This is a genomic window from Butyrivibrio sp. AE2032 (assembly GCF_000702965.1).
In genome coordinates, this window is the sequence record NZ_JNLF01000003.1 from 1732056 (window position 1) to 1789726 (window position 57671).

The window sequence follows — 57671 nt, forward strand, 5'->3', positions numbered from 1 at the left end:
GCGAGACAGATGTTGGTCACAACGCCGTGATAGTAGTGCCTTGTGAGGCAGGGGATGATGGTCAAAAGGCTGTAGATAATGAACCCCGAGATCAGGATCAGGGCGGTCTTTGATTTCTGGGCGACCACCTCCTGGTGAGTCTCAAATCTTATGAGCTCATTCAGGCTGTATCTGAATTTGTGTCTGACTTGTTCTAAGGAAAAATGCTGGCCTGACATGCTGGAATCCTCCGGAAAAGAAATGTATCCATTTATACCATTATATCATACATGTATTTATTCTTTTTTAATAAAATCTTCACAAAAAACTTATAATTTACAGTGATTTTAACAACTTTATTTCGTATAAGTATACGAAGGGATGTGATAAAATTGTATTACTAATGCTGAACAATTCGGACAAATTAAATCAGGTACAGGAGGCTGATTTATGAGCAACAATAACTACTCTGTTGATCAGCTTATAGGCATTGCCATAGCTCTTTCTGCCGAGAAGGATACGTCTAAGGTCTTGGACATGATCCTTCAGGTTGCTATGCAGATAAGTCACTGTGACGCAGGAACTGTCTATGTTGTGGAGGAGGACCATCTTAATTTCCACAACTCCTATACCTATGCAAAGGGATTCGATGAGGATTCCAGCGCCAAAAAGAATACTATGCCCCCGGTACCGCTCTCCCGGGATTATATCAGCGCCTGTGCAGTTTTGGACAGGAAGAAGATAAATATAAAAGACGTCTATACCAACACCGAGTACAATTTCTCCGGTGCCATGAAGTATGACAAGATCAGTGGTTATCGCACGAAATCAATGCTGGTAATCCCTATGGAGGACGATCGGGGCGATATCATCGGAGTTTTGCAGCTTATCAATGCTCAGAACGAGGATGGGGAAGTTGTGGAGTTTCCGTCGGACCACGAGGATATCATCGCGGCCCTGGCTTCCCTTGGCGCCGTAATCCTTACCAACCGCAAGCTCTCCGAGCAGATCCTTGAGACATTGCATTCCTTCGTGAAGGTAATGGTAGAGGCTATAGAAACTCGAAGCGCCTACAATGCCAATCACACAAAGAACATGGTTAAGTATGCCGGGAAGTTCCTGGATTATATTGGCGAGATCCACGACGAGCGCATCCTTACAGAGGAAGAACGCGATTCCTACCTGATGAGTGTATGGCTCCACGACATTGGCAAGCTTGTCATTCCGCTGGAGATCATGGATAAACCCACAAGACTGGGCGACCTGGAAAAAGACATACGAAACCGTGTGAAGATTGCCTGCCTGCAGGAAGAGATACTGGGTCTTAAGGGCGAGAAGCCTACTGAGGAGGCCCAGGGCCAGATCCAGCGCATTACCGATGCCTGGAATCTTATCGAAGAATCCAATGGCAAAGGTTTTTTGCCGGATGAGGTTCTGGATAATCTCAAGGCTGCAGCCACCATTCAGGTCAGAGATGATGAGGGAAAAGAGATATCTCTTTTAACCGAAAAGGAACTGGAGGCTATCACGATCCGAAAGGGTACGCTGACAGACGAAGAGCGAAATACCATGCAGAGCCACGTTGTCTACACAGCTAAGATGCTGAAGAAAATGACCTTTAAGGGACTCTATGCCAATATTCCCGGGTGGTCCGGCGGACACCATGAATTTTTGGATGGGTCCGGCTATCCGAATCATCTTACTGCAAAAGACATACCTAAGGAAGTCAGGCTCCTGACCATAATCGACGTTTATGATGCCCTCACAGCTGAGGACAGACCCTATAAACCACCAATGCCGCCTGAAAAGGCGTTTGGCATACTTGACAGTATGGTCCAGGAGGGCAAGCTTGACGGGGAAATTTTGCAGATGTTCAAGGACAGCAAGGCCTGGGTAAAAACTGAAAAGAAAGAGAACAAGGAGGTAGTCACATGAGGAAGAGACTGTTAGCCGTAGTGATGGTAGCGCTGCTGGTTATCGCGCAGACCGGTTGTGGAGACCAGGACTTAACAGCCAGCACCATGCGAATGCTGAAACAGGAAGGAATTGTAAAGCTTTACGATTCCAACAACAAGGAGCTTTCCATCAAGGAGAATCTGCGTCTGAATTCCGGAAATTCACTGACCACAGAAGCGCAGTCCCTGGCGGGAGTTGCTCTTGATGATACCAAGACAGTTACCATAGATGAGCTTTCGAATATTCTGGTAAATCAGGATGGAAAAAAGCTGTCTATTGATCTTAAAGATGGAAGCCTGTTCTTTGAGGTTACAGAAAAGCTGGACGCTGATGCGAGCTTTGATATCAGGACATCAACTATGGTTGTAGGAATCCGCGGAACTTCCGGAATTGTAACAACCAATGATAAGGGCGAGGATGTGGTTATCGTTACTGATGGTTCCACTGAGGTCACAGCCATAGACCTTGGAACAGGTAAGACAGTTACTACAGTCTGCAATGCCGGTCATTCCGTGACAGCCCATGTTGTAAATGAGGGAAATGGCGATGAGGTTACTTTTGATGATGCGCAGGTAAAACCTTCAGACTTAAAGCCGTTTGCTACTAATATAATTGCTAACAACGAGAGACTTATGGAAGTTGTTCCTGCAGCAACCGGATGGTCTCAGGATGAGATCAGGGAAGCGAGCGAAGGCGGAGGATCTGAGTCAGGCGAGTCTGGCGCAGCTTCTACAGAAGAGCAGACAGCGGCAGCAGCTACTAGCGAGACCACAACAGAAGAAACTACTAATGCAGCAACCGGTGCTTCTTCAGAAGAAGGTGCCGGAGCGGAGGCTGGAGCTGAGGCTGCCCAGGCAGCTAGTGAGGCTTCAAGCGAGGGTCAGGCAACAGGCGCTACTAGTACAGGCGCAGCAGCTACGGCAGCTACGGCTTCTACTGCAGCAGCAACAACTAACGCAAACGCAGCAACTGCAAGAGCTATACCTGCATCAGTTGCAGGGCAGATCGTCAGCACAGATGCCAGCGGCGTAATGACACTGGTTAGTGGAGAGCAGTTTGACCCTGCTTATTATCTAAGCAGATATCCTGAATTGGCAGGTCTTGTAGGAACTGATCCATATAAGCTCCTTGAGCATTACCTGAATCACGGCAAAGGTGAGAACAGAACTGCTACACCTGAGGCCACAGATGCGATGCTTGCTAAGAATGCATCAGGCTCAGGCGCAGGTACAGGTGCTGGAGCAGGCACGGTTACCGGCACAGGCAATGGAACAACCAAGACTCCGGAGCAGCAGGCCCAGGATGAAGCTTGGGAGAAATTCCAGCAGGATCTTGCAAGAGCCCAGGCGGAAGCTGATGAGCAGGCAGCAGAGGACAGAAGGCGCGAGGAAGAGGCTTTAGCAGCTCAGGCTGGTGATAGTGGAAGCTCCAGCGAGTCTGATGAGCCATACGATCCACATAGGGATGAGCCATGGAGTGATGAGAATTACGACGAGACTGAGCCACAAGACCCGAACGGATATGATAACGGAACTACTGACCCTGACAGCGGAACAGACACAGGTCAGGATGCTGGCGGAAGTGATCAGGGAGATCCTTCCGGAGGCGGAAAGGATGACCAGAACACTGGCGGTGACACTGGTGGTCAGACTGGCGGTGAAACTGGCGGCAATACATCAGGCGGCGGAAGTGACTCGGGTCAGGGTGACGGAACCGGTGGCTGATTGTAGCCTATGAAGTAAGATGTGCCTCTTTTCAATGTGTGGAGGTGAAGCCATGAGAAAGAGATTGAAACTGGTGGCGATGGTGGTTGTGGCGGCGCTTATAGTGACTTCCTGCGGGAAGGATAAGCTTTCTGCCAACACCATGAGAATGTTGAAGCACGAGGGCATTGTAAAGCTCTTCGATGCTAATAATAAGGAGCTGACTCTTTCAGATAATCTTCGTCTGAACTCCGGAAGCTCGGTCCTGACTGAGGTGAAGTCTCTGGCGGGGCTTGCTTTGGATGACACAAAGATGCTGACTATTGATGAGCTCAGTAAGATCCTTATAAACAAAGATGGAAAGAAGCTCACTGTAGATCTTGAGGAGGGCAGTCTTTTCTTTGAGGTTACAGAAAAGCTTGATGCAGATGCCAGCTTTGATATCAGAACCTCAACCATGGTTGTAGGAATTCGCGGAACTTCCGGAATCGTTACAACCAATGATAAGGGCGAGGATGTGATTATTGTTACTGATGGTTCCACGGAGGTTACTGCGGTAGACCTGGGAACAGGTAAAACAGTTTCTACTCAGTGCGATGCCGGTCATTCTGTGACTGCCCATGTTCAAAGTACAGATCAAGGCGAGGAAGTTACTTTTGATGATGCGCAGGTAAAACCAACAGACTTAAAGCCATTTGCTGTTGATATCATAGCTAACAGCGACAGACTTATGGAAGTTGTTCCTGCAGCTACAGGCTGGAGCCAGGATGAGATCAGGGATGCAGCGGGTGATTCCGGTACAAATGACAGTGGAAGCACAGGAAATATGACTGATACAGCAGTTGCAGCAGCCGCAACTGCATCAAGCCAGGCTGATGAAGTGACCACAGATAGTGCAACTGGCGCTTCTTCAGAGGAGACTTTACTTGCATCTAATTCAGGGGCAGCAGGTACTTCCACACCTGGACCAAGGGATGCAGCAACTACCACAAGGACTGCAAATACAGGCGCAAGGTCAACTAATACCGGTGCTACTGCAAACGCCAATGCTGCTTCCAGCACAAATGTGACTGCAGCTGCATCAGCGGCTTCAAGTACAGGTACTACTAAGGCTGATCAGGATGCTGCCTGGGAGAAATTCCAGCAGGATCTTGCAAGAGCCCAGGCTGAGGAGCAGGAGCAGCAACAGCAGGAGAGTGTTTCATCTACAGGTAGTGGATCCGGTGGCGGAAGCACTTCAGGTACCTCTGGCACAAGCGGTTCCGGCACTGATTCCGGCCAGGATACTAATAATGACACTGATTCCGGCATAGATCGTAACACGAATGGTACAGATACCAACAACACAAGTGGCACTGACACCAATAACACAAGTGGTACAGATACCAATAACACAAGTGGCACTGACACCAATAACACAAGTGGTACAGATACCAACAATACAAGTGGCACTGACACAAATAACACGAGTGGAACAGATACCAACGGAACAAATAACACAGATTCAGGTGGAACAAATAACACAGATTCAGGTGGAACAAATAACAATGATTCTGGCCAGACCAACAGTGGTCCGCCAGTATTCGGTGATGATCCTACTGCAAATGGATGGACAGAAAATGATGATGGAACATGGACAAACGGCAACTATACTATGGATGATGGCGTCATGACCGATGGTCAGGGACATTATTACGACACGGAGGGTAATGAAATAGATAACCCGTATGGTGATCCTGACCCGACCGGCGGTGACCCTGAAGGCGGTACCGGTCCTTAATAATGGTTTCGGCCTAGATTGAATACAAATCATTGTTGAGCCGATGAACAGCAGTGAAAATTGACGCAATATCGTCATTTGACTGCCTGAGCTCCCATTTTGGAATCAAAACTGACCCAAACCAAAAGCTCTTTTCATAAAAATCAGACAAAATGCCATAAATCTTCGGCCTAGCAAGCTTGATACGCTTAGTTAGGCCGAAGTGGCTATGTCGGGACATCGAAAACACAAATGACGCGGCTGCGGTCCGGCAACCCTACACCAAAACTCACGAGAGGACATGACCTGTGGTTAAGAAAACCTACCAAAAAGCTCTGATCATACTTGCCATTGCGCTTGTCTATACCCTGACAGCGTACCTGGGGCTCTATAACAGAATCGATAAATGGATACAGGACTCTGTTTTCCAGCAGCCCCAGGCAGTGTCCGGGAATGTGATCGTCATCGGAATTGATGATGATTCCCTGGAGCGCCTTGGAGCCTACAATAACTGGGATCGAAACAACATGGCTAATGCCCTTAAGGCGCTGGCTTCCGATCCTGAGAATATGCCTGCAGTAGTGGCTATCGATACTCTGTATGCTTCCGACACCACACCGGAAGCGGATGCGAACCTGGCAAATGCCGCAAAGGCTCTTCCAAAGGTTATCACAGCCACCACCGGCGTGTTTGGTGCGGAGTATGTGGAGGACGAGAACGGCTCTTTTAAGCTGAAGGAGCACTCTGTCCTGACCTATGACGAGCCCTATGATCTGCTGAAGGATGCTACGACTCAGGGCCATATCAACGCCATGTATGACGTGGATGGTGTTCTTCGTCACGCACTGCTTTATTTCGATGTTAAAAGAGATAACGGCCAGACGGAGCGTGTTTACTCCATGGCCTATGAGGCTGCCAGGGCCTTCCTTGAGGAGCACGGGCAGCAGATTGTTGATCCGCCTGTAGATAAAAGAGGTCACTACTACCTTTCTTATTCAGCGGTTCCGGGAACATATAACGATGGCTATAACATTGCAGACCTGATAGAGGGAAGTGTGCCATCGGATTACTACGCAGATAAGATTCTTTTAATAGGCCCTTATTCTGTGGGACTTCAGGACGAGTATTTCACAACAATTGACCGTGCTCAAAAGATGTTTGGTGTGGAATTCCAGGCAAACGCAATAGAAGCTTTTTTGCGCCAGGATTATAAGGTAGAGATGAACGGTCTGTTGCAGGCTGTCATTGTGTTTCTGCTTTGCGCCACGCTGTTATCTCTTTTCCTGAAAATGAAACTGGCTCCTGCTGGAGGCGTTGCTGTCCTGCTGATAGCGATCACCTTGGGCGGATCCTATTTCTTCTATGAAAAGGGATATCTGGTGCATCCTTTCTGGCTACCTCTGGGAATTCTGGGAATGTACGTGGTTGCTACGGGAATCAAGTACTTCAGGGCGGCTATTGAGAAGATGAAGATCACCAGGACCTTTGAGAGGTATGTGGCTCCGGAGATCGTTGATGAGATCCTGAAGGAGGGCGTGGACAATCTGTCTCTTGGCGGAAAAACCTGCGATATCGCAGTGCTTTTCGTTGACGTCAGGGGATTTACAACCATGTCTGAGAGGCTGACGCCTGAAATGGTCGTATTCATTTTGAACAAGTATCTGACCATGGCCAGTGACTGCGTTGAGAACAACAAGGGAACTCTGGATAAGTTCGTGGGCGATGCCATGATGGCTTTCTGGGGGGCACCACTTCCTCAGGAGGACGCGGTTTACAACGCGGTAAAGACGGCGATGGATATTATTGAAGGAGCGAAGCGGGTTTCTGACGAATTGAAGGAGGAGATCGGCGAGGAGCTCAGGGTTGGAATCGGCGTAAACTATGGCCCGGCGGTCGTAGGAAACATGGGCGCTGAGAAGCACATGGACTACACGGCTATCGGAGATACGGTAAATACCGCTGCAAGACTTGAGGCCAACGCTCCCGGTGGAACACTTTATATCAGCCGCTCAGTAGCAGATCAGCTTGGTGACAGGATCAAATACACTTCACTTGGCGCGACAATAAAGCTCAAGGGAAAGGCTGAAGGATTTGAAGTATTAAAGGTTGATGAGTTGCTGTGATGGTTTGATTCAGACCCAAGACCCGAAATTGTCTCTGACAATTTCGGGTTGGAGGATATCCGCCAAATAAAATTAAAAAAGACACGAGTCGCATACAAGCACGCACTCGTGTCTTTTATAATTTTGCTTGGCTCTGAATCAAACCAAATCGAAGCTTCCAGTTGCATCATTATTTACTACGTAGTAAGCTTTGCCTTCCTCAGGCTTTACATAGATGTCAAGGTTCTTGATGTCCTTGCCACCGTAAACCTTCTTAGCAGTAGCAACAAGCTGATCCTCTGTGATAGCCTTGTCGCCGAACTGAAGCTCAATCTTAGTGTTAACCTTTGCTGCCATTATAAATTCCTCCCCTTTCGGAAAATAATATAACATGCACTTGCATGCACTACTTAGCTATTGCATAACATTATAGTACATTTTTTGATTTATGCAAAATTTTTTCTAAATCTTTGGTAGAATATAAGGAGTATTTGCAATAGAAAGGTTTGGAAAAATGGGGACAGAAAAAGATTACACATTTAAATTAACGGTTCTGGGAACCAGAGGATCTATGGCAATCTCGGGGGAGTCTACAGCAAAGTATGGCCACGCAACATCCAGCTACCTTGTTGAGACAGGGAGCGAAGCCATCATCCTGGATGCAGGAACCGGAATTCAGAACATGCCAGATGTCGGGGAAAAGAGACTTTCCCTTCTTATAAGTCACTCCCACATCGATCATATTTTGGGCCTTCCAATGTTTCTTGGGAACAGCCGGGGAAAAGAGATCTCGGTGTACGGAGCAACCCGTGAAGGTCTTACAATGCATGAGCAGCTGGATCTATATATAAAGAGGCCTCTTTGGCCCATCACAATGGATTTTTATCCTGTAAAATTGGAGTTTTGTGGAATATCGGAGAAAGCTCTTTTCCATATAGGGGCTGTGGAGGTCAGTGCCATGGAATCCTTCCATCCGGGCGGATCAAGCATCTTCAAGCTCTCTGCGAACGGAAAGATAATAGTTTATGCAACAGACTTTGAGCACGACAAGCCCTACGTTGGGGATGTGGTAAGTTCAAAGGACGACGGCCACATTTTTGCCCAGCTGGCTAAATTCTCAGAAGGGGCAGACCTGGTGCTTTACGATGCTCAGTATAATGCCAAGGAGTACGAGAAGTGTAAGGGCTTTGGCCATTCCTCCTGGGAGAAGGCCCTAGAGCTTTTTGAACTGGCTCACCCAAAGGAGATGCTCCTAATCCATCACGCTCCAAACCATACCGACGCCTTTCTTGACGCCATGGGGGAGGAGATCAAGGCAGCCAGCCACGGAAAAGCAATACGCCTTGCCAAAGAAGGGGATGTAGTGCTGCTTTAAGCTGATGATGCGCCTTAATTTTACAAATCACCCACATATTTGTATAATGGAGTGAGCTGAAAAACTATGGTACAAGGAGTTTTAGATGAACAGAGAACTTATTGATAACAAGACGATTCTGGTGACCGGAGGAACAGGCTCTTTTGGTCACTGCTTCACTGAATATATTTTGAAGAACTACAATCCCAAGAAGGTCATCGTTTTTTCCAGGGATGAGTTCAAGCAGTTCACCATGGCAGGTGAGCAGGTTTATAAGGATCATGCCAAGCAGATGCGCTTCTTTATCGGCGATGTAAGGGATGAGGCAAGACTTGAGAGAGCATGCGAGGGCGTGGATTATATCGTTCATGCTGCAGCTCTTAAGCAGGTTCCGGCTTGCGAGTACAACCCTGACGAGGCCATCAAGACCAATATCAACGGCGCTCAGAACGTGATCAATGCAGCTCTTAACACTGGGGTAAAAAAGGTTGTTGCCCTTTCAACTGATAAGGCTGTTGATCCGGTTAACCTCTACGGTGCAACCAAGATGGTTTCCGATAAGCTCTTTATCGCAGCTAATTCCTACGCTGGTTCAAAGGATATCAACTTCTCGGTTGTTCGCTATGGAAACGTGGCAGGCAGCAGAGGTTCCATCATTCCTTTCTTTAAGACACTTCTTGAGAACGGGGAAAAAGAGCTTCCGATCACTGACTACCGTATGACCAGATTCTGGATCAGCCTTCCTGAAGGCGTTGAGCTTGTACTTAAGGCTCTTGCCGAGGCAAAGGGCGGCGAGACTTTCATCAGTAAGATCCCTTCTTTCTATATTAAGGATCTGGCTGAGGCTATGTGCCCAGGAATTGCAACCAAGGAAGTTGGAATTAGACCAGGCGAGAAGCTTGATGAAGTTATGGTAACAAAAGAGGATTCTCTTTTCACATATGAGTACGATAAGCATTATATCGTTTATCCTCAGGTTTCATTCTCTCATGAGCTTGTTCCTGCAGAGGGCGGAAAACGCGTAGAGGAAGGCTTCTACTACAGCTCAGGAAATAACAGCGTTTGGATGAGTGTAGAGGACATCAGAAGAAGGCTATCTGAGGTGGAGATTCACTAAGGATTCAGGCCGGGGAGTTCGAACGGGCTCGTGGCGGGATTGTGCATATTAACTATATTTTGTTTATAATTGTGTGCAATCAAACAAATATTACCGTGATTTGGTTGATTATATTTTTCTTTATAGATCATATGGCGATAAAAAGAGTGCATTTTTATGCGCTCTTTTTTAATGCATTTTATTTCGGCTAATTTGTCCAATAGACGGAAACAATATCATTTGATAGAGTATCTACTGCGCTTGGGCGAGCGCAAAAACGTTGATATTTATACATATCTAATATAAAAGTGGAATCGGGATTCTTCTCACGTACGTGCCGGGACCGTTCGGTTCTGGCGGTACACCACCTTTTCCATTATCAAAATGCCCATTTGATGTAGTACACACGGGGTGTTAAAATAAGTTGTTGGGAAATTTCTACATAAACGAGGGGGTTCTAATGATCAATCTAGACAGTTTTATTTCCACCTATGTAACTAAAAGACCAAGCTCCATGTTCCTTCCGGACATTGAGGCCAACAGACAGGCGCTGACAGGCAAGATCCAGGGCAAATCCGTTCTTGTGATCGGAGGGGCAGGCTCAATCGGTTCTTCCTTTATTAAGGCGCTGCTTCCTTTTAAGCCAAGGAGTCTTGTGGTTGTTGATATAAATGAAAATGCTCTGGCAGAGCTGACCCGTGACCTTCGCTCCACAAAGGGCATGTTCGTGCCTGACGATTATGTACCATATCCTATGGATTTTGCGTCCGAGGTTTTTGAAAAGATGTTCAGGAACCGTGGAGGCTTCGATATTGTGGGCAATTTCTCTGCTCATAAGCATGTTCGGTCAGAAAAAGACATTTATTCAGTAGAAGCCCTGATCCAGAATAATGTGCTTCATGCAAAAAAGCTGCTGGAGCTCTTGAAGGAGTTTCCACCGGAGGAGTACTTCTGCGTTTCTACAGATAAGGCTGCAAACCCTGTAAACATCATGGGCGCATCAAAGCGTATCATGGAGGATCTGATCTTTAGCTATTCCGACAGCTTCCCTGTAAAGACTGCCAGATTCGCTAATGTGGCTTTTTCTAATGGATCCCTGCCTGCAGGTTTCCTTCAGAGAATCCAGAAGCTCCAGCCTCTGTCAGCTCCCTCTGATGTTAAAAGATATTTTGTTTCCCCGGAGGAATCCGGCCAGATTTGCATGCTTTCCTGTATGCTGGGGGCTAACAGAGAGATCTTTTTCCCGAAGCTTGAAGAGGCTCAGATGATGACCTTTGATGCTATAGCAAGAGAACTACTCCAGTTCCACGGCTACGAGGTTTTGGAGTGCGGATCCGATCAGGAGGCTATAGATAAGGCTGAAGCCCTTAAGGCAGGGGACAAGCACTATCCTGTGCATTTCTTTGTTTCCGATACTTCCGGTGAGAAGCCTTTCGAGGAATTTGTGACTGATACCGAGACTTCAGATATGGTTCGCCATTCATCCCTTGGGGTCATTACCGGTAAGCCAATACCTGATAAGGAAAGGCTCACAGCTCTTTTGAATAAACTGGACGAGACCTTTGCAAAAGAGACTACTACCAAGGAAGAAGTTGTTGGTATCATTGGGGACTATCTTCCTAACTTTGAGCACATCGAGACCGGAAAGAGCTTGGATTCGAAGATGTGATAATACTAGGGGCGAAAGTCTGAGGCCACGGCATGCTTGCATGCCAGTGGATGAAAGACTTTATGGCCCGCCGAAACATGAGGAAAAGTGGGGGGAGGGGCGAATGTTTCGAAGGATTGTGGGAGCGCATAGCGCGGAACAATCCGTATTATCACTTACTAATGAGAGGATGCCATATGAGGGTTGGGGACAAAGGGGAAAAGCTTCCTAAATACTTGCTTTTTATAACAATAGTTATATTATCTTTCTCACAGGGGCTGAAAGAGATTCTTTTTGGAATACCAATTGTTCACCTGGGAAATCTATTTTGCGTGGTATTATTCGCGTGGGCGCTAGCAACTAAGGGACCAAAGCGCATTTTGGAACAGGATTTAAAACCATTTGTTATCTGGATAACAGCCTTTACTTTAATAGGAACAGTTGGTGCGATTATCTTCACACCGGGGCTTGTTACCTATCTTTGGGGGCTTCGTACCTACTTCCGTATGTTCCTTTTACTCTTTGACTGCGTTATGATCCTGGAGAAAGAGGATATGGATCTGCTCTTTATGGGATTTAATGTAGCAATCGTTATCCATTTCATCGCAACCCTGATCGAGTTCTTCTTTTTCAATATCAGGTGGGATTATCTGAATGGGATATTTGGGGTGAAAATGGCAGATTCATCCAGCCTTCACGCACTTCTGCTTATCAATTCCTGTGTTATTTTATACAAACTCTACAAAAGGGAAATGCCTGTTCTTTTGTTTCTGGTACATATGGCCTGGATGACATGTAATGCTGCCATGAGCGAGATACGCGCTTGGTTCTTTGAAATAGTAGCCCTGTTCCTGATTTATTTGGTGGCGTCGTTTGATTTGAAAAGAACCATAATACTTATCCCGGTACTGGTTGCAATGGCTGCTGTGGCAATTGTTGTAATGGGGAAAATGTATCCGTATACAGATCATTTCTTTGGGCCTTCAGGATTTTGGAGCATCATGGGGGAAGCGCATGATGCTACTAACTACCATGCAATTGGGCGTAAGGACCAGATTGGAGCTATGACAGGGCCGATATTGGATTTCGCAAAAGAAAAGACCGGAGCAGCTAATAAATTGGCTATTGTAACAGGGCTTGGGCTGGGAAGTGCAGATTACTCGACAAAGTCCTGGTTGCAGAGCGACTTTTACCTGAAGAATGAAAGGCTTGGTTACGCAAGTTTTCTTCTCTGTTTTCTTTACATCGAGACTGGAATTGCGGGAGTTATTGTATTCTCGTCGATGTGGATATATCTGCTAGTCATAGGAATCGCTGGCATGAAAAAGAAGCATCCAGAGGCTTTTTTGATGGTTTTGACAGCAATTGCATTTCTGATAACAACACTTTATAACCAGACACTGAGGACCAATTACGGATACATCATGTGGATATTCTTGGGTACTGTGATTGTTTTGAATCGTTCAAAAGAGGATGAAAAGATAATAGTATGAAAACGAAACTGAGAATTAGCTTAAATAAAGTGGCGCTTATAGCATACTTATACTTAATTCTCCCGGTTATTTTTTTCTTTTTGGGGTGGCTTAAGCTTTACTTTGCTGTGCCACTTTCTGCTGCGCTAGTTCTTTCTCTGTTCTTTTCCGCTAAGCAAAATAAATCTAAAGATGATTTTATCGAAATACCGATAGGACAATTGGCACTAATGCTGGTCATATCCCTTGCGTGGGTGTATATGAGCGGTATCGGAGGCTTTGTATGGCAACGCCCCGACTGGCAAGCCAGAAACGCAGTGTTACATGACCTGATAAACTACCCATGGCCTGTTGTCTACGAAACGGGTGGAGGACTGTCTTACTATCTTTGCTACTGGATGATTCCTGCTCTTGTAGGTAAACTTGCTGGCTGGAATGCGGCAAACATGGCGCTTTTCGCCTGGAGCGAGCTGGGAGTGCTGCTTGTGCAGTTGCTATTGGTTGGCCACTTCAAGGTGAGATGCGGAGACCTCAAAACCACACTAATTCCCCTTGTTTTTATTCTTTGGGGCGGACTGAATGTGGTAGGACAGCTGTTGGTGTTCCTGAAAGGGAAGGGCACCATGGACCTGAATTCCATCTATGGTTGGTCCCAGTTCCAGTACACGCCCAACAATGCACTGCTGGAGTGGGTGTTCAATCAGGCTGTTCCATCCTGGATCGTCGCAGGGTTGTTCCTGTATGAGCGGAAGATGAATGAGAGTTCGGCTAGGAACAATATTGGTGAAGGGGTAAGTGGTAAGCTGCTCCATGGAGATCTGAACTGGTGTGATAAAAAATTCGGACATGAAAACATCGGAAACTACGTTCTTCTACTCATGCTCCTGATCCCGTACTCGCCCTTTGCGGCTCTGGGATTCGTGCCACTTTTATTGGCAGATGCAGTTAAGCGCAGATTTAAAGGATTTTTCAGCACTAGCAACATCTTTGCAGTACTGGCCATACTACCTATATTCTTCGCTTACTACACATGCAATGGAGCGCTTTCTGGTGCCTCGCTGATATCCTTATATCTCCTTGATGGCAAGACTTTACCATACACCCTTGCAGTGCTGGTGATCTTCTATATCCTCGAGGTTGGAATATACGCAGTTCTTATCTGGCACGGAAACCGCCGAGACTACATGTTCCTGACAATCATTATATGGCTAGTTTTCATTCCGCTGATTAAGATTGGCCCCACAAGGGACTTTATGCTCAGAGGTTCGATCATACCTCTTTTCATGCTGATGACTTACGTGTTGGAAACCCTGTTGGATGGCCCGGAGCGTAGCTTTGTCGCGGGGCATCGTTGCAACACCGCTCGCTTTATCTACGCGGCGCTGGTCATTGCAACCCTCATCGGCATGTACTCAGGAGTGGGGGATTTTATCCTGACTGCCAGGAATTCTGCTGACTCAAATATACGAAATGTCGCAGATAATCTAGGAACAATGAATACTACGGATAATCAGGAATGGATTGAATATACTGCCGGATCCACATATGTGTCTGAAAATGCAGATGACACCTTGTTTTTTGGGAAACTGGCAAAACAGCCATAAACCGCATATATACTGAGTAAGCACGAAAATGTAAACGTAATTAAAAATAAAAAAAGTATAAATTTGCCTAAGGGGGTATTGAAGTATCGTTTATAAGTTGTAAAATAGAAATAGTTTCGGACTTAAAAGGTTAGCTACCTACCGAGACAAAAAAACAAAACCATCATAATTATGAAGGGAGATAATGTTATGAACAACAAGTTATTCAAGAAAGTACTTGCAACAGTTCTTGCAGCAACTCTTCTGGCTATGCCTATCGTTGCAGGAGCAACAGATCAGCAGGAAGCAGCTACTTCTGCAGCTGCAGAAGAAATCAAGGACGCAGCTCCTGTTTCAGTTGGCGGCACAGTTATCACATCTGATGTAGCTGGCGCATTCTCAATCCCTGCATCTTCAGCACTTGCTGGTGTAGCTGTTAGACAGGCATCTGCTACTATCAAGGCTAACCTTGGTATGGCTGGTAACGAGAAGCCTTTCGTAAGAGCTTACGCTATTACAGCAGCTAAGAGCCCTGCAGTATTCGCATCATTCAACGGTGCAGCTGCTTCTGTTGGTGCAACAGTTCTTGGCGCTCTCAACATCGACTTTGGTAAGATGACAGCTGGCAAGTTCTCAGATCTTCCAGCAGGCGCTTCTGTTCCTACAACAGTTGGTGTTAAGAATGCTAACGGCAGAACACTCGCAGTTGTAAAGGTTCTTCCAGGTGGAGCAACAGAGATTCTTCAGGATACAGATACAAATCCTAACACTGTTACATTCCCTATCACTGGTGGACTTGCAGCATACGCAGTAATCGCTTACTAATGCAAATTAAAACCAAAGATAAAAGCAAGAAGCAGTCCTTTAGTGGCTGCTTCTTCTTTTTTAAGAACAACATATTTTTGTTATTGGGGATCTGCATAGCTGTCAGTCTGTGCATGTATGGAATTATTGGTATTTTTGGGTTTTCGGCATTTCCGGATGAATTCGGATACTGGTCAGTGGCTGCGGCCATTTTGGGGTATGACTGGTCTCAGATCACAGGGCTTGGCCCTTATTATTCCTATGGTTACGGCATACTCCTTGCGCCGGTTCTTTTTTTGTTCCATGATCCAATAATCACATACAGGATGGCAGTTATCCTCAACCTGATCTTTCAGATCGCCGCATTTCCGCTTCTTTACCAGATCCTAAAGGAGCTTTTTTCTGATGTAAAAAAGAATGCCTTGATGATCGCAACTTCAGTGGCTGCCCTATACCCAGCCTGGTGCTTCTACACCCAGACTACCATGACTGAAGCATTTCTCTACTTTGGCTTTATCCTGATGATCTACCTGATGTTGCGGTTTTTGAAAAAACCTGCAGTTTCCACAGGAATCGCCCTTATACTTCTATCGGTTTACCTTTACCTTGTGCATATGCGCTGCATCGGCATCATAGGTGCACTGGTTATCACTTTCCTAATCCGCCTGACACTAGGAAATCGGACTGGTGAAAAGAAACTTAAGAAGTTCTGGATGATCCTGATACTTGTGATATTTCTTTTCGCAGGAACATTTATTTTAAAAGACAGGGTTGTGGCATTTCTCTACCACAATACCTCTGACCATATGATGTCCTGGAACGACTACTCGGGACTGGCCTACAGGATTGGCAAGATCCTGAAACTTCAGGGATTAGTCTTCCTTTTGAAGGACTTCTGTGGCAAGGCGCTGTACCTTGGCCTTGCAACTTATGGAATCGCCTATTACGGAATCTGCCTTATTGTGAAAAGAGCTTTGTTCGGCTTTAAAGCTATCAGACAAAAGAACTCTGACTGGGTGGATTACCTTTGGATATATATTTGTTTTGCAGTTATTTTTGAATTTCTTGTGGCTCTGATATTCCTAAATGGTGCTTCTGCTCCCTGGGAGGACAGGCTTGATAACTTCCTTCATGGAAGATACGTGGATTTCTTCTTGCCAATCCTTATAGCTACGGGGCTTCTGGAAATGACTGAAGGGAAGCGACCTTTCTTAAAACTGACGATAGTCCTTTTAACCTATTTGGTGTTTGGAGCTGTGGCGTTGCAGGCCATAAGGACTAATGACGTGCAAATGAACAATCCTCATGGATTTACCATGATAGGGATGAGCTACCTTTTGGAAAAGCCCTTGATTGATACGACAGCTTTTTTCCTGAAGGAGACAGCCCTTTCTGTAGGGCTGACGCTATTGGTGTTTGTGCTTACTTATATTGCCTGGAAGAAAAAGCTTGAAATGCTGCTTTCACTGGTTTTGCTGGTGCAGATAGCGCTTGGAATCAATGCCTGCGACCATTTCATCTTTCCTTATCAGCCAAATAGCTACCTGGACCTTACAATGGGGGAGAAGATTCGGGAGATTCATGATGAATTTCCATACAAAAACGTGGTACACTTATATGAGGGAGGAAATCCCTATATTGAGACGGTGCAGTTCGCCAACAGAGACCTGCCTATCACGGTTGTGGATGTTACAACCGGGGTCGATGTGGCGGAGGCTCTTACCGGTGATATTATCCTCGTGGCGCCCAGGGAGAGCGGCTTCGAGGGGGATATAGAGAAAATTTATAAGGAGAAATGGGAGGTAGGGCACTTTGACCTCTACTATAACCCATGATTGAAGTTATGAAAAAGTTGATGAGCAGGATTATGAAAAGTGTTGCTTTGGCAGGTCTTGTGGCGGTAATAGGCTTTGGGACTGCAGTTACCTCTTTTGCTGAGGAGGCGGTGGATTTTAGTACAGAGACAAACGTGGTTTCCGGACAGATAATCGGCCTGGCAGGGGATGCAGATGCTTATGTTTCGCCGGATGCTTCCAGTGAAAAGAAAGCGTCTTTTGCTGCAGGGGACTCAGTTTATATGATTTCTGAAAATGATGGATGGTACGAGATATTTTACAAGGGCGAAACTCTTTATATTCCGTCAGATGCAATATCTCAGGATGCATTTGCTTCAGCACAGGCACAGGCTCAGGAGGCGGCTGAAGCAGCTGCTGAGGAACTTGAACAGCAGGAAAAGCAGGATGCAGCTACAGCTGAAGCTTTCGTAAGGCAGCAGAGGGCAGAGAGAAATGCTCTTATCTGGAAGATTGTTATTGGTATACTGGTTGTAGCCATCATTGCTGTTTCAATCGTCATAGCAGTTAAAGGCAAAGACGATCAGAAAACTGAGGAAGCAAAGGCTGAGGAAGCAAAGGCTGAGGAAGTTAAGACTGAGGACTCAAAGACCGAAGAGAAGAAGGCTGAAGAGAATAAATGAAATTGATTATTCAGATTCCCTGCTTCAATGAGGAGGAGACCTTAAGGAAGACCCTTGATGATCTTCCTCGCGAGATTGTTGGGATAGATGAAATAGAATATCTGGTTATAAATGATGGAAGCTCTGACAAGACCACTTCAGTGGCCCGTGACTGGGGAGTTAACTACATCGTCAACTTTACCCAGAACAAGGGTCTTGCAAAGGGCTTTATGGCAGGCATTGACGTGGCGCTGGAGAACGGCGCCGATATCATCGTGAACACTGACGCTGATAACCAGTACCAGGGGAAAGACATAGAAAGGCTCGTTCAGCCCATACTGGAACAGAGAGCAGATATTGTCATTGGAGAAAGACCTATTGCCGATACGGAGGATTTTTCCTGGTTAAAGAAAAAGCTCCAGAGAATCGGTAGCTGGGCTGTCAGGCAGGCATCGAACACGGATATCCCTGATGCTCCTAGCGGATTCAGGGCTTTTTCAAGAGAGGCAGCTCTTCGACTGAATGTTGTCAACGACTACACCTATACTCTTGAGACCATTGTTCAGGCGGGAAGGGAGAAGATTCCGATTGTCAGCGTCCCGATTGATACTAATAATGCCTTAAGGCCAAGTCGTCTTGCAAAGACTATGTTGTCTTATGTCAGGACTTCTATGCTGACAATCCTTAGGGCATATCTGGTGTACAAGCCCTTAAAGGCGTTTTTGTTCCTGTCCATTTTCCCAACAATTCCGGGACTCATTATCTGGATCAGGTTTTTGTACTTTTTCATTACCATTGGAGGAGCGGGACACATTCAGTCCCTAATCCTTGCATGCACTCTGATCATCATCGGATTTGTATGCGTCATGATAGGAATCCTCGGAGATACTATCTGCGCTAACCGCAAGATCCTCCAGGATGTTCAATACCACACAAGGAAGCAATATTATGACGGAGTCAAGCTTTCAGAACCTCATAAGAGGGAAGAATGTCGTATTTATTACCGTTAAAAACAGTTCATATATAAGAGTAACCCAGATCAAGCGGATCCTGGAAAAAGAGGCTTCCTCTGTCCGGGTCTATTCCTCTGAAAAGGGCAATCCCCTAAAAAGGGCTATGGAACTTAGAAAGAGGATGGATGAGATCGACTTTTCCGGAGTCGACGTGGTAGTTGCGGGATTTTTACCACAGCTGCTGTGGGGGAAATTGTTAAAGGCAGTTGGAAGAACTGGTGTCGCAGGGGCAAATGGTGGCGTGGCTGCTGGAGGTGTCAGGACAGTTGATGCCGGTTGTTTGGAGGTTGAGGCCTCGAATGATCAGAAAAAGCCAGTACTGGTGGCGGATATGTTCCTTTCTTTGTACGATACCGTGATTTTGGATCGGAAGCTTTTCAGGGATGGCTGGTGGGTTGCCGATTATCTCCGTAAGCTTGATAAACAGGTCATTGAAAGCGCAGACCTGGTACTCACTGACACAAGTGCTAATGCTGAGTTTTTGACTTCTCTTTGCGGAGCAAAGAAGGAAAAGTTTGAAACTCTTTATTTGGAAGCGGATGAGGGAATTTATAAGGCTAAATGTCTGGGGGAAAGCGTCCCTTCAGATGACAAGATTTATAATGTGCTGTATTTTGGCACCGGACTTCCTCTTCAGGGCACTGATGTGGTGCTTGAAGCATTTAATCTGGTGGCTGGAGATGGTGTCTACGCTGGGCATGAAGATGATGACTTCGAGACAGACAGTTCTGCGTCGCATATCGGACGTGACATCGTGTGCACTTTCGTAGGCGGCCCTCGCGGAATTCCCAGCAAGGTCATCAAAGAGGCAGCTGACAATCCCAACGTAAGGCTCATCAAATGGCTTTCGCAGGAGAGACTTGCCAAGAAGATTGAAGAGGCGGACTTGTGCATAGCAGGTCACTTCAACTTATACATAGACAAGGCTGCCAGGACCATTCCCGGCAAAGCATTCATTTATGATGCCATGAATAAGCCCATGATCCTCGGCGACACCAGGGCTAACCGCGAACTTTTTTCAGAGGACGCCAATCACATCTTCGTGAAGCGCGGCGACCCCAAGGCTCTGGCTGAGGCAATTCTAGCGGCGTCTATATCTTCGCACCAACACATTACGACATAATAAGAGTGTGCTTTTATGGAATATAAGGTTTCGATCGTAGTTCCCGTATATAACGCAGAAAAATATCTGGACAGGTGCATGAAGACTCTCCTGGAGCAGTCTATGCCTAAGGGAGAGTATGAGATCATCCTTGTAGATGATGGCTCACCTGATGAGTCCGGGAAAATGTGCGATAACTATGCAAAGAACTATGACTTCGTAACCGTTATACATCAGACAAATGCCGGGCCGGCAGCAGCCAGAAACGCTGGTCTAGCGAAGGCTTCCGGCAAATTTATTGCGTTTATTGATCCGGACGATTTTATCGATAGGAAATACCTTGAGGTGGCCTATGCTCAGGGTGATCAAACTAATGCAGATATAGTTCTTTTCGACGCATATAGAGAAAAGCATGAAGGGGGTATAGAAAAGCGCGAATACTGGGGACATGCCGGAAGTGGCTTCGTTTCCGTAGATGAACAGGATATTCGTTCCATGCAGAGGCAGATACTATATCCCTACATGGCAGCAACAGCAGGAAAAATACCCTTCAAAAGAAACGTTCCCCTGGCTGCACCTTGGGATAAGCTATATCGCAGGTCCTTTCTTGGATCAAACCATCTTACATTTCCGGCTCAGTTAAAAGTCCTTGACGATATGTGCTTTAATTTCAAGACTTTTGGTATGGCGAAAAACATTTCCTATATCCCGACTCCACTCTATCACTATCAGGTTGAAGCAACATCTATAACCAATAGCTATCGCGAAGATCGTGTACAGCAGGATATTCAGGTGTTCAACTACCTAAAAGAACAAATAGATGAAATGGGGATGGACAGAGGAGAAGATTCACTTTTTAAACAGGCTTTATATGCACGTATAATAAAAAGTTTTGTCATTAGCTTAAGACTTTATTTCCTGAATCCGCAGAATCCCAAAACAAAGACGCAAATAGATCAGGAAATAAGAACCACTATAGAATCTATGCCATATAAGCAGGCGTTTGATGGTATTCATTTATTAACCCTTGAGCCTAAACTGGTAATAGCCACAATGGCATGTAAGGCAAAGAATGTCAGACTTTTAAGATTATTATTTAAATTACAATATAGATAAAATTATAAATCGCATGATTAAGGTAGGGCCAATCAATGATAGTTGTTCTATCAGTCGCAATGCTTGTAGTTCCGGCTGTTTTCTCTTTGATTATTCATATGTGCTTACGTCACGGCGAGGTTGATCGAGGAAAGTTGATTTTGCTTTTCTTTGTGTATTTGGCACTGATTAATTCTGTTACTTATCTTGTGTCGTATTTCAGAGGGATAAAGCATCTTGATTTTGTGGGAATGACCACCAGTTACAGACTTAAGTATATGGGACTTGGGTGCGTTCTTGGATTCCTTATGCCCTTTGTAGTATGCCTTCTTACGGAGGATATCATTACTATTGGTGGATTTGTAAGGTATATTGGCAGATTTTTCAAGGATATCAGAAAGTATCTGCCCTATGCCATCTGGTCAGCCAAGGCGGATCTTCAGGCAGAAGTTGCAACGTCCTACCTTAACTGGATGTGGTGGCTTATTGAGCCTGTATGCTCAATGCTGATATATACGCTGATATTTGGCGTGGTATTCCATGCATCGGAGGATTACTTCACTGTGTTTGTCTTTGTGGGGATATCCATGTGGAGTTTCTTCTCCAGGAGTCTCTCAGCAAGCGTAGATATAGTCAGATGGAACAAGGATATTGTCACAAAGGTGTATATGCCTAAGTACATTTTGCTGTTGTCAAAGATGTTTTCTTACTTTTTTAAAATGCTGGTGTCCTTTGGAGTGATAATCCTTATGATGATCTTCTTCAGGGTACCGATCAGTATAAATGTGTTGTGGTCGATCCCTGCATTTGTGCTGTTATTCCTTTTCACCTTCGGCGTCAGCTCCATCATGATGCACTATGGGGTGTTTGTGAGTGATCTGGGCTATATCACAGGCATTTTGCTGCAGATGATGATGTATCTGACAGGTGTGTTCTATTCCCTGTCTAATCAGGTACCTGAACCCTACGGCATCATCCTGGAGACCTTTAATCCGGTGGCGTATGTAATGTCTGTTATGAGAAATGCCCTGTTGTACAGGACTGCACCGGATATCAGCACAATGGTGCTTTGGCTCATCGTTTCTCTGGTGCTGATTTCTCTTGGAGTCTTCACGGTGTACAGCAACGAGAATTCCTATGTGAAGGTGATCTGATATGGCGAGTACAAAACAGAATGCTATAGAAGTTAATAATGTCAGTATCAGCTATAGGATCCTGAACAACACATCAATCAGAAAGACACTCTTCAAAAAGAAACAGCGAAACGAAGTTTTTGAGGCAGTAAAGAACGTTTCCTTTGAAGTGGAAGAGGGTGGAATTCTTGGCATAATAGGCAAGAACGGAAGTGGTAAATCGACACTCCTTCGTTCCATGGCGGGTGTTTTTTCACCAAACTCCGGAACAATAGATCTGCATGGCCATTCTGTATCTCTGATGGCGCTGGGAGTGGGATTTAAGCAGGAACTTACAGGAAGGGCCAATGTTATGCTCTCTGGACTTCTTCTAGGATTCTCTGAAAAAGAGGTACAGGAGCGGATGGAGTCCATCGTGGAATTCGCGGAGATAGGGGACTTTATAGACCGCCCTGTCCGGACATATTCAAGTGGAATGCACTCCAAGTTGGCCTTTGCCATAACGGCCATGCTGGAGACAGATATCATGCTGGTGGACGAGGTGCTCAGCGTCGGCGACGAGAGATTCCGACAAAAGAGCATGAACAAGATGCGGGAACTGATCCTTGACGACAGCAGAACAGTTGTCATCGTATCTCACGATATAGCTACGTTAAAAGAACTTTGTAACAGGGTGCTTTGGCTCCATGACGGAGAGATAAAGGATATTGGGGAGCCTGAGCCCATACTTGACAGATATGCAGAATTCATGATGCGAGGGGAAGATGTCTGATACTACAGATAAAACAATAAAGATTTTTGTATCACATACTGCCGGAAGCAACAATCAGACCATTGACAATCCGCTTTTTGTGAATGTTAGGGGAGGGGCAGTTTTTGATAAAAGAGATAACGTAGATATGCCGGGTGATGATACCGGGGATAATATTTCGAAGCTTAACAGGCATTTTAGTGAGTATTCGGTCATTTACTGGGCATGGAAGAATCAGGACTGTGACTATTACGGCCTTTGCCACTACAGGCGCTTTTTGTCATTTACGGAAAAGAGACTTAGCACTTCAGGACTTCGTCAGGTGAATTTTGATGGTCTTACCCCTGCAACGGAAAGAGAGGCCGGTCTTGACAGTGAGGAGCAGATAAGACGCTTCATTGGTGATGCTGACATGGTTGTTCCAATGGAGCACGATGTGGTGAAGCATGATTGTAAAGACAACAGAATTAAGAATGTAAGGCAATTTTGGCTAAGGTACCATGCCTCTTACCTAAAGGATCGTGAGTTTGATCTTATTCTGGAACTGATCCGGAAACACAACCCTGAGTACTATCAGGATGCTCTGGATTATATGAACCAGCTTAACTTCAGGGGCTTTAATTGTTTTGTTATGAAGAAGGCCCTTTTCAACGAGTTTTGTGAATATGCCTTCCCAATGCTCTTTGAGTTTGAGGATAGATGTGACAGGACCCACAATAGCCCACTTACCAATAGAAACACAGGTTATGCCGGCGAGTGGTTCTTTAGCATATTTGTATATCATAAGATGAAAGAAAGCAGCTGTAAAATAAAGGAAACACAGCTGATAGTGTTTGGAGATACTGCCAAGACAGAGCCCCTTAAGCCTGCCTTTAGCAATAATAATATTCCGATAGCTTTTGCGGTTTCAGATATAAATGCTCATAAAGTTGCAGCTACTATGCAGTCCATAATCGAGAACTGTAAGATTGGAAATAACCTTGACTTTATTCTGCTATATTCCGGGAATAACGTTGATAAGTGGAGAAATCATCTTCTGGCCCAAGAGCTTAGTGCGCTGGTTTCCATGGGAAATGGACATGAAAATGTGTCTGTAAGGGCATACAATCCCAAGAATGAAATCGGAAGACTTGAGCTTAGGAAGCATGTGAATGTAAAGCATAAGGAGAGATATTATGCCCTGATGCTGCCTTTTATACTGAAGGAATATGATAGAGCTATCTATATCAGCGACACCATGCTGTGCAAGAAGGATCTTGGTGAGCTGATGGGGCATAGTGGTGGAGCAGTTTTGGCCACCTATGACCTTAACTATGTGGCTATGGTCAATGGCTATATTCAAGGATATGGAGAGAAGATGGCGTCAAGGCTTGGAATACAGGACCCATATGCATGCTTCTCATCGGATATTATTGCCTACGACCTGGAGGAGGCCAGGAGAGAATACAGCCTTGATAAGGTGGTGGATAAACTTCTGGAAAAGACCAATTATGACAGCCAGCTTACCACCACAGAGGCTTTCAATCTGGTGTACGAGGGTGGAATTAAGCCTGTTTCCCAGGGGTATAATGCCTTTCTACCGCTGGAGCCTGACTACTATGCCATAACGGAGTACATTCCTGAAGAATACGATAAAGGTGCCGAGGATCCCATACTTGTAAATCTTCGAGGAATGCATCAGGTTATCAGGGACTCCAAGCTGCTGGTGGTTAAAGAGTACCTAAGCTGTGCAAAACGTACCCCTTTCTATGAGGAACATCTGCTTGATATGTCCTATTCTTCTATCTTTAAGAAAGAGAAGAAGATAGTAAAGAGAGTTTATTTCAGCCAGCTCAACAACGAATATATCGCGGCTCATAAGACCGGTGAGCAGGCCTTTGCAGATAAGCTTTTCCCTATGGGAAGTCCGCTTCGAAATGCCATTGATACAGCCCTGCCAAAGGGGTCTAAGCGTCAGGAAATGGTGAAGAAAGTTATAAAGGATATAAGAAATAAATGAATGTTAAGAAGCTTATAAGGCCAATAGAATATGTCCTTATTGTGGCTACTATACTTGAGTGCAGTTCGCTGTATTTAGAGATCTACCAGAATCCCTTTGTTGCAGATATGGCAGTGTTCTTTTATGGTGTCATCATCGCGGTGTTGGCTGTGGATGTGGCGCTGCATTTCGTGGCGTATCCCGTCAGTAAGAAGGAAGTTTTTGGTCATCTTGCGCCAATTGGAGCCATATTGGGGTATGCTGCAATCTTCTATGGCGTAAATGTGTCAAAAGCAGCAGAGGATTGGATCAAGTGGGATTTTGTTAAGAACTTCATGGTGGTCCTGCCGCTGTTCCTGATCCTTATGTGGTTCAAGCAAAAAGCTGGGGAACCTTTTGAACTTTTTTATAAGCACTCCGATGTTGTATGTGTCTATAGCTTCTTTAACCTGATTGTTTTCCTGTCAGGAATTCTTAATGGGGCTTCCATGCCCTCAGACACCGTCTATTCCAAGTGGTCTACTAACCAGGTGTCGGTTAATTTCTATAATCTTGTCACTATACATAATGGAACAGCATGGCAGATAGCAGATATTCCGCTCCTTAGGAACTATGGAATATTTGTTGAACCGCTGCTGTTTTCAGTTCCTTTGGTGACGGCACTGTTTACCGAATTGTTCCTGAGAGGAGAGGATGATAAGTACAGGTATTATAAGGCGCTGCTTCTTTCTCTGACGTTACTGTCTTCCCAAACTACCATGGGAATGATGATAATGGCGGCAGCCTGGGGACTTAAAGCCATACAGCTCAGCGTAATTAAGAACAAGAAATTCTATATTATCCCTGCAATCCTTCTTGTGGCCGCTGCTGTGGCTTTTCTTTACTATGAAAAGAAGATCATGACCTATGATGCAGAAAACAGCGGATCAATCTACGCACACATTTTGGATTTCAAGATAGGTTTCAGGGCATTCTTTAATAGTCCGGTATTCGGAGGCGGTTACCAGAATAACGACTATATCAACCAGTTTACCCCTGAAGAAATAGGATATAGGGGCTTTAGTAATTCTATCGCAATCATCCTTGGCCAGGGTGGGATTATGATGGGGCTCATGTGCATATTCCCTTTCTTGGTTTCCTTCTCAAATATTCTAAAGAAGGGGAAAAGACATATCTTCCTATGGACGATAGGTCCTTTTGCTGTATTTGTAGTGACACTGGTTCACTACCATGTGTTCCTTATGCTGCTTTTGGCCTTCGGGATCTCCCGGATCAGTAGATTTGCTTATGATTGTGATGCAAAAGATATATCGGCTGAGGATTCACGGAAGACAGAAAACCCGAACTTCGGAGGTGCCGGGGCCTTTAATATACCCAGGATTCCTTCGATTGTAGTAGTTCCGGCCTATGTGATACTGGGAGCTTTTATGATCAGGTTTGGTGCTCCTTTATGGAAAGGGATCTACTACCTTCTTCGTGTTCATCAGTGGAGTATTGGCCAGTCAGCAATTAAGGCATTTTTTTTCGCTCTTATGGTGACGTTAAACGCAGTGGCAATCTCCGGATCGCTCAGTAGAAGAAATGCTAATATTTGCACCACTCTGCCCGTGGCGCTGAAGACTGATTCAGAGCATATAGATGCTGCAGCTGTCCTTTTGGCTGACTTAATTTATCTGCTTTTCTACAACTACTTGTACAGCGTGCTGGACACATTCTTTTCCATAAATAACTGCTGGAATGGCGTCACAGAGGGAATCATCCTCTTTGTGATATTCCTTATCATCTACATCTGCTTATATTACACAATAAGTTCGGTTAAAAGAGCTAAGAACCTCAGCGGATATTTCCTGGCTCTGGCACCGGCTCTTTTGCTGACGGTAATTACTATTGCTTTTTCATCGGTGTTCGGACAGTACACATATCTTGTAAGTGAGTATCTGGTGGCAGTAAGGCTGGTGACAGAGTGTGCAACTGGGAAGGTATATACAGTGGACAGACCGGCTCTGTTCCATATCGCAGCAGGTGGTATTTCTTATGCAGGAACAAGAGACGGGGGCTTTGATCCCTGCAGCAATACCACAGTCATATTCAAAAAAGGCAGCCTTTATAACTACAAGGAGCTATTTGACGCTGGGTATCAGGTTACAGAACTGTCTGACAGCGTCATGGCCTATTCAAATGACGCCGGCGTAATAGAGGGGCTCAAGGATCAGGGCTACAGCTGGTACAGATATTATTTTTATGAACAGAAGATTAGTGTTGAACATCTTGCTTATATTAATGGCCTCGATATGACAGAGGAGGGAGCGCTTCTGCTACAGGGGCAGGAGGGTTCTGTCATTGACAGTCCCGAAATGATAATACAGAAGGGCAAGTATACCCTTAACTGCGCTCTATCCATAGACAGGGGTGCCTACAGCAAGATTCCCAAGGATGTGGTAATAGCTACACTCAAGGTCTGCAGGAAAAATGATGATGGAGTGGTAAATGCCAGGGATATAAAGCTTGGGGAGTTTGACGACAGGGGACAGCTCCTGGCGCAGCTGCCTTTTTCATCAGGGGGCATAACAAGGGATTATGAGATAAATATCCTTGCCCTGGAAGAGAATGTGCTGAAGGTTTCGGATTTGGCTCTTTTGGAGACTCCGGACTATATTACGGTCAGCAGGAGCGATGTGTATGGCCATGCTCTGAGAGAGGCATATTACAATAATGACAGCACCCCATATACAATGAATGAGGGCTACAGTGCCATAGAAAGAGACTATGACCTCAGGGGCAGAGTCTATGGTACGAGGTACTATGACGGCGATGGGGAGAGGATGATCATAAATGGAGGTTATTCCGGGATCCGTTACAGCTACAACAGGCAGGGAAGCGTCATAGAGGAGGAATACTTTGATACTGAGGATAAGCCCCAGAACCTGGTATCCGGGTATTCCAAGGTCAAGTATGAGTATGATGATAAGGGAAACCGTGTTGTCTTTTCATATTTCGATCAGAAGGGTAAACCTGTACTGATAAAGAGCGACTATGCAGTTCTGAAGAGATTCTATAATGATGATAAGCTTGTAATCAGGGAGGAGTATTACGATACAAAAGGCGAGCCTATCTGCAACAGCAGTGGCATCGCTGCCCTGGAAAGAGAATATGACGAGAATAAAAGAGTAATATCAGAGCGGTACTTTGGTACTGATGGGGAGCCTTACGCCAGCCTTTCAGGATTTTTTGAGATCAGGTATGAGAGGGATGAACAGGGCAGAGTAATCCTGGAGTCCTATCATGATGAAAATGGAAACAAGATGACCTGCACCGGCGGATACTATGCCTTAAAAACCGACAGAGATTCTTCAGGAAATCCCATAAAGTCCACCTATCTGGACGACGACGGAGAGCCTGTCCTTAACAGCGGTAAGATTGCTTCCATCTCAAGGACTTACAACAGTGAGAACTACGCCATAAAGGAGCAATACTACGATACGGAAGGAAATATCGTACTGAATACTTCAGGATACGCAGGAGTATTAAGGGAATACGACTCCAAGAAAAGAAATTATAAAGATACATATATAGATGAGAAAGGAAGGGTAAAGGCCAGTACCTCAGGTATCGCCAGTGTTGTAAGGGAATACGACAGCAATAATCGAAATGTGTGCGAAAGTTATTACGATATTAATGGCAATCCGGTGCTTAACACGTCAGGCATTGCTCAGGCCTTGAGAGAATACGATGAGTACAACATGACTACGTATCTTTCCTATGCAGATACTGAGGGTGAAAGTGTGGCCAACACTTCCGGGATATCAGCCATAGCATACAGCTATGATGAACACTGGATCACCACCTGTGAGAAATACTTCGATGTGGACGGCAATCCTGTGCTTAACACCAGCCAGTTCTCGGAAATCCGCAGGGAGTACACCAAAAGGCGCATGACCCGGGAGGAATATTACGACACAGAAGGAAAGATAACAGTTCACAGTAACGGAACCTCAGGACAGTTAAGGGAATACGACAAATACGGAAATCTCGCTAAGGTAACCTATATTGACGCTGAGGGAAATCCCGTACTTAACACTTCCGGCTATGCAATCACCACCAGGGAGTATGACGCAGTAAGGAACTGCACTGCGGAGTATTTCTATGATGTTGACGGAAAACCTATAAACAACACCTCGGGAGTTTACGAGATCCACAGGACCTTTGACAGAGACAGAAATACCACAGAAGCCATAAGAAAAGACGTTGACGGAAACCAGCTATGACAAAAGAAAAAAGCTTTGACAGAGATAAGTTCATAAATGCCCTGGATATTGTCATCCTTTTGGGACTGGCAGTCTATGTGTTTAATACTGCCATCAGCACCACAACCTTTATGATTCATTTGCCCCAGGAAGTACTTAAGGTGCTGATGATCAGCCTGACAGCTGTTTCTGCGGTTAAGATTATCCTCCTTGGAAACTACAGCTACAAGTGGATGAGCATTCCTCTGGCAGCAGTCTACTGCATAGTAAGCTACAACACGGGATATGAGTTCATGCTGTTCATAGCTCTTTTCACCGTGGGACTGGTTGGGATAAATTACAAGAAAATTCTGGCTGCATTTCTTATCCCCTCGGCAATGGTGGTGTTTCCTATGCTGTTTGCTTCCTTTAGCGGAGCGATACTTAATCTGGTAAATGCTGACGGGCTTGTTAACAGCGCCTGGGGAAGCTGCTTCCACACTGAGATGGCAAGTGCCCTACTGTTCCTTCTGCTGCTTTCCTGGGTTTACTTAAAGAACATCCCCGATGTGCTGTTCCTTATTCCGGGAGGACTTGTTCTTATAATCTCGGCCTTTGAGGCCGGATCCAGGACAGCTACAGTTCTGTCTGTCACATTCCTTGGATTCATCTTGTTTAAGATCCTGGAGGACAGGCTGGAAAAGAGCGGCCCGGGATATGACTGGCTTGAGAGGACCGCAAACTGGATCGTCCGGTTTTCTTTCCCGGTGCTTTTAGTTTTTATGATAATAATGGTTACCCTTTATAAATCCGAGAACTCTTTTGCCCTTTGGTATAACGAACTTTCTCAGAACAGGCTTGCCCCTGCAGCTAAAATGCTGGAAGAGTGGGGAATAAAGCCCTTCGGGACCTTTTTTGAAATGTCGGGAAACGGATGGAGCACCTTTAAGGCCCTTGAGTATACTTTTATAGACAGTTCCTACCTGCAGCTCCTTATCAGGTATGGACTTGTCACAGCTCTTTTTGTGGCGCTGATTTGGTCATGGATGAGTGACAGAGTTTTAAGAGCCGGCAACAGGCGAATGGCTTTTGCAATGCTGCTGATTGCCCTGGACAGTGTAAGCGAGCAGCACTTTGTTGAGCTAAACTACAACATCCTGCTGGTGATGCCCTTTGCCTTTATGGAAACCAAAGAGAAAAACGAAGATGCCACCATGACAAAGTGGCTTGGGGACCCAGTGACTAGGAAGTTCAGATCAACCCAGCTTCTGGCGCTGGCCATTGGCATAGCAGTATTTTGTGCCTTCCTTCCCACAGTTTTCTCTTATTACAGGACCATATTTAACGGCTTTGGTATGACTGATGGAAAGACAGTCATAGACGGCGTTCTGGTCTACGCCATATCACTGGTGTCGCTGCTGGTATTTGCGGCTTTTATCTGGTTTTTCAGTAAGCTTATAGCCGGGGACGCCCTGGAAAAAACCATCAGTAAAAAGTACCTGCTTCTTACGGTTACTTCAGTGTTATTCATGCTGGTAGGATTTCTTGCGGTGGACAGCATGGTGGACCGGGTTTACAGGGGACTTTTGGACTGCATAGCCGGAGAAGCAGAGATAATAACGGACATAACAGCCCATTCAAAGGGGAAAGTATATATGGACAGATATCCTGAGGCTTACAAGAAGCAGTTTGCAGCCATCGACAGGTCTTTTTATGACGGAGAGGACCTTTCCAGGAAAAGAAATACTACCCTGATAGTGGATGCAGATGATGATCTCAACTGTCTCTCAAGAGCAGGCTATGCCTATCTTCAGATATCACCTTACGATGCCATTTACACGAATGATGAGAGCGTAAGGGCACTTCTTGAAGGGGAAGGCTACGCATTTACCTCAGTTAACAGCAAGGTTCATGACATTGACCTTAAGAAGGCAGCGTCCATCAACGGACTTAAGAGTCTCGAAGATGGAGGCATGCTTGTTGAGGGAGAGGGAAGATCCCTGGTATTTGGTCCCTTCCTGGATCTGTATCCAGGACACTACCAGGTGACTTACAACCTAAAGAAGCCTGCTGAAACAAAGAGCAGCTCTGATGCAAAAGAAATACTTGGAAATATCCGAATCAGCTCCTACTGGGGAAAAAACATCATAGCAGATATCGACATTACTGAGGAAATGTTTGACGAGAACGGGCAGTTGAAATGCCAGATGAACTTTGAGGGAAATGGGAGAGGATACGAGTTTTTGCTGTTTATGAAGGGAGATAATGCCCTGGAAGTAGAAAGAATAGCATGGCAGCGACTTGATTAACGTACATAATGAACGTATAATCGAATATAGGGTTATTATTCGAGGGGAAATCTGATCATCGTTATGAAAAACGTTCCAAATACTTCCAGACGAAATAGCAAGTATGTGTACAGATTTTTCTGTGCTGCCATTTTGACGGCCATCGCTACCTGTATCTTCTATAACAAGTGGTTCAATTTTGTGGCAGTCAATAATACTACCGGTTTTCTTCTTGGGGCCGGAAACCTTATTATGGCAGCAGGCATTTATATGGGCATATACATGATCATTGGCAAGTGGCTTCACGCCTTTACTATTGGCGTTGAGCGCAAGAGCAGTATCATGGCGGGACAGGTGCTTACTCTTTTTACTGCAGCAGTTGCCGAGATTCCGCTTTCCTGCGCTATAACCGGACAGTTCAGACTGTTCCTAGATTTTCTTGCAGTATATTTTTCTATGTTTTTGATACAGGTCCTGGTGGTGTGCTTCTTTACTTTCGTAATGGTGGACATTTACAGGATTACCTTTCCGCCGCTCCGTATCCTGGAGATATACGGGGACCACAGGGATGACCTGAGTCACAAGATAGCAGGACTTCACTATAAGTATGAGATAGCAGGCACTATCCCTGCATCAGAGGATGAACAGGTAATCAGAAGCGCCCTGGAGAAGTACGATGCAGCACTTATCGGCGACATTCCTTCCCATGACAGGAACAGGCTGGTGAAGCTGTGTTTCGAGATGAACAAGAGGGTTTACTATGTTCCGAAGATATCTGACGTAATGGTCAAGAACTCCCAGGAACTGAACCTTATAGATGCACCTCTTTTTCTTAATAAGAATAATGGAATGGGGCCCATAAGGCGCTTTGTGAAAAGAGCTTTCGACCTGATATTGAGCCTTATCGCCGCTATAGTTGCGAGTCCTGTGATGCTGGTCACAGCTCTTTTGATTCATCTTGAGGATGGAGGACCGGTGTTCTTCAAGCAGGAGAGGGTCACCATCGGCGGAAAGAGGTTTATGATCCTTAAGTTCAGGTCAATGATAGTTGATGCGGAGAAGGATGGAAGACCACATCCTGCCGGTGAAAAGGATGACAGGATCACCAGGGTAGGACATTTCATCAGGGCCACCAGGATTGATGAGCTTCCCCAGCTCCTTAACATCATCGCGGGGGATATGTCCATTGTGGGACCCAGGCCCGAGAGATGGGAGCACGTGGAACTGTACTCCAAAGAGATCCCGGAGTTTGTGTTCAGGCTTAAGGTGAAGGGCGGACTTACAGGCTATGCCCAGGTTTATGGCAAGTACAATACAACGGCTCTTGACAAGCTGAAGCTGGATCTTTTGTATATAACCAATTATTCGCTGCTTCTGGATCTTCAGATCATTTTCCAGACGGTTAAGATTCTTTTCCTGAAGGAGAGCACTGACGGATTCAGTGAGGAAACGAGCCAGAAGATGCATGATGCTGAGGTGGCAAAGTCACCGGATGTTTTCTGATATGAAATAAAGGTAAGGTTGGGACGACAAGATGGATTATGGATACGAAAATGAGATAGATCTTATAGATCTTTTGCATTATCTTCTGAAGAGATGGCGCGTGATCGTGATTGTGGCGCTGATAGGAGGCTGTCTTCTTGGGGGATATAGTGCTTACAAGCAGGCCAGGCCTGAGAAGATGCCTACCGAGGAGGAGAATGAGGCGGCCCTTGAAAAGGCCAGGGATGGTCTTTCGGATATTGAAGTGGCTGAAGTTGATTCTCTGTCAGCGATGTATGACTCTTACGTGAAAGTCTATGCCGAGAAGGAACTGAATGGTCAGAAGTCCATCCGTCTTAACATGGATCCGGAGCATGTTCACACCGGTGCATCAACTTACGTTATCAGCGATTACTACGATAATAAAGGCATTTATACTGTTGAAAGTCAGAATGCAGGTAATATTGTGGCGCTGTATTCAGAGCTTTTGACTGATGATAAGACTATAGACATTATTAAGGAAGCGACAGGATGGGGTGTGGACAGGCAGTATGTTAGAGAGCTTTACAGCGTGTCATCTGCCGGAGTGAGTCTCCTTAGGATATCAACAATTGCCCCGACACAGGATGAGTGTCGTGTCATCATTTCTGTCTTGGAGGACAGACTGGAGCAGGTAAAGCCTGAAGTACAGGCCAATGCTCCTCATGAGATAGTAAAGGTCAATGACAAGTACTTTGAAGATTATTCCAGTGGCATTACAGATGCTCAGAAGGCTCAGAGTGACACACTTATTTCTCTCAAGAATACCATGAGAAATATTCCGGATAAACTGACATCAGGGCAGAAGACTTATTATCAGGAACTCATCAAGCAGCATTATCCTGATGAGATTATTGAAAAGGAATTCAGTGTGTTTGGGCTCATCAAGTATGTGCTCATCGGTATCGTGGCCGGTGTTTTCGCTGTTGCCATGTGTTACTGCGTATACTATGCCCTGAGACAGGTGCTCAGGACTTCAGATGACTTCAGATCTATGTTTAACACAAGGGTTATCGGCACTGTACAGTATGATGAGGATGAGGGAAAAAAGAAGTTCCTCTCCGGCTTTGATAACTGGTTTGATAAGAAGTTTGACAAGAGAGAAGGTATCCTTCCAGCAAATGATGCTGTGAAGATGATCGTATCTGACATCCTGGTAAATGCTAAAAAGGACGGCATCACAAAGCCTATGATCATCAGTACAAGCAGCCACGATGCAGTTAAGAAGGCTGTTCAGGAAGTGACTGCCGGATGCAAAAAGGATCTTGAGCTGGCTGTGGGCTCGTCGGTCCTGACAGATTCCGAATCACTCAACAAACTTTCTGAGGCAGATGGCGTCATCATAGCTGAGAAGGTTCAGGAATCAAGACTTGCCGATATAGCAAGGGAGTTAGAGACCTGTAAGAAGCTTGGAGTAAATGTTATGGGGACCGTTGTGGTCAAGTAAATAAATATGATGGTAAAAGCGGGAAGGATTCCCGCTTTTAAGCTATGTGAAATGGGGAGATGTTTGGTATCTTCGGGGAAGATATAGGGAGTGTGTGCCCGGATGATTTAGGTTGTCACGGCATGAGTGCAAAAATTGATACTTTAAGGGAAACAGATATGTACGATTTCAGTCAGGATCCAAGGTTTGATGGAATAGGAAAAATACAAGGCAAGTGTCTACTTTCTTCACCGACAATGCATGGTGACGAGGAAAAGTATGTTCACGAGGCTTTTGAGTCAGGATGGGTAACCACTGCAGGAGAGAATATCAATAGACTCGAGGAAACGGTGGCAGACTATGTTGGCGTTAAATATGCAGTAGCTTTATCGGCAGGTACAGCAGCGCTTCACCTTGCCACTAAGCTTGCCGGTGAGAAATTGTATGGTCAAGCGAGACCTGACTCTGGAACGTTGGCAGGCCATAAGGTATTCTGCTCAGATGTTACATTCGACGCAAGCATTAATCCTGTGGCTTATGAGGACGGCGAAGCGGTATTCATCGATACAGAATATGATACTTGGAATATGGATCCGGATGCACTTGAAAAGGCTTTTGATATGTACCCGGAGGTAAAACTCATTGTGCTGGCGCATCTCTATGGTACTCCCGGAAAGATGGAAGAGCTTAAAAGGATAGCAGATGCACACGGAGTACTGATAATAGAAGATGCTGCCGAATCCCTAGGCGCCAAGTACAAGCTTGCTGGAAAGTGGGTGGAAACCGGAGCTCTTGGTAATTATAATTGCATCAGCTTTAACGGCAATAAGATTATCACCGGAAGCGCCGGCGGAATGTTCCTTACAAACTCCTTAGAGGATGCTAATAAAGTCCGTAAGTGGTCAACCCAGAGTAGGGAAGATGCTCCCTGGTACCAGCATGAAGAGATCGGTTACAACTATCGGATGAGCAACATCATCGCGGGGATAGTCAGAGGACAGATGCCATATCTTCAGCAGCACATAGAGCAGAAGAAAGCTATTTATGAAAGATATAAGGAAGGGCTCAAGCACCTGCCTGTCAGAATGAACCCTTATGATGAAAAGGAATCACAGGACAAATATGCTTACATGGAGCAATGCGTTACAGATGACTCAATAGATAAAGTTTTGATTCTGTCAGATCAGCTCTATGCCAAGAAAGCAGATAAGCGTGAGGGAGGTGTAGGTAAAGAGACTACAATAATTTCACCGGAAGCGAAAAAGTGCCTGTCACGGTGCCCATTCTGTGAACAATTTTAAACAATACAACCAAATGCTATCGGCATGAGTAGTGTGATTGGTTGGATTTTTAGGCTTTCGAAGAATTCGCATTAGTGTAGAAAAGAAGACCTGATTTAGAATATCTTTTGACAAAGGTGCACGGAAAAACAATCATTGCATGTGGATCATATGTTCGATATAATTTTTTTGTGCCACCTGTTTTCGGTAGGCGGTTGGCTCTTTGCCAGGTGTAACCTGAGAACTCTCAAGCGTTTGGAGGGATGCGAATGGGAAATCTGAAAGAGAGCAAACTTGGTGATAGAAATTGCGATAACTCTTGTGAGTATTGTAGTTACGGTTATCAGCATCATCGTGACGATCATCAGTATTTGCAAGACTGACTCAAAAAAATAAGCATCAAAAAAGACCGCTGAATCAGCTCGGCAAAAGCTGCGGTCTCTTTTGATTGTAGTTGTTAACTGAGCCATCCGTCTATCGGGTGGCACTCTTTACAAGAAGATAATAACATATTTTAGTGCTAAAGCAAATAAGAAATTTGGGGGAGATGCAATGAAAGTACAGTCGCTTTTTGATATTATTGGTTCTGATTTTTATACGGGAGTACCAGATTCACAGCTTAAGGCGCTGTGCAATTTTTTGATGGATAAATATGGAATAGATCCGCACCATCACATTATTGCTGCGAATGAAGGCAACTGTACGGCACTTGCTGCCGGTTATCATCTGGCAACCAGAAAGGTTCCGGTAGTTTATATGCAGAATAGCGGAGAGGGAAATATAATTAATCCTGTTGCATCTTTGCTTAATGATAAGGTTTACGCTATTCCATGTATTTTTATTATTGGTTGGCGTGGAGAACCTGGAATCCATGATGAACCTCAGCATATTTATCAGGGAGAAGTTACTGTTAAGTTGCTTGAAGATATGTGCATAAGCTCTTTTGCCATCGGATCTGATACTACTGATGAAGAAGTGAAAGAGAAGATGGATGAGTTCCGTTCAATACTCGCGGGTGGAAAGGATGTTGCGTTTGTAATCCGTAAGGGAGCATTAACAGATGCTCCGAAGGTGAACTATCATAATGATAATGTCATGACTCGCGAAGAAATCATAAAGCATATTGTGGCAGTATCAGATTCTGATCCAATTATTTCCACAACCGGAAAGGCTAGCCGTGAGTTGTTTGAGACCCGCGTGGCCAATAACCAGAGCCATAAATATGATTTTTTGACAGTAGGTTCCATGGGTCATTCCAGTTCTATAGCTCTCGGTGCGGCTCTTAGTAAGCCAGATGTTAGATTTTGGTGCATTGATGGTGACGGTGCTGTATTGATGCACATGGGTGCAATGGCGGTGATAGGAAGTAATAAGCCAAGTAATCTGATTCATATTGTTATTAACAACGGAGCCCATGAAACTGTTGGTGGAATGCCTACAGTGGCATCTAATATTGATCTTGTTAAGATTGCAGAGGCTTGTGGTTATCCTTATGCTGCTTCTGTAGACAACTTTGATGATCTGGATAAAGCGCTTAGGGATGCAAAGGAGAAGGATGAACTGGTATTTCTGGAGGTGAAGTGCTCAATAGGTGCGCGTGAGGATTTGGGAAGACCAACGACTACAGCGTTGGAGAATAAACAGAACTTTATGGAGTATGTGAAAGGACTGTGATAGGTTTTTTACCTGGGATACAGAGGTACCGTGTACTTCCGAGAACATTGGTACCGTGTACTCCGAACTTTTTGTGAACGAGATATGGTGCCTGTCACCAATGTGGTACACTTTTCGTCAACTTAACAAGAATAAGTATACCTGTTTAAGCAGGAATTACTTATCTCCCAGCAGATTTGTATCATATTTTCAAAGCACCAACGTTTGAGCCTTTTATTTTTGCATGGCAAACAGACCTGAAGTGATTCAGGCCTAAAGAATCCTCATGTACGAAGCATCAATTAACAGGTTTTCTGTTTGGAAAGTGCTTTCGGCAGACAAGTTTTCTGGTTTTTCTTCTGAATTTTCTGCCGGGGACTATCTGAGATCTGACCTTAAATGCATCGGATACTATCTGGTCAATGTATTCCGTTTGAAGTATGTTACATAGCATCTTTGGAATGGCTTTCTTTAATCGACCGATGATGTACGACCTGTTAGCCTGATATCGGCATTTGCCTGTTGTGGTCATGCTTTCATCTATATCATCATCAACTTTGTTCTTTATCAGTGAAGTCAGATTCGACATGAGCAGATTTATATAGAACTCTTGAAATACAGCAGTTTTGGTTTTTCCACTGTACTCTTCAAGAAGGAATTTTTCTTTTAACTCCATGTACTTACCTTCAACTGGCCAACGCAGAAAGTATAGTTCACAAGAACTGGGTGCCTGTCTCCGCTCAAGAACAATCATGCAAAATGATTGTTTGTGAGCAGATTTGAGCGCGCATTTCTCGTTTAGAGTGCTCATACTATGGAGATTTGTCTCTTACTGGTTTTATGTTTATTTGGATTTAATATGAGGTTTATTCCGATATAATAAAGGGATGATATTATCTAAACAAAACATATTTTAGTTCATCAGATGGAGAGTTGATAAATGTCAGAACTTTCGGAAGAATACCTTGCTAGATTTCATGAACACATAAATGCTGGAGGGAAGTCGAGAACAAGCTGTTCCTCACAGCTTGGGTCTGCGAGACAATATCAAAGAGGAAACATTTGCTATACACAGAGATAGTCTTCACTGTACTCAGAGACAGAGAAAGAAGAACAAACAAATGACAACGAAATTGGCGAGAATAGCGGAATTATCCGCGCAGAATCCAAACATGGTCTTTACATCCATATCCCACATGATAAATGTGGAGCTTTTGAGAGAATGTCATAACAAGATGGATGGAGACAAAGCCGTAGGAATCGATGGAGTTACCAAAGAGGAATATGGAAAGAAACTGGAGGAGAACCTTGTAGAACTCGTAAGACGGCTCAAGAATAAGTCATATAAGCCGCAACCTGCAAAAAGGGTTGAAATACCAAAAGGTAACGGGAAAACCAGACCTTTGAGTATCTACTGCTACGAGGACAAACTCGTCCAAGAACGACAGTGGTGCCTGTCACCAATGTGGTACACTTTCCGTCAACTTAGTAGGAATAGAAATACTGCTTTAAGTTAATGTGTATCATCTACCAACAGATTATATCATATTGAATAGGCAGCTATGTTTTCTTCTTAATGTTATCGCATGACAAACAGACCTGAATCATATCAGGTCTAAGAAAAACTCATATATGATGTATCAATTGACAGGTCTAAGGTTTGGAAAGTGTTTTCTGCAAACCAGTTTTCTGGTCTTTCTTCTAAACTTCCTGCCGGGGATTATCTGTGACCGAACTTTGAATGCATCGGATACTATCTGATCTATGTATTCTGTTTGCAGTATGTTACAAAGGATCTTAGGAAATGCTTTCTTTAGACGGCCTATAATATAGGCTCGGTTAGCTTGATACCTATACTTGCCAGTTGTGGTCATGTGTTCATCTATGTCATCGTCGACTTTGTTTTTTATCAGAGAAGTCAGATTTGACATGAGTAGATTTATATAGAATTCTTGAAACACAGCAGTTTTAGTTTTTCCACTATACTCTTCAAGAAGGAATTTTTCTTTTAACTCCATGTATTTGCCCTCAACAGGCCAGCGGAGAAAATATAGTTCGCGAAACATATCCACAGACATAGCTGTGTCAAATATGTTGGTTCCAAGGTACTCGCGAGATCCATCACTTAGAATAACCTCTAAGACTCTTATCTTGATATCTTCAGTGCCTGTTTTGGAATTTCCTGGCAATATTGCTACAGTATCACCATGGCAGGAACGAACCATTTTGAACTTTTCACGGAGTCTCATAAGGCAGAGATACCCATTTGATACACAGTACCTGAACATATCTTCTGAATAGTATCCGCGGTCAAAGACGATTACTGAGTTTTTATATATGTTTAAGTCTTCTAGCGTTTTTAGGTGCTCTCGTGCTGCAGCTCTTTCAGACCCAAGGTATTTATGAAGAGATGCATGGACTATATAATCATCGAGAACATCATAGACAATAGAAGCTAGACCTGAAGAAAACTTCCTATCTTTATGCGGATAAGTGAACATCTCACCAAAGAAATCAAAGTTTGATGGAGAATTAGGAACTTCTATCTTTGAGCCATCAATGGCAAAGATATGATAACCATGCCATAGCTTTCTCTTCTTGAGATTTTTGTAGAAGATATCTACCGAAAGAGTAAATAAATCTTGGAACAGACTGGGGCTAATGAACTGACGAGCTTTGGATACAGCCTGCTTTGATACTTCAGGAAAATTTGATGGAAGCAGGTCATCACGTATAGCGGAAAGATTCTGATACATAGATGCCTTTGTAGTGTAGAATAGATATGTTACCAGATGGAGCATTGAAAGTTTGCGCTTTCTGATGAAGTGGTTCTTTTCCCGGTGAGCTTCCAGGCAGTCCGGAGAAGAGAGATATTGCTTGATCTTTTGGATGATGAGTTTGCAGATTTCATGTTTTTCCATACGTAACCTCCTAAATTTGCGTGATCTTGATGTGTTTCGCGGCCACGAAACAACATCTCCTATTGATCAAGGGCCGCGTAGCGGCCGCAAATTTTAGGAGCTTTGTCAAGCGTTTTTTAATAAATAATCAATATTTTTTTGCATAACAAAAAAGCCGCAAAGCCAGTATTTATCTGGCTTTACAGCTTAAGTTGACCACAGTGGTGCCTGTCACCGTGAAAATTCTGTGAACATGATGTCAAATGAGCCACGATGAGAATGGTGTAATTCTATGAAGAAAAATGAAGAGTATACGCTATATGTAAGGAACATGGCTATAATAAAAATGCGTATAAAAAGTATTAAAAAAATAAGAAAACATATGATTTCTACGGGATACTCTTTCACAGATATAGAATATTGTGTTCTTCAAATCCGAAAAATCCTAGAATTAGTGGCTCTTTCTTCGCTTATATCAGATTACAAAGTATATGAAGAAAAAATGGACAACATATATAAGATGTGGAAGGCGGATCTGATTATAAAGGACATAGAGAGGATTAATCCACAGTTTTATCCGGAACCTACGCTTACAATAAAGAAAGCAGGTGAAATAGATAGGCTTGTTATGACCAATAAGGAGTATCTTACTAAAAAACGCTTTATTGAAGTATATAATAAATGTGGCAAAATGTTGCATTCACATAATTTAATGAATGGTGAAAAAAATATTACGGATTTATATTTACAATATGATTTATACTTAGAAAAGTGGGTTGAATGGATTGAAAATCTATTAGAGAATCACATTGTTAATCTGTATGAGACGGGCAAAATTCTCTATATTGTAATGGGCGGAGATAATAATGAACCTAGTGGAAATGTCTGTGAGGCCCAAGGGATTTATGAGGAACTATCCCAAAGTGAAAATGTAGACTAAACATTAGTATCGCGTACTCTGAAAAGGTATAGATATATGTGCAAAAGATGTTGGATGGCAGTTTTATTATGAGCGAAAGGAGCCGACGTATTATTTGAATACATATGTATGGTGTGAAGATTCAAAATCTGGATTTGAGTTTTGGAAAATGGTTTTTGGCGCACTGTATGCGAAATTCATTGTTGATACCAAGAGTAATAATACTGAATTATGTAAAGCTATTTCAAAACTTGTTGACGAAGACAATAAGTATTATGTGCTAATGGATAATGCAATTGATAATCCAGATGTGTTGAGAGAGGCACAACGATTATATTATGCCACTAAGGACAAGAAAAACGTATCGATAATAAAGGTGCATTCATTTGAGTTTGTACTCCTATCATTTAAATTGCTAGAAAAATGGATGTTTGCTGAAGATGATGAGTTAAAAGATAAGCGAGCAAGACTATTTGAAATAAAGGATATATTTGTTGATCTGGTCTGCAATGGTGGGGATAGCAGTACATTATCTTCGATAAAAGAAGAACTTGATTCAGAATCATGTAACACGGAGCAGTTGTCTTCTAAATTGCTATTTCAAATAACTAGAAATACAGGCTTTGAAACCGGGAAGGGCAAACTTGGCGATTGCTTTGTTGTGGACTGCTGCGATTGGAAAGCCAGAGGCGATGACGACAACTGCGGTCTGGATGAGACAAGACTGACTTCTGATAATAAGATCAGGCAAATAGTTGAAAACTCTGTTTTAAAGGATGCTTTTGCGAAGGCGGGTTTATAGATGATAAGGGTATATAAGAAAAAGACAATTCCTAAGGCTGTAGATGTTATTAGGATGAATGATGTGTTTTTTAACCAAAATACAGCAGAAATGCTTGATGAAAGAGCAAGGGATATCATAAGACGGATTGATAAGTCAGAGATGATTGAGAAGTATACAATTACTTCAAGATTTGACGGGACGGCTCTTAATATTGACAGGCTTTCCACCGGATGTAAGACAACATTGAATATTATGTATAATCTAGACAAGATATTTGATATTTCAGAATGTGGAGAAAATGCCCTTGAAGTAATATATTCATTAGATGAAGGGCAGATTTATTGCGATTATCCTATGATTGCTTTTAATATGCAAGAAGTTGAAATAGAGGATGTTGATGGCGTTCGCGCGATTAGTGATTATGAAGAGCTAAGAGAGTGGTGGAAAAATGAAGATTAAACCAATCATTCTTGATAGGATTACAACTAAACATACAAATTATTATGTTGATTTGATGCTTGATTCGAATGTTACGTTTGTGGCAGGAGATTCCGGTGTTGGAAAGTCGGCGGTTTATTCTTTCTTACAGGAGTATTCGTCAGAAGATAAAAGGGTAAGGTGCCTTAATTATCTGGATTACAATAAGCAATATAAGAATGCAATAAAGAGTTCAAAGGGAAAGCTGTTTGTTATTGATAATGCAGACCTTCTCCTCGATGATAAAATGAGGCAGCATATAGCTTTGGATAATTATAATCAATATATTATTATTGGGAGAAACCCTACAGCTTTGATGTTATCACAAGATGAAATACTGGAATTAGACAGCAAGAATAGTGATGGGATTACGCATTTTTATCTTAAGAAGGCATTTGGTGATAGATAATTATGAAATGAAATGCTGAAGTGTTATAAGTCAAGGAGACTATATGAGACTGATTATCATTGGTGCCGGAGGATTTGGAAGAACCGTTAGGGATCTTGCGGAGCAGAGTGGAAAGTATGAGAAGATTCTTTTCCTTGATGATGCTGCAAGTGGGGATGGCAATGAAGTTGCTGGTAAGGTCAGTGACTTCAAGAATTTCATTGATGATGACACGGAGTTCCTGGTTGCTTTTGGGAATAATGAGTTGAGGCATAAAACCTTGGTGGATATTGGTGAAGCTGGTGGGAAGATTGGGAGTTTGATTCATTCCACGGCGTATGTGAGCCCTACAGCATTAGTTGGGAGACAGTGGTGCCTGTCACCAATGTGGTACACTTTCCGTCAACTTAGTATGAATAGAAATACTGCTTTAAGTTAATGTGTATCATCTACCAACAGATTATATCATATTGAATAGGCAGCTATGTTTTCTTCTTAATGTTATCGCATGACAAACAGACCTGAATCATATCAGGTCTAAGAAAAACTCATATATGATGTATCAATTGACAGGTCTAAGGTTTGGAAAGTGTTTTCTGCAAACCAGTTTTCTGGTCTTTCTTCTAAACTTCCTGCCGGGGATTATCTGTGACCGAACTTTGAATGCATCGGATACTATCTGATCTATGTATTCTGTTTGCAGTATGTTACAAAGGATCTTAGGAAATGCTTTCTTTAGACGGCCTATAATATAGGCTCGGTTAGCTTGATACCTATACTTGCCAGTTGTGGTCATGTGTTCATCTATGTCATCGTCGACTTTGTTTTTTATCAGAGAAGTCAGATTTGACATGAGTAGATTTATATAGAATTCTTGAAACACAGCAGTTTTAGTTTTTCCACTATACTCTTCAAGAAGGAATTTTTCTTTTAACTCCATGTATTTGCCTTCAACAGGCCAGCGGAGAAAATATAGTTCGCGAAACATATCCACAGACATAGCTGTGTCAAATATGTTGGTTCCAAGGTACTCGCGAGATCCATCACTTAGAATCACAAGCCTTCAGATAAAAGTGCTTACAGGGATTGTTTTGATAAAAGTACAAAGTATGCACATGAGAAAGAGTGGCGTTTTGCACTGATTCCTGATTAAGAGAAGGCAAAGGCGTTGGCAAAGAAAGATCCGGATGGTAGTATCCCATATGATGAGCATACTATATTCTCAGTTGGTGACTTGAGCACTATAGCTGAAGAAATAGATGTAGATACATTGTTAGACGATCCAGGTAAACTATATAAGGATGATAAGGGACCATTCAAGGCTGTTGATAAGATGACTGTATCTGAAGAGATACGTAGAAAGCAGCTTGACCACATTCATAAGGAACTTGGAATAGGAATTCCTTATCATGCTTATCCTTGGCAATATATTGGTTGGGCTCCGAGAGAGGCTTTTAGAAATAAGGTTATTGAACTCGGGGGCGGAATAAAGCCTGTAATTACGATTGGTGCTGACACGTAGAAAAGGTTTGTAGACAATGAACCGTAAAGAAACTATTTCTGTTGTAGAAGAATACATAAAAGATGATTCTGCGCATTATGCCATTATGATAACAGGTCCGTGGGGATGTGGTAAGACGCATCTCTATAAGAATTATCTGATAGATGCGATCAACGGACATGAGATTGGCAAGAGCAACAGAAGGTATAACGTATACATTTCTTTATATGGGATTTCAACAATTGAAGATCTTTCAAAGGAATTGCTTATAAAGTTTTTTAGTGTCAAAGCCTCAAAAGGAGAAAATGATTCAAATACGGCAATTATAGCCGTGGATGGTATTTTTAGCATAGTAAGTAAGAGCGTATCTTTTCAGTTTATGAGCCAGAGCAAGGCTGTTACGTTTGATTTTTCCAAGTTGTATGAGAAGATTCAAAAAATAATAAAAGAAAAAAACCTGGTGATTTGCTTCGATGATCTTGAAAGATGTAGCATTCCTATCAATATGCTATTTGGAATGATCAACAATCTTGTAGAACAATGTAATTGCAAGGTTATTATACTTGCAGATGAGCAGAATATCGGGAAGATGTATGCCAACACAAATGTTGAGAGCAAGTATCAGGCTGTCCTCATGGGTGGGAGGAAGGTTACTAATTCCACAAATGATAAGAATGACAAGAATAACTTGAATGGGAACATCGAAGAAATATCAATTAAAGAATTAAAGGCATTAAATGAACAGGTCTTTTCCGAAAGCTTTTTGTACAGGGATATAAAAGAGAAGATTATCGGGGAAACCATATATTATTCACAATCGCCAGAAGAAACACTTGCGGATCTTTTGGAAATGCCACAGTAAAGGAAACTTACTTCGTATCAGGCATTTCTGAAGAGTGAGTCGAAACTTATAATTAGTGAGTTTAAGCGTCCATCACAGTCGATCAATTATCGAATGGTCAAAGTATGGATGAAGAAGTTTAAGCGTATCTACGAAGAATGCATCAAGAATTATAGCAAAGAAAAATATCTGGTTGACCTTCTGGAAATATATATAAAGAACAGTATTGCAGAAACATTTTCGCATCTGTTAGATATAGAGCTTATAAGAGAGAATCATTATCATAGCAGAACCATAGCCTATAGCAAATATGGTGATGAAATAATTGCTCATGATTTTGTGAGGCAATGGATTGTCAATTCTTCATGGCAGCGGAAACCTTTTATAGATGCATGTTATGAGATTTTGGATTATCTTGAACTAGAGGCAGAGCGTAGTGAAGACCACAAAGCGTCTATGGGAATCTATCTTTCGAAACTGAGTGATTGGATGGATTTTTCTGATGATGAGGTAAGAACATATATTGATAATCTTATAGACGAGGTTAGTCTGGATAAATATGATTATTGGGATTTCTTCAAGATATTGGACACGTTGTTATTCTTCAAAGATATGGGATTGTTTAATGGGGCAATTGAAGAAGTGGTCAAGTTAATGGAGGGCTATATACAGAAGTCTACCACAAAATGTATTGAAAATCCTTTCAGGCTGTATTCGGAATCGACTAATAAAGTGCGCGTGGATCAGTATTACTTACCATTAATGAAAATGGCAAAAGAACATAATGATAAGTTGAAAAAGAACAGCGCTAGGGATAAAGGAACATTTGATAGTGCAGATATGTTCTGTAAATACTGCATACAGCATAGGGATGATTTTTTGAATGATCGAAGTTTTATTAATTTTTTGGGTAGAGATTCCATTCTTGAGCTGATAAAGAATTCTTCTGGTAGGGAACAAAATGAAATGGCGAGTGCTTTTCGCTATGTCTTTAAGTTTTCTAATGTGTGGGAGTACTTTGGGCATGAAATAGATGATTTTAAGGATATAAGAAACGAGCTGGCACAAGGCAATTATTTTGGAGAGGGTATAACTGACGGTCGGAGAAAGAATCATTTTATTGAGATAGTGGATGAGATTATTGAGAGGTTAAAGGTTCCCTCGACGGAATGAGGCCAAAGATTACGGGATTGTTTTAGTGATAAGGATTGATCTATGGGACTAAACTACCAAGATGATTTATTTATGTTACAGGTAAGGCTTTTTCGCTTGGCGCAGATTAGATGGGATAAGACTGTTGCTGAATGTGAAAATATATTTAATACGTATGGAATAAATGAATATATTAAGGAATGCTATGAGTTTTTTCATGTTCAAGGCGATGAGGCAAATATTGCTGATATTGAATCATATCTCCGGGGGAAGGGCTTTACTATATGATACTTAACGATGGTGAGAAACTATATCATGGTAGCTATGTAATTGTTGATAAACCAGACATACAGAAATGTATGCCGGGCAAAGACTTTGGGATTGGGTTTTATCTTACTACTGATGCCGATGCTTAGGTACCGTGTACTTTGAATTGTCAAAGAAGGAATTATTGATGAAACTGACTTGGCTTAATAATGGTTTTATCTGCAAAGATTTATATGCACCATTCGTTTTGGATAAGGATATTGATTATATAAATGACCTGAGGAAACGCTATAAAACTGTTCTTATTCAGGCAGAGAAAGCTGGAGCAGATGATGAAAGCATTGTTATTATAAAAAAATTCAAGGCGAAGATTATAGATGCAATAAATTGCTATTATAAGGCGGATTTATCTAAGAGTAGTACAATAATACGCAATCTGATTCGGGACATAGTTGATCCGTTTGCTGTTAATACATTACTAAACAGTGACGCATTCTATGGTAATAGAACTCAAGAATTGCAGTTTTTTAGATGTAGGGTTGGAAACCCTTCAAATTCCTATACTGCTAAGGATATGCTTCACCTGCCCAAGAAACTTCGATCATTATCTGGGAATTACAGATTTAGTATTCCTGGTAATCCAAGTCTCTACCTATCAAATTCTTCTTATGGATGTTGGATTGAGTCGGGGTTTCCACCTGCAACGGAATTTAATGTTTCACCCGTTGTATTAGATGGGACACAAAAGATATTCAACTTGGCTGTTTCTATAAGAGATTTTGGCCATCTTAATGATTTTGAAGAGTCTAGAGTGCATTGCTGGCTGAAACTGTATATGTTAACAATAGCTACATCATATAAAATAAGGGAAGAGGGGCGTACTTTTAAATCAGAGTATGTTATATCACAAGCTGTAATGATGGCATGTAGAAAACTTGGATATGATGGTGTTGCATATTACTCAAAAAGAGTTTCGGATGAAGTTTTTTCGTTATGTGCTATTAACCTCGCGTTATTTGTTAATTATGACAAGGATTATTCAGAAATTGTTAAGCATATGAAGATAGATGACGCATTTAATTACTTCATCTATCAGCAATTATGGGATTCATTAAAGTATAAGAATTATCCTTTAAGGGCTGTAAGTACAGGGAAAATAACTAACATAGGGAATTATGATAGACAGTATCCATATAGAGAAACGGAATTCATTAATTTTGACAAGTTTTTATTTACGACTTGGAGAGATAAGCCTAATGGAAGGGGGAAGGACCAAATTCCCTGGGGAGTAAACACCAATTGATTGGCAGCCAGAAATATGCATTAATGAATGCTAATAACTCTTTTGAGTTATATGTTTGATAGAAGTGGTCAACATTACGAATAATTATTTATGCGTAATGTTGACATTTTTGATTGTTTAGGGTGAAAATATACATAATGAATATTTTGTAATCTGGAGGCGTGGTGATGCTGTCAATTTTTTTAGCTAATATGACTATTAGTGGCATTAAGAGCATAGAAAAGGAGATAACCATAGATTTTTATGGGAAGACTATTGATAGCAAGTATGACCCACAGAAAAACAGGATAAAGGGAATATATGGTGAAAATGGTGTTGGGAAATCTGCGATAGTTACAGCAGTGGATATAGTGAAGAACATAATTTTTACCAATAATTATCTGTCAGATTCTAAAAATCAGTTCCTTTTAAGAGAGTTAATCAATAAAAGGAGCAAGAAGTTTGCATTCCAATGCGATTTTGTTTTGGCTGGTGATCAGCGTTTGATATATACATATGAACTACGGCTAGGATTTGATTCTTTTGATAGTATTTGTATAGAGTATGAAGCTTTAAAAGTCAAAGCCAATAGTAGCAAGAATAGGGAAAATGTGGTTTTTGAAAGTAGAGACGGAGAACTAACCTTTCTTGATGTTGATAATGAGGAACTGTATGAAAAGATACAGAAGAAGACAATTAATCGTATTTCAAAGGAGTCTGCATTAAAAAATATTCTTGTTTCTTATGAAGAGATCAAGGATCAGGATGAATGCTTTGAAGCAGTTTTGGAGGCTATAGTCTGTTGGGCAAGCGTTAGTACCTATTTTGATAAGAATGATCGTCACGAAGAATATATTCAGAATATCAGGATCAAAGAGCTAAAAAAGGATAATGCTGCTATTGAAGAGCTGTTGGCTGAGTTGGATAAAAAGGTTAATTCTTTTGGAAGACGAGTTACAGTCGATGATTATGAAGACTATGAGGAAAGGGTAAAAAAACTGGAACGATTTGTCAGGCTTTTTAAGCGTGATTTAAAGAGAATAGACATTGAGAAAAAGGAAAATAAAGGATTCTATGAATGTGAATTGGTGATGAACTATGGGGATTATAGAGTTAATCAGGAGTTCGAGAGCACGGGCGTAAAAAAGATCATAGACTTATATTTTGCACTTCGAGCTGCAAGCAATGGAAATATTGTATTTATTGATGAGATGGATTCCAACATTAACGATGTTTATCTTTGTAAGATCATTGAATTCTTTATGAATTTTGGGAAGGGACAGCTGTGCTTTACATCCCATAATCTGGATCCAATGAATGTATTAAAGAATAATAATAAATCAATAGACTTTCTAACCTCAACTAATCGCATTATTCCATGGGTAAAGAATGGACATTATACACCTGCTAACAGCTACAGAAATGGGATGATCGAGGATGTACCCTTCAACATCGATGCTTCTGATTTTATTAGTATTTTTCAGGAGGATTGATATGGGGAAACAATTAGTGTTGGTAATGGAGACAAATAAAGAATGTAGTTCTGATTACATGTATATCAGAAGTGTTATAGAGAATTACTATGATGTGTTAAGTAGACCGGATTTTAAGTTAACTCCTGTATATATGAGCGGAAAGGGCAATTACAACAGTCAGCATGTCAGAGGGGCAATAAATCGCTCAATTAAGGCATACGCTAGAAATGGACCTACTCAAGTTGCGTATTGCTTTGATACTGATAGGTATGAGTCTGACCAGGATGCAGCGGAAGCGCTTGAGAAAGAAAAGCAATTTTGCGAAGATAACAATTATAAGTTCATATGGTTTTGCCATGACATAGAGGAAGTTTTTCTTGGCGAATCCGTGCATGACGGAGAGAAGAAAGAAAAAGCGCGTCAATTCATTGCAAAAAGAATGATAACAACAGTAAAAACCAGCATGTTACGAGTTAAAACAATTAGTAAGGGCAGGAGTAATCTGTTGATTGTTTTAGATAATATGAAGTGACCTCACATTTGTAGCAACGTGGATTTACCTGTAAACTAATGATTTGACGAAAATCTAAGGTAACAGGAATTACCACATACAAAGGGAGGTCACCATGAATAGAATAATAAAAATCGGTATGGATGTCCATAGTTCAAACTACACACTATGTGCTATGGAGCCAGTAATAGGAGCGGAGGATCGTGTTTTTGCAAATATCCAGGTAACACCGGATTACAAGAATATCCTCATGTTTATAGAGAATCTTAAACACAAGCTGGGAGCTAAAGATACTTATGATATTGAGTGTGGATATGAGGCTGGCTGTTTGGGCTATTCACTATGTAACCAGCTTACATCTGCAGGAGTGAAATGCGTTATTCTTGCTCCAACGACAATGCTTACTCAACAGGGACAGCGTATTAAAACTGACAGCAGAGACGCGCTTATGATTGCTCAATGCTTATCATATGGCGGATACCATGCAGTATATATTCCAACAGAAGATGATGATTCAGTAAAAGAATATCTGAGAATGCGTGATGATCATAAGCAGGCATTAAAGAAAGTAAAACAGCAGATCAACGCTTTTTGCTTGCGCCATGGATATCAATACGAAGGAACAAAATGGACGATAGCTCATATCAAATGGCTTAAAAAACTTGAACTGTCATCAATGTATCAGGAAACCTTGAACGAGTATATGGCATCTTATGACGAACAGACAGCTAAGATAGAAAGGTTTGATGCAAGGATTGAAGAAATAGCATCTCAAGCCAGATATTCAGAGAAAGTTAAAAAGTTGGAATGTTTTCTTGGAATACAGACTCATACAGCGCTTTCGCTAATAGTTGAAACCGGAGACTTTAAAAGATTTGCAAAGGGAAATATTTATGCTGCATATCTTGGATTAGCACCTGGAGAATTCTCCAGTGCAGAAAAAATTAACCGATTAGGAATTACAAAAGCTGGTAACAGTCACCTGAGAAAACTGCTTGTAGAAGCATCAGGAGGCATTTGCAAAGGGGCTATAGGACATAAGTCTAAAGTGCTAAAGCAGAGACAACAGGGAAATAGTGCAGAAACTATCGCATATGCTGATAAGGCTAATACACGGCTGAGGAGTAAATACTATAGGTTGATACGGCATGGTAAAAAGAGAAATGTTGCCGTGGCAGCTATTGCACGTGAACTTGCATGCTTTGTGTGGGGAATGATGACTGATAACATAGGTGTAACAGTGGAATAAAGAATCATTCTTCTGCATGCCTGTCAAGGGTGCTACGCACCGCTTCGCGGCTAAAGCCCTGGACAGACATCCATCCGAATGATATAGGTAGTCAAGCAGAAATCAGCAACAGAGTGCAGATTTCTGCCCGATATAACAAATGAATAAGCTGATAGCATCTGGAAGGAGCCAATAAACATGACGGTTCGAGTTAATTGCGAACCCCCTATGTGCGCACAGGAAACTGTGATCCACGATTTTAGATAGCAAGACTCTCGGCGAACCATTAGCCTGTTGGTAACCAATCCACGAATAACAGAGTGGCTACATGCCGGAGACTGTTAAAATGGCTCTTTCCAGATGCTATCAGACAATAACAAATGTGGCTAGCCAAGGAGAAAAGTTAGAAATGTTTCCCTCTTGACAACGGTCACTTCATAACAGAGGAGTGTTTGAATTAGGCTGTTAAGAGTCATACAATTATATTTAGATGTTATAAGTGAAATCTTGGTGGGGAAAGGATTATTGGTAAACAATGAAAGGAATTAAGGAATCTTTTAAGGACAAGACATTGGTAATTACAGGGGGACAGGATCTTTTGGGAGTACTGTGCTTAAGCACTTTCTGACTTCTGATATTGCTGAGAATAATGGTACCGTGTACTCCGAACTTTCTGCGAAAATTGTAAAAGGACGTTTATATGGCGTATAACTCTTTTGATATTTTCTAAAGTCATAAAGGAATACAACATTTATGAAAAGGTATGAGGTATTTGTAAGTTCAACTTATAAGGATCTTAAGGAAGAACGCTTCGTGGTGATGAAAGCTCTTTTGGATAAAGGCTGTATTCCTACTGGGATGGAAGAGTTTCCCTCTACCGATCAGGAACAGTTTGATTATATTAAGAAAGTCATAGATACAGCAGATTACTATATTCTTATTCTGGGAGGATATATTGGTTCTAAACCTAAGGGCAGAAAACGAAGCTATACAATGATGGAATATGATTACGCGGTTAATAGTGGCGTGCCGGTTATTCCTTTTGCGAAGCTTGGACGAGATGGGGAGCCTGTAGTATTAGAAAAAAGCGAGAAGAAAAAGAAAGAATATCAAAACTTCCTTTCCTAAGATTATAGATGGAAGAAATGGTATTGTCTTAGAGCTTGACTTTGATATGAAAAAAGAAGATTTTGCAACAACTGGCAGTGGACATGTCATTCACCTGAATGCTTTCTACTTTTGCAATTTGCAACTGCAAAAACAAGCTTACAGTGATGCTGTTAAAGAAGGTGATTTTGTGGCAGGTACCGATTGGAGAGCAATTGGTAGACACGAGACGGGACATGTGGTAGCAAATGCATATGGTATTGATTCATTGGGATTGATAAAAGAAGTGCTCAAATTTACCTCCATAGCCGATGTTTTTTATCATTTAGGGAAAGAGTTATCAATTTATTCAGCTGCATATAATGATGGCCGTGAGATTATATCGGAATGCTTTTCTGGATATTATAGCAAGGTCGGGAATAAGATTGCGGATGCTTTTGTAAGTAGATGTCTTTTGGTTGGGAAGGCGGGTGAAATGGATGAAAGCTTATGATGAAGCAATGTATTGGATGAGGAATGATGAATGGTTTACTGTAAATCATGAGAAAGACTGCTTTGAACTAACTGACGCAGCACCACCAAGAGCTGTTGAAAGTTTTAGGATGTATCTTCTTAGAAATGACCTTCCTGTGGCGGATGCAGTTCGCCCAAGTGAGAGACAGCTGAAGACGAATTGACAAAAGGCTATACACAGTGGTACCTGTCACCAATGTGGTACACTTTCCGTCAACTTAGTAGGAATAGAAATACTGCTTTAAGTTAATGTGTATCATCTACCAACAGATTATATCATATTGAATAGGCAGCTATGTTTTCTTCTTAATGTTATCGCATGACAAACAGACCTGAATCATATCAGGTCTAAGAAAAACTCATATATGATGTATCAATTGACAGGTCTAAGGTTTGGAAAGTGTTTTCTGCAAACCAGTTTTCTGGTCTTTCTTCTAAACTTCCTGCCGGGGATTATCTGTGACCGAACTTTGAATGCATCGGATACTATCTGATCTATGTATTCTGTTTGCAGTATGTTACAAAGGATCTTAGGAAATGCTTTCTTTAGACGGCCTATAATATAGGCTCGGTTAGCTTGATACCTATACTTGCCAGTTGTGGTCATGTGTTCATCTATGTCATCGTCGACTTTGTTTTTTATCAGAGAAGTCAGATTTGACATGAGTAGATTTATATAGAATTCTTGAAACACAGCAGTTTTAGTTTTTCCACTATACTCTTCAAGAAGGAATTTTTCTTTTAACTCCATGTATTTGCCCTCAACAGGCCAGCGGAGAAAATATAGTTCGCGAAACATATCCACAGACATAGCTGTGTCAAATATGTTGGTTCCAAGGTACTCGCGAGATCCATCACTTAGAATAACCTCTAAGACTCTTATCTTGATATCTTCAGTGCCTGTTTTGGAATTTCCTGGCAATATTGCTACAGTATCACCATGGCAGGAACGAACCATTTTGAACTTTTCACGGAGTCTCATAAGGCAGAGATACCCATTTGATACACAGTACCTGAACATATCTTCTGAATAGTATCCGCGGTCAAAGACGATTACTGAGTTTTTATATATGTTTAAGTCTTCTAGCGTTTTTAGGTGCTCTCGTGCTGCAGCTCTTTCAGACCCAAGGTATTTATGAAGAGATGCATGGACTATATAATCATCGAGAACATCATAGACAATAGAAGCTAGACCTGAAGAAAACTTCCTATCTTTATGCGGATAAGTGAACATCTCACCAAAGAAATCAAAGTTTGATGGAGAATTAGGAACTTCTATCTTTGAGCCATCAATGGCAAAGATATGATAACCATGCCATAGCTTTCTCTTCTTGAGATTTTTGTAGAAGATATCTACCGAAAGAGTAAATAAATCTTGGAACAGACTGGGGCTAATGAACTGACGAGCTTTGGATACAGCCTGCTTTGATACTTCAGGAAAATTTGATGGAAGCAGGTCATCACGTATAGCGGAAAGATTCTGATACATAGATGCCTTTGTAGTGTAGAATAGATATGTTACCAGATGGAGCATTGAAAGTTTGCGCTTTCTGATGAAGTGGTTCTTTTCCCGGTGAGCTTCCAGGCAGTCCGGAGAAGAGAGATATTGCTTGATCTTTTGGATGATGAGTTTGCAGATTTCATGTTTTTCCATACGTAACCTCCTAAATTTGCGTGATCTTGATGTGTTTCGCGGCCACGAAACAACATCTCCTATTGATCAAGGGCCGCGTAGCGGCCGCAAATTTTAGGAGCTTTGTCAAGCGTTTTTTAATAAATAATCAATATTTTTTTGCATAACAAAAAAGCCGCAAAGCCAGTATTTATCTGGCTTTACAGCTTAAGTTGACCACAGTGGTACCTGTCACTGTGAAAGAGATACTTCAGGTTATTCCAACTGAATGGACTACTGATGACGATAATATTTTAGAACAGTGGTGCCTGTCACCATGAACATTTTGTGAACAATTGTTCGGCGGGGTTGACAGGCATTTTATTTTGAGTACAATATCCGTATAATAGTATTATTTTATTGTGGCCCGTGGAGGAGAATGATATAATGAGTGTGGTACAGATTGTAAAGGATTCGTATCCTAATTGTAGGAGGACGACAATGCATACAATTAATGGACATATAGATAATAATGCCGTGGTAGTTAATGAAAATATCAGTTTATACGATGGATGCGATGTTCTGATAACTATTCTCGATGGAGCAAAAAAGTCTGCGGAATCAGTGATAACGTCAGGTGATGAAAGGAAGGAAGCTGCTCGAAGCATTGCTGGGCTATGGAAATTGCATGATAACACAATGAATGTCAATGATGAGGTAAGATCAATGAGAAAGGGGCGAAATTTTGATTTTTGATACAGATGTTCTCATATGGTTTTTAAGGGGGAATGAACAGGCAGTCAGTACCGTTGTTGAGTCAGTGCCTTTTTCTATATCAATAGTGACATATATGGAATTATTGCAAGGAATGCGAAACAAGCAGGAAATGTACAAAATGAAGAAGGCATTTGCTAATATGGGAGTAGAGATTATTCCAATTAGTGAGGCTATTTCGAAAAGGGCAGCAGAGTTAGTTGAAACATATACACTAAGCCATTCTATGGAAATGGCTGATGCTTTAATCGCGGCTTCCTGTTTAGAAATGAGGCAAACGCTATATACAGCAAATGATAAGCACTACAAAATGATAGACGGATTAATGATAGATGTTTTCAGGCCATGACAATAAGAGACAAGATATTTGACAAACTACAGGAACTGAATATGACCCAGAAAGCTTTTTCTGAGAAGACCGGGATAGCGGAAAGTACAATAAGCGACTGGAAGAAAAAGAAGACTAATCCTACTGCTGATAAGATAATGGTGATCTGTAAGGTGCTTGACGTTGATCCTGAATGGCTCCTATCTGATATTGAACCTCAGGGAGATCGGGGAAATCCAAGGAATTGGTATGCAATAAAGGCAGAGACTGATGGAGGAAAGCTGATAACAGCATTCAATTCAATGGATAAGGCGCAGCAGGCAAGGCTTTTGGGATATGCGGAGGCTTTGAAAAATGCCACAGAATGATTTTTTATAATATTAAAATCCGTATTTTAGAACTAATTATAAGAGGGATATGTGAGCAGAAAGAAAAGGGAATGGTATCCCGGAGCAACTTACCATGTAATGAGCAGAGGTAACAGACGAACTACGCTGTATAGGGACAGGTCGGATTACTTGAGATTTCTTGAGTGCATTTCAATAGCAAAGCAAAGATATGGCTGCAAGATACATGCCATGTGCCTTATGACAAATCATTTTCATATGATAGTTGAGACAGATCAGGAAGAACTGTGGAAGATGATGCAGAAGATGCTGCATCCATATAGTATTGTAAGCAGTTGAAGAAATATTAGGAATATAAATCAAAAAATGAGTTAATTAAGGAAGATAGCAACAATGGCAATAGTAGTAAAGAGTATGGCAACATCAGGTGTTGATGGATTTATGGTAGAGATTGAAGCTTCAACCATCAGAGGTCAGCAGCAATCATTTATCTGCTTGGCTATGTAGCTCTCATAAACCGACTCCATTGGGAACAACAGCGCTCTCGATTTTTCCTGCCCGGAGAACGTTGTAAAACTTTTATTGAACAAGAAGATCCTTGCCCACTTTATCAAGAAGGGTATTGGATATCGCGGCCTTTCTTGGGGAGTGTAAGTAAAAATATTTGGCTTAACCCAACATTATTGGTTTTAAGCAAAGGAATTTATTGTTTTTTTTGCTTAAAATCCATATAATTATTTTAATCAAAAATGTCTTTAGTTAGAGGTTCGTTTATGATTCTAAAAAGTAACAGGTCTGGTGCTATTACTTACCAGCCAACTGGTTACGATGCCTTTTGTCCTAATAATTTACCACCCAATCCCCCAGTATGTATTGACGATGAAATGCAGGATCTGCTTTCTTTAGCCGATAGAAAGTTGGGAAGATTGGATGGAATAACCGAAATTCTTCCAAACCCGGAATTATTTGTGGCGATGTATGTAAAGAAAGAAGCAGTGCTTAGTTCCCAGATTGAAGGGACACAGGCTTCATTGGTTGATATACTTAATACTACTGACGAATCCGGACTAGATAAAACCAAAGATAGCATAATGGAAGTTGTCAGATATGTGAAGGCTATATACTATGGTTTGGATAGACTTGGTTCTTTGCCATTAAGCTTGAGGCTGATTAAGGAGATCCATAAAGAGTTATTAACTGATGTGAGAGGTGCTGCTAAGAATCCTGGAGAATTCAGAAAAACTCAGAACTGGATTGGCCCAACAGGATGCACGTTGTCTACAGCTTCGTTTGTACCTCCGCCACCAAGTGAAATGCAGAAGGCCATGGAGGCATTGGAGACATTCTTTTATGAAGAAGACCACATGCCAGCATTGATTAAAATTGCCCTTATTCATGCGCAATTTGAAACAATCCACCCATTTCTTGATGGAAACGGTAGGATGGGGCGTTTACTTATTATTTTTTGGCTATGTCAAAAGGAAATACTGTCTCAACCACTGTTATATTTAAGTTACTACTTCAAGCTCCATAGAGGCGAATACTATGAAGCACTTAATAAAGTACGATTTGAGGGGGCGTGGGAGGATTGGATCAAGTTTTTTCTTAAAGGAATTGCTGAAACGTCTGATGAAGCTACTGATTCAGCAAAAGCAATACTTGCTTTAAAAAAGGAATATGCTGAAAAGCTATACGAAGTAGACAATGGTAATAGTAATTATCAAAGATTGCTTACACTGTTGTTTGAAAATCCTATTGTTTCCAAGAAGCAAATAGCTAAGCTTCTGAATGTGTCAGAACCCACTGCATCAGCGATATGTATGGATTTTTGTAAGGTGGGAATACTGGTAGATATAACGCCTGAGAAGCAAAGGTATAAGAAATACAAATT

The 57671-nt window shown here is 42.4% G+C and carries 54 protein-coding genes (2 of these 54 cut by a window edge); 47 read left to right on the top strand and 7 right to left on the bottom strand.

What is annotated here, in order from left to right; translation table 11 throughout:
• Positions 1 to 218 carry the 5' end (the start) of a sensor histidine kinase gene (locus BO18_RS09695; RefSeq protein ID WP_034445717.1) on the bottom strand. 1039 nt of this gene lie to the left of the window's left edge, so only the first 218 of its 1257 coding nucleotides appear in the window; it begins with the start codon at positions 216 to 218; its stop codon lies off the left edge, out of view.
• A gap of 211 nt (positions 219 to 429) precedes the next feature.
• Here BO18_RS09695 and BO18_RS09700 point away from each other — a divergent pair, with 211 nt between their 5' ends.
• From BO18_RS09700 to BO18_RS09715, 4 genes are all read left to right on the top strand, one after another.
• On the top strand, positions 430 to 1914 hold the full coding sequence (locus tag BO18_RS09700) for an HD domain-containing phosphohydrolase (protein WP_034445719.1): 1485 nt from the start codon (positions 430 to 432) through the stop codon (positions 1912 to 1914).
• The gene (locus tag BO18_RS09705) at positions 1911 to 3659 is read left to right on the top strand and encodes a FecR domain-containing protein (protein ID WP_034445721.1); all 1749 of its coding nucleotides are present in this window, start codon (positions 1911 to 1913) and stop codon (positions 3657 to 3659) included. The genes BO18_RS09700 and BO18_RS09705 overlap by 4 nt, the downstream gene beginning before the upstream one ends.
• A gap of 52 nt (positions 3660 to 3711) precedes the next feature.
• Positions 3712 to 5418, top strand: a complete 1707-nt coding sequence (locus BO18_RS09710) for a hypothetical protein (RefSeq protein ID WP_034445723.1) — start codon at positions 3712 to 3714, stop codon at positions 5416 to 5418.
• A gap of 287 nt (positions 5419 to 5705) precedes the next feature.
• Positions 5706 to 7520 (top strand): adenylate/guanylate cyclase domain-containing protein, encoded by a 1815-nt coding sequence (locus BO18_RS09715; protein ID WP_051688627.1) that lies wholly within the window; start codon positions 5706 to 5708, stop codon positions 7518 to 7520.
• A gap of 138 nt (positions 7521 to 7658) precedes the next feature.
• On the opposite strand, the gene BO18_RS09720 is transcribed toward BO18_RS09715, so the two are convergent.
• Positions 7659 to 7856 carry a DUF6465 family protein gene (locus BO18_RS09720; protein WP_051688628.1) on the bottom strand — a complete coding sequence of 66 codons (198 nt, stop codon included), beginning with the start codon at positions 7854 to 7856 and terminating at the stop codon, positions 7659 to 7661.
• A 157-nt stretch (positions 7857 to 8013) separates the two neighbouring features.
• Between BO18_RS09720 and BO18_RS09725 the strand changes: the two genes are divergently transcribed.
• From BO18_RS09725 to aepY, 20 genes are all read left to right on the top strand, one after another.
• Positions 8014 to 8874 (top strand): MBL fold metallo-hydrolase, encoded by an 861-nt coding sequence (locus tag BO18_RS09725; protein ID WP_034445725.1) that lies wholly within the window; start codon positions 8014 to 8016, stop codon positions 8872 to 8874.
• A gap of 85 nt (positions 8875 to 8959) precedes the next feature.
• The gene (gene pseB / locus BO18_RS09730; protein WP_034445727.1) at positions 8960 to 9970 is read left to right on the top strand and encodes a UDP-N-acetylglucosamine 4,6-dehydratase (inverting); all 1011 of its coding nucleotides are present in this window, start codon (positions 8960 to 8962) and stop codon (positions 9968 to 9970) included.
• Positions 9971 to 10409: 439 nt separating this feature from the next.
• Entirely contained in the window at positions 10410 to 11618 is a 1209-nt protein-coding gene (locus BO18_RS09735) for a polysaccharide biosynthesis protein (RefSeq protein ID WP_034445729.1), read from the top strand.
• Positions 11619 to 11794: 176 nt separating this feature from the next.
• Positions 11795 to 13090, top strand: a complete 1296-nt coding sequence (locus BO18_RS09740) for a hypothetical protein (protein ID WP_185752393.1) — start codon at positions 11795 to 11797, stop codon at positions 13088 to 13090.
• Positions 13087 to 14673, top strand: coding sequence for a hypothetical protein (locus tag BO18_RS09745; protein WP_034445733.1), 1587 nt, complete (start codon positions 13087 to 13089; stop codon positions 14671 to 14673). The genes BO18_RS09740 and BO18_RS09745 overlap by 4 nt, the downstream gene beginning before the upstream one ends.
• 189 nt (positions 14674 to 14862) lie before the next feature.
• Positions 14863 to 15477: a hypothetical protein gene (locus BO18_RS09750; protein WP_034445735.1), complete on the top strand. Its 615-nt coding sequence runs from the start codon at positions 14863 to 14865 to the stop codon at positions 15475 to 15477.
• Between the two features lie 113 nt (positions 15478 to 15590).
• A complete protein-coding gene (locus tag BO18_RS09755; RefSeq protein WP_034445737.1) occupies positions 15591 to 17291 on the top strand; it encodes a glycosyltransferase family 39 protein in 1701 nt (566 codons plus the stop codon).
• Positions 17292 to 17323: 32 nt separating this feature from the next.
• A complete protein-coding gene (locus BO18_RS09760; protein ID WP_185752394.1) occupies positions 17324 to 17932 on the top strand; it encodes a hypothetical protein in 609 nt (202 codons plus the stop codon).
• Positions 17929 to 18921: a glycosyltransferase family 2 protein gene (locus BO18_RS09765; protein ID WP_034445741.1), complete on the top strand. Its 993-nt coding sequence runs from the start codon at positions 17929 to 17931 to the stop codon at positions 18919 to 18921. The genes BO18_RS09760 and BO18_RS09765 overlap by 4 nt, the downstream gene beginning before the upstream one ends.
• Positions 18860 to 20047 carry a glycosyltransferase gene (locus tag BO18_RS09770; protein ID WP_051688629.1) on the top strand — a complete coding sequence of 396 codons (1188 nt, stop codon included), beginning with the start codon at positions 18860 to 18862 and terminating at the stop codon, positions 20045 to 20047. The genes BO18_RS09765 and BO18_RS09770 overlap by 62 nt, the downstream gene beginning before the upstream one ends.
• 15 nt (positions 20048 to 20062) lie before the next feature.
• Positions 20063 to 21142 carry a glycosyltransferase gene (locus tag BO18_RS09775; protein ID WP_034445744.1) on the top strand — a complete coding sequence of 360 codons (1080 nt, stop codon included), beginning with the start codon at positions 20063 to 20065 and terminating at the stop codon, positions 21140 to 21142.
• A gap of 140 nt (positions 21143 to 21282) precedes the next feature.
• Positions 21283 to 22275 (top strand): ABC transporter permease, encoded by a 993-nt coding sequence (locus BO18_RS09780; protein WP_242856544.1) that lies wholly within the window; start codon positions 21283 to 21285, stop codon positions 22273 to 22275.
• Position 22276: 1 nt separating this feature from the next.
• Positions 22277 to 23026 carry an ABC transporter ATP-binding protein gene (locus BO18_RS09785; RefSeq protein WP_034445746.1) on the top strand — a complete coding sequence of 250 codons (750 nt, stop codon included), beginning with the start codon at positions 22277 to 22279 and terminating at the stop codon, positions 23024 to 23026.
• Positions 23019 to 25004 (top strand): DUF4422 domain-containing protein, encoded by a 1986-nt coding sequence (locus BO18_RS09790; protein WP_034445748.1) that lies wholly within the window; start codon positions 23019 to 23021, stop codon positions 25002 to 25004. The genes BO18_RS09785 and BO18_RS09790 overlap by 8 nt, the downstream gene beginning before the upstream one ends.
• A complete protein-coding gene (locus tag BO18_RS09795) occupies positions 25001 to 29248 on the top strand; it encodes an RHS repeat protein (protein WP_034445750.1) in 4248 nt (1415 codons plus the stop codon). Before BO18_RS09790 ends, BO18_RS09795 begins: the two co-directional genes overlap by 4 nt.
• Positions 29245 to 31515: a hypothetical protein gene (locus BO18_RS09800; RefSeq protein ID WP_034445752.1), complete on the top strand. Its 2271-nt coding sequence runs from the start codon at positions 29245 to 29247 to the stop codon at positions 31513 to 31515. Before BO18_RS09795 ends, BO18_RS09800 begins: the two co-directional genes overlap by 4 nt.
• 63 nt (positions 31516 to 31578) lie before the next feature.
• Positions 31579 to 32997, top strand: a complete 1419-nt coding sequence (locus BO18_RS09805; protein WP_034445754.1) for an exopolysaccharide biosynthesis polyprenyl glycosylphosphotransferase — start codon at positions 31579 to 31581, stop codon at positions 32995 to 32997.
• A 31-nt stretch (positions 32998 to 33028) separates the two neighbouring features.
• Positions 33029 to 34462 (top strand): hypothetical protein, encoded by a 1434-nt coding sequence (locus BO18_RS09810; protein ID WP_034445756.1) that lies wholly within the window; start codon positions 33029 to 33031, stop codon positions 34460 to 34462.
• 158 nt (positions 34463 to 34620) lie between these two features.
• Entirely contained in the window at positions 34621 to 35742 is a 1122-nt protein-coding gene (locus BO18_RS09815) for a DegT/DnrJ/EryC1/StrS family aminotransferase (RefSeq protein WP_207643567.1), read from the top strand.
• 531 nt (positions 35743 to 36273) lie between these two features.
• A complete protein-coding gene (gene aepY, locus BO18_RS09820) occupies positions 36274 to 37395 on the top strand; it encodes a phosphonopyruvate decarboxylase (RefSeq protein WP_034445758.1) in 1122 nt (373 codons plus the stop codon).
• A gap of 277 nt (positions 37396 to 37672) precedes the next feature.
• Here aepY and BO18_RS09825 read toward each other — a convergent pair whose 3' ends face one another.
• The gene (locus tag BO18_RS09825) at positions 37673 to 38050 is read right to left on the bottom strand and encodes a hypothetical protein (RefSeq protein ID WP_034445759.1); all 378 of its coding nucleotides are present in this window, start codon (positions 38048 to 38050) and stop codon (positions 37673 to 37675) included.
• 445 nt (positions 38051 to 38495) lie between these two features.
• Here BO18_RS09825 and BO18_RS09830 point away from each other — a divergent pair, with 445 nt between their 5' ends.
• Positions 38496 to 38891, top strand: a complete 396-nt coding sequence (locus BO18_RS09830) for a hypothetical protein (protein ID WP_330379498.1) — start codon at positions 38496 to 38498, stop codon at positions 38889 to 38891.
• 123 nt (positions 38892 to 39014) lie between these two features.
• Here BO18_RS09830 and BO18_RS09835 read toward each other — a convergent pair whose 3' ends face one another.
• Positions 39015 to 40295 (bottom strand): IS4 family transposase, encoded by a 1281-nt coding sequence (locus tag BO18_RS09835; RefSeq protein WP_034445760.1) that lies wholly within the window; start codon positions 40293 to 40295, stop codon positions 39015 to 39017.
• 271 nt (positions 40296 to 40566) lie between these two features.
• Between BO18_RS09835 and BO18_RS32630 the strand changes: the two genes are divergently transcribed.
• The 5 genes from BO18_RS32630 (at position 40567) to BO18_RS09860 (ending at position 43281) form a co-directional block, all read left to right on the top strand.
• Positions 40567 to 41214: a hypothetical protein gene (locus BO18_RS32630; protein WP_051688630.1), complete on the top strand. Its 648-nt coding sequence runs from the start codon at positions 40567 to 40569 to the stop codon at positions 41212 to 41214.
• A gap of 94 nt (positions 41215 to 41308) precedes the next feature.
• Positions 41309 to 41995, top strand: a complete 687-nt coding sequence (locus BO18_RS09845) for a hypothetical protein (protein ID WP_034445762.1) — start codon at positions 41309 to 41311, stop codon at positions 41993 to 41995.
• A complete protein-coding gene (locus tag BO18_RS09850; RefSeq protein WP_034445763.1) occupies positions 41996 to 42436 on the top strand; it encodes a DUF4869 domain-containing protein in 441 nt (146 codons plus the stop codon).
• Positions 42426 to 42863 (top strand): hypothetical protein, encoded by a 438-nt coding sequence (locus BO18_RS09855; RefSeq protein WP_034445765.1) that lies wholly within the window; start codon positions 42426 to 42428, stop codon positions 42861 to 42863. The genes BO18_RS09850 and BO18_RS09855 overlap by 11 nt, the downstream gene beginning before the upstream one ends.
• Before the next feature lie 43 nt (positions 42864 to 42906).
• Positions 42907 to 43281, top strand: coding sequence for a PglD-related sugar-binding protein (locus BO18_RS09860; RefSeq protein WP_051688631.1), 375 nt, complete (start codon positions 42907 to 42909; stop codon positions 43279 to 43281).
• 123 nt (positions 43282 to 43404) lie between these two features.
• Here the strand turns inward: BO18_RS09860 and BO18_RS09865 are convergent, their stop codons facing one another.
• Positions 43405 to 43782, bottom strand: a complete 378-nt coding sequence (locus BO18_RS09865) for a hypothetical protein (RefSeq protein WP_051688632.1) — start codon at positions 43780 to 43782, stop codon at positions 43405 to 43407.
• A 228-nt stretch (positions 43783 to 44010) separates the two neighbouring features.
• Between BO18_RS09865 and BO18_RS09870 the strand changes: the two genes are divergently transcribed.
• The 12 genes from BO18_RS09870 (at position 44011) to BO18_RS09920 (ending at position 52883) form a co-directional block, all read left to right on the top strand.
• Positions 44011 to 44364 carry a hypothetical protein gene (locus BO18_RS09870; RefSeq protein WP_034445770.1) on the top strand — a complete coding sequence of 118 codons (354 nt, stop codon included), beginning with the start codon at positions 44011 to 44013 and terminating at the stop codon, positions 44362 to 44364.
• Positions 44365 to 44380: 16 nt separating this feature from the next.
• On the top strand, positions 44381 to 45205 hold the full coding sequence (locus BO18_RS09875; RefSeq protein WP_034445772.1) for a P-loop NTPase fold protein: 825 nt from the start codon (positions 44381 to 44383) through the stop codon (positions 45203 to 45205).
• A gap of 108 nt (positions 45206 to 45313) precedes the next feature.
• Positions 45314 to 46357 (top strand): hypothetical protein, encoded by a 1044-nt coding sequence (locus BO18_RS09880; protein WP_185752395.1) that lies wholly within the window; start codon positions 45314 to 45316, stop codon positions 46355 to 46357.
• Between the two features lie 42 nt (positions 46358 to 46399).
• Positions 46400 to 46624 (top strand): DUF3791 domain-containing protein, encoded by a 225-nt coding sequence (locus tag BO18_RS09885; RefSeq protein WP_034445777.1) that lies wholly within the window; start codon positions 46400 to 46402, stop codon positions 46622 to 46624.
• Complete coding sequence (locus tag BO18_RS34310) at positions 46621 to 46752, top strand: DUF3990 domain-containing protein (protein ID WP_081860978.1); 132 nt, start codon at positions 46621 to 46623, stop codon at positions 46750 to 46752. Before BO18_RS09885 ends, BO18_RS34310 begins: the two co-directional genes overlap by 4 nt.
• A 38-nt stretch (positions 46753 to 46790) precedes the next feature.
• Positions 46791 to 47906: an RES domain-containing protein gene (locus tag BO18_RS09890; RefSeq protein WP_034445779.1), complete on the top strand. Its 1116-nt coding sequence runs from the start codon at positions 46791 to 46793 to the stop codon at positions 47904 to 47906.
• 167 nt (positions 47907 to 48073) lie between these two features.
• Positions 48074 to 49378 carry an AAA family ATPase gene (locus tag BO18_RS09895; RefSeq protein WP_034445781.1) on the top strand — a complete coding sequence of 435 codons (1305 nt, stop codon included), beginning with the start codon at positions 48074 to 48076 and terminating at the stop codon, positions 49376 to 49378.
• A gap of 1 nt (position 49379) precedes the next feature.
• Positions 49380 to 49892: a hypothetical protein gene (locus BO18_RS09900; protein WP_034445783.1), complete on the top strand. Its 513-nt coding sequence runs from the start codon at positions 49380 to 49382 to the stop codon at positions 49890 to 49892.
• A gap of 94 nt (positions 49893 to 49986) precedes the next feature.
• Complete coding sequence (locus BO18_RS09905; protein WP_034445420.1) at positions 49987 to 51120, top strand: IS110 family transposase; 1134 nt, start codon at positions 49987 to 49989, stop codon at positions 51118 to 51120.
• A 732-nt stretch (positions 51121 to 51852) separates the two neighbouring features.
• Positions 51853 to 52227, top strand: a complete 375-nt coding sequence (locus BO18_RS09910; RefSeq protein WP_034447249.1) for a DUF4062 domain-containing protein — start codon at positions 51853 to 51855, stop codon at positions 52225 to 52227.
• Positions 52228 to 52273: 46 nt separating this feature from the next.
• On the top strand, positions 52274 to 52699 hold the full coding sequence (locus tag BO18_RS09915; RefSeq protein WP_034445785.1) for a hypothetical protein: 426 nt from the start codon (positions 52274 to 52276) through the stop codon (positions 52697 to 52699).
• Positions 52677 to 52883: a hypothetical protein gene (locus BO18_RS09920; RefSeq protein WP_185752396.1), complete on the top strand. Its 207-nt coding sequence runs from the start codon at positions 52677 to 52679 to the stop codon at positions 52881 to 52883. The genes BO18_RS09915 and BO18_RS09920 overlap by 23 nt, the downstream gene beginning before the upstream one ends.
• A gap of 209 nt (positions 52884 to 53092) precedes the next feature.
• On the opposite strand, the gene BO18_RS09925 is transcribed toward BO18_RS09920, so the two are convergent.
• On the bottom strand, positions 53093 to 54373 hold the full coding sequence (locus tag BO18_RS09925; protein ID WP_034445760.1) for an IS4 family transposase: 1281 nt from the start codon (positions 54371 to 54373) through the stop codon (positions 53093 to 53095).
• A gap of 459 nt (positions 54374 to 54832) precedes the next feature.
• On the opposite strand from BO18_RS09925, the gene BO18_RS09930 reads away from it, so the two are divergent.
• From BO18_RS09930 to BO18_RS09945, 4 genes are read left to right on the top strand one after another with little or no spacing between them, the layout of a single operon-like run.
• Positions 54833 to 55087, top strand: coding sequence for a hypothetical protein (locus BO18_RS09930; RefSeq protein ID WP_034445789.1), 255 nt, complete (start codon positions 54833 to 54835; stop codon positions 55085 to 55087).
• Positions 55077 to 55454: a type II toxin-antitoxin system VapC family toxin gene (locus tag BO18_RS09935; RefSeq protein WP_034445803.1), complete on the top strand. Its 378-nt coding sequence runs from the start codon at positions 55077 to 55079 to the stop codon at positions 55452 to 55454. The genes BO18_RS09930 and BO18_RS09935 overlap by 11 nt, the downstream gene beginning before the upstream one ends.
• Complete coding sequence (locus BO18_RS09940) at positions 55451 to 55801, top strand: helix-turn-helix domain-containing protein (RefSeq protein WP_034445814.1); 351 nt, start codon at positions 55451 to 55453, stop codon at positions 55799 to 55801. Before BO18_RS09935 ends, BO18_RS09940 begins: the two co-directional genes overlap by 4 nt.
• 51 nt (positions 55802 to 55852) lie before the next feature.
• On the top strand, positions 55853 to 56119 hold the full coding sequence (locus BO18_RS09945) for a transposase (RefSeq protein WP_051688633.1): 267 nt from the start codon (positions 55853 to 55855) through the stop codon (positions 56117 to 56119).
• Positions 56120 to 56253: 134 nt separating this feature from the next.
• On the opposite strand, the gene BO18_RS36485 is transcribed toward BO18_RS09945, so the two are convergent.
• Positions 56254 to 56394: a 5-methylcytosine restriction system specificity protein McrC gene (locus BO18_RS36485; RefSeq protein ID WP_334291217.1), complete on the bottom strand. Its 141-nt coding sequence runs from the start codon at positions 56392 to 56394 to the stop codon at positions 56254 to 56256.
• Between the two features lie 159 nt (positions 56395 to 56553).
• Between BO18_RS36485 and BO18_RS09950 the strand changes: the two genes are divergently transcribed.
• Positions 56554 to 57671, top strand: the 5' portion of a protein-coding gene (locus tag BO18_RS09950) for a Fic family protein (protein WP_034445816.1). The gene runs 43 nt beyond the window's last position; the window shows 1118 of its 1161 coding nt (coding positions 1-1118); the start codon lies at positions 56554 to 56556; the stop codon falls past the right edge of the window.

Excerpts from the sequence above, each read along its gene's own strand:
- BO18_RS09700 (WP_034445719.1), top strand. The coding sequence starts at position 430 with ATGAGCAACAATAACTACTCTGTTGATCAGCTTATAGGCATTGCCATA.
- BO18_RS09705 (WP_034445721.1), top strand. The coding sequence starts at position 1,911 with ATGAGGAAGAGACTGTTAGCCGTAGTGATGGTAGCGCTGCTGGTTATC.
- BO18_RS09710 (WP_034445723.1), top strand. The coding sequence starts at position 3,712 with ATGAGAAAGAGATTGAAACTGGTGGCGATGGTGGTTGTGGCGGCGCTT.
- BO18_RS09720 (WP_051688628.1), bottom strand. The coding sequence starts at position 7,856 with ATGGCAGCAAAGGTTAACACTAAGATTGAGCTTCAGTTCGGCGACAAG.
- BO18_RS09725 (WP_034445725.1), top strand. The coding sequence starts at position 8,014 with ATGGGGACAGAAAAAGATTACACATTTAAATTAACGGTTCTGGGAACC.
- pseB (WP_034445727.1), top strand. The coding sequence starts at position 8,960 with ATGAACAGAGAACTTATTGATAACAAGACGATTCTGGTGACCGGAGGA.
- BO18_RS09735 (WP_034445729.1), top strand. The coding sequence starts at position 10,410 with ATGATCAATCTAGACAGTTTTATTTCCACCTATGTAACTAAAAGACCA.
- BO18_RS09740 (WP_185752393.1), top strand. The coding sequence starts at position 11,795 with ATGAGGGTTGGGGACAAAGGGGAAAAGCTTCCTAAATACTTGCTTTTT.
- BO18_RS09745 (WP_034445733.1), top strand. The coding sequence starts at position 13,087 with ATGAAAACGAAACTGAGAATTAGCTTAAATAAAGTGGCGCTTATAGCA.
- BO18_RS09750 (WP_034445735.1), top strand. The coding sequence starts at position 14,863 with ATGAACAACAAGTTATTCAAGAAAGTACTTGCAACAGTTCTTGCAGCA.
- BO18_RS09755 (WP_034445737.1), top strand. The coding sequence starts at position 15,591 with ATGTATGGAATTATTGGTATTTTTGGGTTTTCGGCATTTCCGGATGAA.
- BO18_RS09760 (WP_185752394.1), top strand. The coding sequence starts at position 17,324 with ATGAAAAGTGTTGCTTTGGCAGGTCTTGTGGCGGTAATAGGCTTTGGG.
- BO18_RS09765 (WP_034445741.1), top strand. The coding sequence starts at position 17,929 with ATGAAATTGATTATTCAGATTCCCTGCTTCAATGAGGAGGAGACCTTA.
- BO18_RS09770 (WP_051688629.1), top strand. The coding sequence starts at position 18,860 with ATGACGGAGTCAAGCTTTCAGAACCTCATAAGAGGGAAGAATGTCGTA.
- BO18_RS09775 (WP_034445744.1), top strand. The coding sequence starts at position 20,063 with ATGGAATATAAGGTTTCGATCGTAGTTCCCGTATATAACGCAGAAAAA.
- BO18_RS09785 (WP_034445746.1), top strand. The coding sequence starts at position 22,277 with ATGGCGAGTACAAAACAGAATGCTATAGAAGTTAATAATGTCAGTATC.
- BO18_RS09790 (WP_034445748.1), top strand. The coding sequence starts at position 23,019 with ATGTCTGATACTACAGATAAAACAATAAAGATTTTTGTATCACATACT.
- BO18_RS09795 (WP_034445750.1), top strand. The coding sequence starts at position 25,001 with ATGAATGTTAAGAAGCTTATAAGGCCAATAGAATATGTCCTTATTGTG.
- BO18_RS09800 (WP_034445752.1), top strand. The coding sequence starts at position 29,245 with ATGACAAAAGAAAAAAGCTTTGACAGAGATAAGTTCATAAATGCCCTG.
- BO18_RS09805 (WP_034445754.1), top strand. The coding sequence starts at position 31,579 with ATGAAAAACGTTCCAAATACTTCCAGACGAAATAGCAAGTATGTGTAC.
- BO18_RS09810 (WP_034445756.1), top strand. The coding sequence starts at position 33,029 with ATGGATTATGGATACGAAAATGAGATAGATCTTATAGATCTTTTGCAT.
- BO18_RS09815 (WP_207643567.1), top strand. The coding sequence starts at position 34,621 with ATGTACGATTTCAGTCAGGATCCAAGGTTTGATGGAATAGGAAAAATA.
- aepY (WP_034445758.1), top strand. The coding sequence starts at position 36,274 with ATGAAAGTACAGTCGCTTTTTGATATTATTGGTTCTGATTTTTATACG.
- BO18_RS09825 (WP_034445759.1), bottom strand. The coding sequence starts at position 38,050 with ATGGAGTTAAAAGAAAAATTCCTTCTTGAAGAGTACAGTGGAAAAACC.
- BO18_RS09830 (WP_330379498.1), top strand. The coding sequence starts at position 38,496 with ATGACAACGAAATTGGCGAGAATAGCGGAATTATCCGCGCAGAATCCA.
- BO18_RS09835 (WP_034445760.1), bottom strand. The coding sequence starts at position 40,295 with ATGGAAAAACATGAAATCTGCAAACTCATCATCCAAAAGATCAAGCAA.
- BO18_RS32630 (WP_051688630.1), top strand. The coding sequence starts at position 40,567 with ATGAAGAAAAATGAAGAGTATACGCTATATGTAAGGAACATGGCTATA.
- BO18_RS09850 (WP_034445763.1), top strand. The coding sequence starts at position 41,996 with ATGATAAGGGTATATAAGAAAAAGACAATTCCTAAGGCTGTAGATGTT.
- BO18_RS09855 (WP_034445765.1), top strand. The coding sequence starts at position 42,426 with ATGAAGATTAAACCAATCATTCTTGATAGGATTACAACTAAACATACA.
- BO18_RS09860 (WP_051688631.1), top strand. The coding sequence starts at position 42,907 with ATGAGACTGATTATCATTGGTGCCGGAGGATTTGGAAGAACCGTTAGG.
- BO18_RS09865 (WP_051688632.1), bottom strand. The coding sequence starts at position 43,782 with ATGGAGTTAAAAGAAAAATTCCTTCTTGAAGAGTATAGTGGAAAAACT.
- BO18_RS09875 (WP_034445772.1), top strand. The coding sequence starts at position 44,381 with ATGAACCGTAAAGAAACTATTTCTGTTGTAGAAGAATACATAAAAGAT.
- BO18_RS09880 (WP_185752395.1), top strand. The coding sequence starts at position 45,314 with ATGAAGAAGTTTAAGCGTATCTACGAAGAATGCATCAAGAATTATAGC.
- BO18_RS09885 (WP_034445777.1), top strand. The coding sequence starts at position 46,400 with ATGGGACTAAACTACCAAGATGATTTATTTATGTTACAGGTAAGGCTT.
- BO18_RS34310 (WP_081860978.1), top strand. The coding sequence starts at position 46,621 with ATGATACTTAACGATGGTGAGAAACTATATCATGGTAGCTATGTAATT.
- BO18_RS09890 (WP_034445779.1), top strand. The coding sequence starts at position 46,791 with ATGAAACTGACTTGGCTTAATAATGGTTTTATCTGCAAAGATTTATAT.
- BO18_RS09895 (WP_034445781.1), top strand. The coding sequence starts at position 48,074 with ATGCTGTCAATTTTTTTAGCTAATATGACTATTAGTGGCATTAAGAGC.
- BO18_RS09900 (WP_034445783.1), top strand. The coding sequence starts at position 49,380 with ATGGGGAAACAATTAGTGTTGGTAATGGAGACAAATAAAGAATGTAGT.
- BO18_RS09905 (WP_034445420.1), top strand. The coding sequence starts at position 49,987 with ATGAATAGAATAATAAAAATCGGTATGGATGTCCATAGTTCAAACTAC.
- BO18_RS09910 (WP_034447249.1), top strand. The coding sequence starts at position 51,853 with ATGAAAAGGTATGAGGTATTTGTAAGTTCAACTTATAAGGATCTTAAG.
- BO18_RS09915 (WP_034445785.1), top strand. The coding sequence starts at position 52,274 with ATGAAAAAAGAAGATTTTGCAACAACTGGCAGTGGACATGTCATTCAC.
- BO18_RS09925 (WP_034445760.1), bottom strand. The coding sequence starts at position 54,373 with ATGGAAAAACATGAAATCTGCAAACTCATCATCCAAAAGATCAAGCAA.
- BO18_RS09930 (WP_034445789.1), top strand. The coding sequence starts at position 54,833 with ATGCATACAATTAATGGACATATAGATAATAATGCCGTGGTAGTTAAT.
- BO18_RS09940 (WP_034445814.1), top strand. The coding sequence starts at position 55,451 with ATGACAATAAGAGACAAGATATTTGACAAACTACAGGAACTGAATATG.